We start from the raw sequence: 57,671 nt of genomic DNA, 5'->3' as shown, positions 1-57,671 counted from the left end.
CTCGGGCGAGGTGACCGGCCGTCTGACCCTGGCCACCAGTCACCACATTGGCCTGCACCGTTTGCCGCCCTTATTAAGGGAGTTCACCCGACGCTATCCGGAAGTGGCGCTGGATATTCAGTTTCTCGATTCGGAAGTGGCCTACGAAGAAATCCTCCATGGCCGCGCCGAACTGGCAGTCATTACCCTCGCGCCGGAACCCCACGCGTTGGTCAAGGCGACGCCGGTGTGGGATGACCCGCTGGATTTCGTGGTCGCCCCGGAGCATTCGCTACTGCTCAATGGCAAGGTCAGCCTGGCGGATATCGCCCGTCACCCGGCGGTGTTTCCCGGCGGCAACACCTTCACCCACCACATCGTCCAGCGCCTGTTCGAAGCCCAGGGGCTGACGCCGAACATCGCCATGAGCACCAACTACCTGGAGACCATCAAGATGATGGTCTCCATTGGCCTTGCCTGGAGTGTATTGCCGCGCACCATGCTCGATGATCAAGTTGCACGAATACCACTGCCGGGCATACAACTCTCTCGCCAGCTAGGCTATATCCTGCACACAGAACGGACGCTGTCGAATGCAGCACGGGCCTTCATGGCGCTGCTGGATGCTCAAATCGAACTGCCAGGGACTCAAGGCTGACTTGTGCTACTCCTATAGAGCCGCGAAATCCTGTGCCAAATGCCCACCTCAGCCTAAGGCTTGCCAATGCCGAAATCTGTAGACCGTATTCCGCCGATGCCGCGTATTCAGGCACTTGACCCAAAACGATCCGAGCAGAGTTGGGAAAGTGCCTCACAATTGCTGGCCGCCCTGAACGGCGCGCGTCTGGGTGCCTGGTATTGGGACATTGAACGCGGGCAGATCAGTTGGTCGCGGGGTACGCAGGCGTTGTTTGGCTTCGATCCACGGCAACCGTTGCCGGCCGATCTGGAATACCTCGACTTGCTGCCTCCGGAAGATCGGGCGAAAACCGTTCGCGCGTTCCACGCCGTCATCGCCGGCGCGCCGCTGGAGCAAGCGATGCACCATCGCATTCGCTGGCCCGATGGCAGCCTGCATTGGCTGGAAATCAACGGCAGCCTGTTGCCAGACAAACACGGCCGTCCCCGCATGATCGGCGTGATCCGCGAGATCACCCACCAGCGCCAACGTGAACAGGCGTTGAGCAGCTCGGAAAAACGCTTCGCCACGCTGTTTCACCTGTGCCCGAACATGGTCCTGCTGACTCGCCAGGACGACGGCCTGATCACCGAAGCCAATCAGTATTTCGAGAGCCTGTTCGGCTGGCCGGTACAACACGCCATCGGCCGCACCACCCTGGAACTCGGCCTGTGGGTGCACCCCGAACAACGGGAGGAACTGGTCAAGGCCACCAAGGCCAAAGGCGAATTGGTCAGCATGGAGGTGCAGTTTCGCGCCAGCAATGGCCAGATCCACGATGGCATCCTCAGCGCGCAAAAGGTCGAACTCGAAGGCCATCCCTATTTGCTGAGCACGTTTCTCGACACCACGGAACGCAAAGCGGCCGAACACGCCTTGAAGGACAGCCAGGAGCGACTCGACCTGGCCCTGGACTCGGCGCAACTGGGCACCTGGGATTGGCACATTCCCAGCGGCATGCTCTACGGTTCGGCCCGCGCCGCGCAGTTGCACGGGATGGAAGCCAAGCCTTTCCATGAATCCTTCGACGAGTTTTTCGAGGGTGTGCCCGATGAAGAACGCGACACCATGCGCGATGCCTATCGCAGCCTGCGCGAAGGCCCGGCCGGCAACTATCAATTGACCTATCGCGTGCAGTTGCCGGACGGCAGCTCGCGTTATCTGGAAAGCCGTGCCCGGCTCTATCGCGACGAAAACGGCGTGCCGCTGCGCATGGCCGGCACCCTGCTCGACATCACCGATCAGGTCGAACGCGAACAACAACTGGTGGCCTCCGAAGAGAAGTTCGCCACCCTGTTCCAGGTCAGCCCGGACCCGATCTGCGTGACCCGCCAGGACACCGGGCAATTCATCGAAATCAACTCCAGTTTCACCCAGACATTCGGCTGGAGCGCCGCCGATGTGATCGGCCGTAGCGCCGACGAAATCGGCCTGTGGGATGCTTCAGCAAAGAGCCTGCAACGGATCGAACAGGTCATTCGCGAGCAAGCGCTGAATAACGTGGCAATCCTGGTGCAACACAAGGATGGGCAGCCCGTGACGTGCGTGATTTCCAGCCGCCAGATTAACGTTGGCGACCAGCCATGCGTCGTCACTACCCTGCGCGATATCTCTCAACAACAACGCTCGGAGGCCGCGCTCAAGGCCAGCGAAGAAAAGTTCGCCAAGGCATTCCACTCAAGCCCTGACGCCATCACCATCACCGAACGCGACACAGGGCGTTATCTTGAAGTCAACGATGGTTTCAGCCGCCTGACCGGCTACCGTGCCGACGAAGTGGTCGGTCGCACCGTGTATCAGATCGGGATCTGGGCCGAAGAAAAACAGCGCTCGGCGTTGTTGGCCGAACTGCAGCTCAAGGGCCGGGTCCATCACCTGGAAATGCTCGGGCGTAACAAGCGTGGCGAGTTGCTGACCGTCGAGGTCTCGGTGGAGCCGATCACCCTCAACGAAACCGCGTGCCTGCTGCTGACCGCGCGGGACGTCAGCCTGTTGAAAAACGCCGAAGCGCAGATCCGTCATCTGGCCTACCACGACCCGCTGACCAACCTGCCCAATCGCGCACTGTTGATGGATCGCCTGAGCCAGCAGATCGCCCTGCTCAAACGCCACAACCTGCGCGGCGCCTTGATGTTTCTCGATCTCGACCACTTCAAGCACATCAACGATTCCCTCGGCCATCCGGTCGGCGACACGGTGCTGAAAATCATCACCGCGCGCCTTGAAGCCAGCGTGCGCATGGAGGACACCGTCGCGCGATTGGGCGGTGATGAATTTGTGGTGCTGCTGAGCGGCCTCGAAGGCTCGCGCAACGAGGTCAGCAATCAGGTCATACAGCTGGCGGATACTATCCGCGAGTTGCTCTCGGAGCCGATGTTCCTCGACGGCCAGCGCCTGCAAGTGACGCCGAGCATCGGCATTGCGCTGATTCCCGATCACGGCTCGACGCCGACCGACTTGCTCAAGCGCGCGGACATCGCGCTGTATCGCGCCAAGGATTCAGGGCGCAACACCGCGCAGATGTATCACAACACCATGCAGAAGGCCGCGAGCGAACGCCTGCGTATGGAAACCGACTTGCGCCTGGCCCTTTCCCGGGGTGAGTTCCGTGTGCATTACCAACCCCAGGTGGACGCCCGGGATAACCGCATCGTCGGTGCCGAAGCGCTGGTGCGCTGGAATCACCCTGAACTTGGCGCGCAATCACCGACCGAATTCATCAAGGTATTGGAGGACAGCGGACTGATTCTGGAGGTCGGCAGCTGGATCGTCGATGAAGCCTGCAAGTCCTTCAGGCAACTGATCCTGAAAGGCCTGGTGGACCCACTGAATTTCAGCCTGTGCGTGAACATCAGCCCACGGCAATTCCGCCAGAACGACTTTGTCGAACGCATCGAAAACAGCCTCGCCAGTTACGGCCTGCCCTGCTCGCTGCTGAAACTGGAAATTACCGAAGGCATCGTGATCCAGAACCTGGAAGACACCATCAATAAAATGCGTCGCCTGAAAAAACTCGGCGTAAGCTTTGCCATGGACGACTTTGGCACCGGTTACTCGTCGCTGACCTACCTCAAGCGCCTGCCGGTCGACACCCTGAAAATCGACCAGTCATTCATCCGCGACGCCACCACCGACCCCAACGACGCCGAAATCATTCGCGCCATCGTCGCCATGGCACGCAGCCTGGAACTCAAAGTGATCGCCGAAGGTGTGGAAACTCCGGAGCAACTGGAGTTCTTGCAGGGGCTGGACTGTCATTTCTATCAGGGGTATTTGCACAGCCCGCCGTTGCCGGTGGAAGAGTTTCAAAAACTGCTCAGGTGACACTTCCCCTCGGTAGGAGCTGCCGCAGGCTGCGATCTTTTGATTTTGGATTTCAAGATCAAAAGATCGCAGCCTGCGGCAGCTCCTACAGGTTATTCCTCGTTTTCCATACCTTCGTATGAATCGCTAAAACCCATACGTGACGTCACTGACCCTGTGTACAAGTGACGCTGTTCGGGGCGCGCCGTACATTGATCCCACGCATTCGGATCGCGGATGAACATCCCGCCCCACTGATCATGATCGCGGCAACCGATCATTTTCCCGCGTAACACCCCGGCCACTCTTCCCGATCACAGGGCCGGGTTTTCTGCGCCCGCATACCCGTTATGCGGGCGCTTTTTTTTAACAGTGAGGTGATCCATGGGTGAATACCGCAAATTATGGTGGTCGCTGATTGGCGTCCTCGGCGTGACCTTCTGCCTGCTCGGGTGGTTCGGCCACGAGATTTACCGCCAGGCGCCACCGATTCCCCAACAGGTGCAAAACGTCGAGGGCAAAACCTTGTTTGGCGCCAGCGACATTCTCGACGGTCAAACCGCCTGGCAGAGCATCGGCGGCATGCAGTTGGGCTCGATCTGGGGTCACGGTGCCTATCAGGCGCCGGACTGGACCGCCGACTGGTTGCACCGCGAACTGCTCGCCTGGCTGGATCTGGCGGCACAGCAAAGTTACGCCAAGCCCTATCAGGATATCGGTGACGATCAGCAGGCCCTGTTGCGCCATCAACTCAAGCGCGAATACCGCGGCAACCGACTGCTGAACGGCACGCTGGTACTCAGCGAGCGCCGCGTCCAGGCCATCGCCCAAACCGCCGCGTATTACCATGCGCTATTCGGTAATGACGCTGCGCTGCACGGCAGCCGCGAAAGCTTTGCCATGAAAGAAAACACCTTGCCCGACGCGGCCCGGCGCGAGCAGTTGACGCACTTTTTCTTCTGGACTGCCTGGGCAGCCGCCACCGAACGCGACGGACAGACGGCGACCTTTACCAACAACTGGCCCCACGAACCGTTGATCGACAATCACCCGACCGCAGAAAACATGGTCTGGTCGATTGTCAGCATTGTCGTGCTGCTGGCGGGTGTCGGTTTTCTGGTCTGGGGCTGGGCGTTCCTGCGTAACCACGAAGACGGCGAACCCAAAGTGCCGCTTCAAGACCCGCTGAGCCTGATCAAGCTCACACCTTCGCAAAAAGCCCTGGGCAAATACCTGTTGCTGGTCGGCGCGCTGTTCGGCTTCCAGGTACTGATGGGTGGCGTGACGGCTCACTACACAGTCGAAGGCCAGGATTTCTATGGGGTGCCGCTCTCGAAGTGGTTCCCTTATTCGCTGACCCGGACCTGGCACCTGCAGAGCGCGATGTTCTGGATCGCTACCGGTTTCCTGGCGGCCGGGTTGTTTCTGGCGCCGTTCATCAACGGTGGCAAAGACCCGAAATGGCAGAAGCTCGGGGTCGATGTGCTGTTCTGGGCGTTGGTGCTGGTGGTGGTGGTGGTGGGTTCGTATGCCGGCAACTTCCTCGCCATCGCACAATTGATGCCGCAGCAATGGAGTTTCTGGCTCGGCCACCAGGGTTACGAATACGTTGATTTGGGTCGCCTGTGGCAAATCGCCAAATTCGCCGGGATCGTGTTCTGGCTGGTGCTGATGTTGCGCGCGATGGTCCCTGCCTTGCGCCAGCCCGGCGACAAGAACCTGCTGGCGCTGTTGGCCGCGTCCGTGGTGGCTATCGGTTTGTTCTACGGTGCCGGCCTGTTTTATGGCGAGCGCACCAATCTGTCGGTCATGGAGTACTGGCGCTGGTGGGTCGTGCATTTGTGGGTCGAAGGGTTCTTTGAAGTCTTCGCCACGACCGCACTGGCGTTCATCTTCACCAGCATGGGCCTGGTCTCCAAGCGCCTGGCCACAACCGCTACTTTGGGCTCGGCTTCGCTGTTCATGCTCGGCGGCGTGCCCGGCACGTTCCACCACATCTACTTCGCCGGCACCACCACGCCGGTGATGGCCGTTGGCGCAACGTTCAGCGCCCTGGAAGTGGTGCCGTTGATTTTGCTGGGCCACGAAGCCTGGGAGAACTGGCGCCTGAAAGAACGCGCGCCGTGGATGGCCCAGCTTCGCTGGCCGTTGCAGTTCTTTATCGCTACGGCGTTCTGGAACATGCTCGGCGCCGGGGTGTTCGGCTTCCTGATCAACCCACCGATTGCGCTGTATTACATCCAGGGCCTGAACACCACGCCATTGCACGCTCACGCGGCGCTGTTCGGGGTTTACGGTTCCCTTGCACTGGGCTTTTGCTTGCTGATCCTGCGCTACCTGCGACCGAATTTGCGGTTCAACGACCGCCTGATGAAAACCGGTTTCTGGTGGCTTAACGGTGGTCTGATGCTGATGATCGTCACCAGTTTGCTGCCCATCGGTCTCCTGCAGTTCTACGCCAGCGCCAGCCAGGGCTTGTGGTACGCCCGCAGCGAAGCGTTCATGCAGCAGAACCTGCTGCAAACCCTGCGTTGGGTTCGCACCTTCGGTGACATTGTGTTTCTGGTCGGCGCCTTTGCGGTGATCTGGCAAATCGCCGGGGGCTTGCTGTTTTCGTCCCGGCACCCGCGAGCGGTGGAGTCCGCAACCGTGACCGGCCAACGTTAAATCGCAGACACAAAAAAGGGCGCCATTGGCGCCCTTCTTGTTTGCTCCGCTTAGTGTTGCAGAGCTGGTTTTTGCGTCCCGTTGATCGGGATGCGCTTGGCTTTCGCCTCTTCCGGAATCACCCGCAGCAGGTCAATGCTCAACAGACCGTTGCTCAGGTCGGCAGCCTTGATTTCGATGTGGTCTGCCAGTCGGAACGACAGCTTGAACGCGCGCTGGGCGATGCCTTGATGCAGGAAGGTCACGCCTTCATTCGCATCGCGCTTGCCGCCACTGATGGTCAGCACACCCTTCTCCACTTGCAGCTCCAGGTCTTCTTCCTGGAAACCGGCCGCGGCCACGACGATGCGGTATTGATCGTCACCGTGCTTTTCGACGTTGTAGGGTGGGTAAGTGCTGCCTGGCTCGTTGCGCAGGGCGGTTTCGAACAAGTCGTTGAAACGGTCGAAGCCTACCGAGGAACGGAACAGTGGGGCCAGGGAAAATGCAGTAGTCATGGTTCAAATCTCCTGAAAACAATCAGCAAGGTTTTTTGTCTCCGCGACCCGAATTCGGCATCACGTAACCCTTAGATAGGGACCGCTGATTTCTTTTCAAGAGGTTTTTTTCAGTTTTTTTTAAACGGTTTTCAGGCGGCTTCTGCCACTTGCAGACCCAGCAAGCGTGAAACCTGATCCAGTTCAGTCTCTCGACGCAGCACGGTAAACAGCTCTACGGCCTCAGGATAATTGCGGGTCAACATCGCCAGCCACTGCTTCAAGCGACCCGGCGATTGGCGCGCGGTCATTTGCGCCTTGGCTTGCAGCCAGAAGTCCTGGATCAGCGGCAGCAGCTCGGCCCAGGTCATCTCGACGACCTCTTCGCCGGCCCGCGCCGCGGCGATTTGCCGGGCCAGATCCGGGCGCGAAACCAGGCCGCGGCCGAGCATGATGTCCTCCACGCCGCTGATTTCGCGGCAACGGCGCCAGTCTTCGACGCTCCAGATATCGCCGTTGGCGAACACCGGCACCTTGACCACGTCCTGCACCCGGGGAATCCACTCCCAATGCGCCGGCGGCTTGTAGCCGTCCATTTTGGTCCGCGCGTGAACCACGATGTGTTCCGCGCCGCCTTCGGCCAGTGCCGTGGCGCAGACCAGCGAACCGTCCGGACTGTCGAAACCCAGGCGCATTTTCGCGGTGACCGGAATGTGCGCCGGAACGGCGCGACGGACATGCTCGACGATCTGGTTCAGCAGCTCAGGCTCTTTGAGCAACACTGCGCCGCCACGGGACTTGTTCACGGTCTTGGCCGGGCAGCCGAAATTCAGGTCAATGACTTCAGAGCCCAGTTCGCAAGCCAGCGCGGCGTTTTCCGCCAGGCAGACCGGATCGGAACCCAACAGCTGCACACGCAGCGGTACACCAGAAGCGGTGCGGGCACCATTCAGCAATTCCGGGCCGAACTTATGGAAATAGGCAGGCGTGAGCAACTGATCGTTGACACGAATGAACTCGGTTACGCACCAGTCAATGCCGCCCACTCGGGTCAGCACGTCGCGCAGGATGTCGTCGACCAACCCCTCCATGGGCGCCAAAGCAATTTGCATGAAAAACACACTCAACGAAAAACGTGCGGCAGTTTACTGGATTACGGTTCTGAAAAGGTTGTGTCAGGCAGGTATTTGAATGGCCGGGCCGTAACCCTCGATGAACTCGACCGGCATGCGCTTGGGCTTGCCGCTGGACAGCTCAATGCAAACGAACGTGGTTTGCGCACGCAGTAACGTCGAGTTGTCGCTCGGGCGCTTCAACTGGAAGTGCCGGGTCATCTTCAGGCGCTGGTCCCAATCGACGATCCACGTCGCCAATTGCAACTCATCGCCTTCATAAGCGGCGGCGAGGTAATCGATCTCATGACGCACCACCGCCATCGCGCGGTCCAGCCGACGATACTCGACCAGATCCAGCCCCAGGCGTTGAGAGTGGCGCCAGGCACAGCGCTCGAGCCAGGTCACGTACACCGCGTTATTGGCGTGGCCCAGCCCGTCGATGTCTTCGGCGCCCACTTGCAGATCAATGATAAATGGCGTTGCCCGATCCCAGCCCATGCCCCACTCCCGGTCAGATAATTTCGACCGGGGCAGTGTAACGGATGCTCAGGCCGATTGGCGCGATTGCAGACTGCGACCCGCCAGCAGTGATAACACGCCATCAATGACCCGAGGGTCCGCCAGCACTCGCTGATGACCGCCCTCTTCGAGGCGCAACAGGCGACTGTCGAACCAGGCTTCATGGATCAATTGCGATTCTTTGACCGGAACAAAGTTGTCGTCTTCGGCATGGACGATCAGGCCGGGCATGTCGAGTTGATAGTGTGCGACATCCAGCATCGCAGCGCGCATGCCGACGTCTTTCTCGACCTGGCGGATGAACGCCGAGCGGGCCTTCGGCGGCAGTCGTACGTAGCGGGCAAAGCCGCGCAGCACACCGAGAATCCGCGCCGGGGCGCCAATGGTGACCAAGGTTTCGGTGCGCAAGCCCAATTGCACGGCAAGCATGGCGCTGGCGCCGCCCATGGAGTGACCGATGACCGCTTGCAGCGGGGGCAATTCGGCGGCGGCTTCGAGCATGGCACGGGCGAACAACACAACATTCGCCTCACTGCCAGGCGATCGGCCATGCGCCGGACCGTCCAGAGCCACGACCGAGTATCCGGCATCGACCAATGCGGTGATGAGGCTGGCGAACTGCGTCGGCCGACCTTCCCAGCCGTGCATCAGCAACACAGCCGGGCCTTGCCCCCAACGCAGTGCCGAGAGACCGAAACGCAAGGTGATCCGTTCGGATTTGGCCAGGAGTGGCAGCTCCCAATCACGCGGTGGAAAATCCCGCGGCGTCATGAACGCCAGTCGCATTTTGCTCGCCACCAGTTTCGGGGCAAACCAGCCCAAGGTGCCGTTAACGCCACGAACCCACTTCAACGTGCTCATCGCATTCTCCCCAGGCCGCAGCCTTCAGGTCAGCGCACCGCCGATTTGGCAGCGCGTAGCAATCGATCAGATAAATCACCAGGTCCCAGCGCCCGTGCGAGGGCCAGGCCGCCCACCATCAAGGCCAGGTCGGCCAGGGCTTTGTCGGTGTCTTCAGGACTGGCCGCCAACTGCGCGACCATCAGCTCCATGTGTTCATTCAGCGCGATTCGAAACGCATCAGGCAGGCGTCCAAGCTCACCAATCGAGGCCGGAATCGGACACGCAGACTCGCTGGAATCACGGTGTTTGCGTGACAGATAAAACGCCGCAACCAGTGTGCGTCGCTCTTCGCCGGACAATTCGGCATCCATGTCGGCAATCAGGTCACGGCGGTGACCCAGCAATTGCTTGAACGCTTCAAGCATCATTGCGTCCTTGCTTTCGAAGTGCGCATAAAAGCCGCCGACCGTCAGACCGGCTGCGCCCATCACTTCACCAACGCTCGGCTCGGCCGGCCCGCGCTGAATCAGCGCAGCGCTGGCAGCCTTGAGGATGCGTTCGCGGGTTTGAGCTTTTTTATCGTTCATCGTTGCCTCCGAATATTACGACTAGAATATTATTCGCATAATAATTTTCTGCAAGTCGTGGATGTGACCGCTGGTCTGAAGAACAGTTTGAAAGAATTGGGGGGATTTGGCCAAACGCCAGACAAACAAAAGGGCCATTCAATAATTGAATGACCCTTATAAAATCCCGCAGAGCGGGTAATCGTGGCGTCCCCTAGGGGACTCGAACCCCTGTTACCGCCGTGAAAGGGCGGTGTCCTAGGCCACTAGACGAAGGGGACACAAACCCTTCTATACAATGATCAGTGCTGAGAGCTGATCGATTCAAGGCCGGTGTGGCCAGACCTTGAACTGTAAAATTGGTGGAGCTAAGCGGGATCGAACCGCTGACCTCCTGCATGCCATGCAGGCGCTCTCCCAGCTGAGCTATAGCCCCGGATTTTTCGCCTCGCGGCGGAGCGACATTTTGCAACATCGCTTCTGTAAAACTGGCGTCCCCTAGGGGACTCGAACCCCTGTTACCGCCGTGAAAGGGCGGTGTCCTAGGCCACTAGACGAAGGGGACGCAAACCCTTCTATACAACTGATCAACACTGAGTGCTGATCGCTTCAATGCCGGTGTGGCCAGGCCTTGAAGTGTAAATTGGTGGAGCTAGACGGGATCGAACCGTCGACCTCTTGCATGCCATGCAAGCGCTCTCCCAGCTGAGCTATAGCCCCTCATCGTTGATGTCATCGCTGAGGACGGGGCGAATCTTAAGGGCGTATCGAAAGCCTGTCAAACTTATTTTGCAAAAAATTTAAAATTTTTTGCCGACATAACAACCACTTACCGCCCTCTCCCCGAAAATCGAGAGGTTTGCAACATATGCGCCCTATAGGAGCTGCCGCAGGCTGCGATCTTTTGACGTTGGTTTTTAGAAGCAAGATCAAAAGATCGCAGGCTGCGCCAGCTCCTACAGTAAATCAAAAGCGTTTAGGCGATAGCGCCGAGGAGCTTTTCCCACTCTTTGTTTTCTTTCTTCGACACACCACCGAGCAAGTCGATGGCCTGGCGCAAGCGGAAACGCGTCAGATCCGGACCGAGGATTTCCATCGCATCAAGCACCGACACCGAGCTGGCCTGGCCTGTGATCGCAGCGAACATCAGCGGCATGGCGTCACGCAGCTTCAGTTCCAGAGACTCGACCACGGCCTGAATCGTTGCCGTGATGCTGTCCTTTTCCCACTGACGCAGGCTTTCCAGCTTCCACAGGATCAACTGCATCAACTGACGAACCTGATCGCCCGACAGTTTCTTCGATTCGAACAGCTTCGCATCCGGATTCACGCCACCGGCAAAGAAGAACCCGGCCAGCGGTGCGACCTGGCTGAAGGTTTCGACCCGGCCCTGAACGTGCGGCGCGATCTTCATCATGTATTCGGAATTGAACGCCCACTTCTGCACGCGAGCGGCAAATTCTTCCACCGGCAAGTCGCGCAGCCATTGGCCGTTGAGCCACGACAGTTTCTCGATGTCGAAAATCGGCCCGCCGAGGGAAACACGCTTGAGATCGAAGTTGTCGACCATTTCCTGCAGCGAGAACTTCTCGCGCTCGTCCGGCATCGACCAGCCCATGCGGCCCAGGTAGTTGAGCATTGCTTCCGGCATGAAGCCCATGCGCTCGTAGAAGGTCACCGAGGTCGGGTTCTTGCGCTTGGACAGCTTGCTCTTGTCCGGGTTACGCAGCAGCGGCATGTAGCACAGCTCTGGTTGTTCCCAGCCGAAGTACTCGTACAGCAGGATCAGTTTCGGCGCCGATGGCAGCCATTCTTCGCCACGCAATACGTGGGTGATGCCCATCAAGTGATCGTCGACCACGTTGGCCAGGAAGTAGGTCGGCAGACCGTCAGTCTTCATCAGGACTTGCATGTCCATGCGGTCCCACGGGATTTCCACGTCGCCACGCAGCATGTCCGGAACCACGCAGACGCCTTCGCTCGGCACCTTCATGCGGATCACGTGCGGCTCGCCAGCGGCCAGGCGACGCGCCACTTCTTCCTTGGATAGCAGCAGCGCACGGCCGTCATAACGCGGGGTTTCGCCGCGAGCCATTTGCTCGGCGCGCATTTGGTCCAGCTCTTCAGCGGTGCAGAAGCACGGGAAGGCATGGCCCATTTCGATCAGTTGCTGGCAGTACTTCTGGTAAATCTCGCCGCGCTCGCTTTGACGGTACGGACCGTGCGGGCCGCCGACGTCCGGGCCTTCGCTCCAGTCGATGCCCAACCAGCGCAGGGCGTCGAAAATCTGCTGTTCGGACTCACGGGTCGAACGCAATTGGTCGGTGTCTTCGATCCGCAGGATGAACTCACCGCCGTGCTGCTTGGCAAAGCAGTAGTTGAACAATGCGATGTAAGCGGTACCTACGTGGGGGTCCCCGGTAGGCGATGGCGCGATGCGCGTGCGGACGGTGGTCATGGCAAGTCTCGAAAAGAAGATCAAACAAAGGGCGAATGGTAACAGGCGACACCCGCCCCGCTCCAGTGAACAGGGCATTTAAGCCAAGGTTGCGTCTACAACGCCCGTATAGCGTGGTGAATGGCCGAATATCAGCCGATGGCATTTACCGTTTATCGGCTGTATGCCAGATTCACCTGCTGATAACTTTCCTTACATATTCTCGACTACAGTTTGCCCCATGCCTGCCCAACTCAAGCGTCGCCTGTCCATTTTCCTGTTAATTGTCCTGCTGATCGCCGGGGGCTTTTTCGCCCAGTGGTTTTTCAAGGGACGGTTTTATGAAAGCACTGACAACGCCTATGTCCAGGGGGAGATCACCCGCGTGTCGAGCCAGTTGGGTGCGCGCATCGATAAAGTATTGGTGCAGGACAACCAGCACGTCGAGAAAGGCCAGCTGCTGATCCGGCTCGAAGGCGATGATTTCCGCCTCGCCGTCGACCGCGCCAACGCGGCACTCGCCACCCGCCAGGCCGAACGCCTGCAAGCCCAAAGCAAACTCACACAGCAGGCCAGCCTGATTGCCGCCAGCGATGCGCAAGTCGCGTCCACCCAGGCGAGCCTCAGTCGCTCGCAGATCGACTTGACCCGAGCAGAGACCTTGCGCAAACCCGGCTACGTCTCGGAAGAACGGGTCACCACCCTCTCCGCCGACAACCACATTGCCCGCTCACAACTGACCAAGGCCCAGGCAGATGCCCAGGGCCAGCGCCAGCAAGTCAACGCACTGACCGCCGAAATCAAACGCCTGGACGCACAGATCGCCAATGCCAAGGCCGATCTGGCACAGACCGAGCTGAACCTGACCCGCAGCGAAATTCACGCACCCATCAGCGGCCTGATTGGCCAGCGCGCCGCCCGCGAAGGCCAATACGTGCAGGCCGGCGCCTATTTGCTGTCGATCGTGCCCGATGAGGACATCTGGATTCAGGCCAACTTCAAGGAAACCCAGATCGGCCACATGCAGCCCGGCCAGAAGGCCGAACTGACCTTCGACGCTTACGGTGATACGCCGATCGAAGCTCGGGTCGACAGCCTGTTCGCCGCTTCGGGTGCGCAGTTCAGCCTGCTACCACCGGACAATGCCACGGGCAACTTCACCAAAGTCGTTCAACGGATTCCGGTAAAACTGACCTTCGCCGCAAACAATCCCCTACATGGCAAGATCCGCCCGGGCATGTCGGTCACCGCCAAGGTGAATATCAAGGATGCCCCGGAAAACGCCAGCGCCAAATTGAGCAGCCAAGACGCCCCTGAAGATGGCCGGTGATCAACTGATCCGCCCGGTCGGGGAACCGACGCGGCGGGACTGGATCGCGGTGATGAGCGTGATGCTCGGCGCGTTCATGGCGGTGTTGGATATCCAGATCACCAACTCGTCGCTCAAGGATATTCAGGGTGCGCTGTCGGCGACCCTGGAAGAAGGCTCGTGGATTTCCACCTCCTACCTGGTCGCGGAAATCATCATGATTCCGCTGACTGCGTGGCTGGTGCAGCTGCTGTCGGCGCGACGGTTGGCGGTATGGGTATCCCTCGGTTTTCTTGCTGCCTCCCTGCTCTGCTCCATGGCCTGGAGCCTGGAAAGCATGATCGTCTTTCGTGCCTTGCAGGGCTTCACCGGGGGCGCACTGATCCCGCTGGCATTCACCCTCACGCTGATCAAACTTCCCGAGCATCACCGTGCCAAAGGCATGGCGATGTTTGCCATGACCGCCACCTTCGCACCTTCGATCGGCCCGACACTGGGCGGCTGGCTCACCGAAAACTGGGGCTGGGAATACATCTTCTACATTAACGTACCGCCAGGGCTGATCATGATCGCCGGCCTGATGTACGGCCTGGAGAAGAAAGAAGCACATTGGGAACTGCTGAAAAGCACCGATTACGCCGGCATCGTCACACTCGGCGTCGGCCTCGGTTGTTTGCAAGTATTTCTGGAGGAAGGCCACCGCAAGGACTGGCTGGAATCGAACCTGATCGTGACCCTCGGCAGCATCGCGCTGATCAGCCTGATCACCTTTGTGATCGTGCAGTTCTCCAAACCCAATCCGCTGATCAACCTTGGCATTCTCGGTAATCGCAATTTCGGCTTATCGAGTATTTCCAGTATTGGGATGGGCGTCGGTTTGTATGGCTCGATTTACCTGTTGCCGCTGTACCTGGCGCAAATCCAGAACTACAACGCGCTGCAAATCGGCGAAGTGATCATGTGGATGGGCGTGCCGCAGCTGTTCTTGATTCCGCTGGTGCCCAAGCTGATGAAGTACATCTCGCCGAAATGGCTGTGTACGTTTGGTTTCGCGCTGTTCGGGATGGCGAGTTTCTTTTCAGGGGTGCTGAACCCGGACTTCGCCGGGCCGCAATTCAATCAGATCCAGTTGCTCCGCGCCCTGGGTCAACCGCTGATCATGGTGACCATCTCGTTGATCGCCACCACCTACATCCTGCCGCAAGATGCGGGTTCGGCATCGAGCCTGTTCAACATCCTGCGCAACCTCGGCGGTGCGATCGGCATCGCCCTGCTCGCGACACTGCTGGATGCGCGAACCAAGACCTATTTTGATTACTTGCGCGAATCCATCGTACCGAGCAACCCTCAGGTGGCCGAACGCCTGGCGTCATTGACCGACAGGCTGGGCAACGAAACGGCGGCGTTGGGCAAGCTCAGTGAGATAGCGCATCAGCAGGCGTCGATCATGGCCTACAACGATGCGTTTCATTTTGTCGGGATTGCGCTGGGGATCAGCATGTTGGCGGTGTTGTTGACCCGGAAATTGCCGGTGGGGGTGAAGGCTGGCGAAGCACATTGATTCTTCAGCGCTATCACTGACCTCATCGCGGGCAAGCCCGCTCCCACAGGGTATGTGTCGACCATAAACTATGTGAACAACTTCAATCCTTGTGGGAGCGGGCTTGCCCGCGATGAGGCCCTGACAGACGCTGAAGATCAAACCGTGATCAACCGCTCCCGCAACTTGCCGATCTCATCGCGCATCTGTGCTGCCGCTTCAAACTCGAGATCACGCGCCAACGCATACATCTTCTCTTCCAGCGCCTTGATGCGCTTGGCGATCTCGCCCGGTGAGCGCAATTCGGCTTCGTACTTGGCGTTTTCCTCGGCGGCCTTGGCCATGCCTTTGCGCTTCTTGCTGCGCGAGCCCGGCACGGTCGCGCCTTCCATGATGTCGGCGACGTCCTTGAACACGCCTTTTGGCGTAATGCCGTTGGCCAGGTTGAAGGCGATCTGCTTGTCGCGCCGACGCTCGGTCTCGCCGATTGCGCGCTCCATGGAACCGGTGATGCGGTCGGCATACAGAATCGCCCGGCCGTTGAGGTTTCGCGCGGCGCGGCCGATGGTCTGGATCAGCGAGCGCTCGGAACGCAGGAAGCCTTCCTTGTCGGCGTCGAGGATCGCCACCAATGACACTTCCGGCATGTCCAGGCCTTCGCGCAGCAGGTTGATCCCCACCAGCACATCGAAAGTGCCGAGGCGAAGATCGCGGATGATTTCGACCCGCTCCACGGTGTCGATGTCCGAGTGCAGGTAGCGCACGCGCACGCCATGGTCTGCCAGGTAATCGGTCAAGTCTTCGGCCATGCGCTTGGTCAGCGTGGTGACCAGCACCCGTTCTTCCAGCGCAACGCGCTTGCTGATTTCCGATAGTAAGTCGTCGACTTGGGTCAGTGCCGGGCGGATCTCGATTTGCGGGTCGACCAGACCGGTCGGACGCACCACCATGTCAATGACGCGCCCGGCGTGCTCGGCTTCGTAGTTGCCCGGTGTCGCCGAGACGAAAATCGTCTGCGGGCTGATGCTTTCCCACTCGTCAAAACGCATCGGCCGGTTATCCAGCGCCGAGGGCAGGCGGAAACCGTACTCCACCAGTGTCTCTTTACGGGAGCGGTCACCCTTATACATCGCGCCGACCTGCGGCACGCTGACGTGGGATTCGTCGATCACCAGCAAGGCGTCTGCCGGCAGGTAATCGTAAAGGGTCGGTGGTGGCGCGCCGGCTTCGCGACCGGACAAATAGCGTGAGTAGTTTTCGATGCCGTTGCAATAGCCCAGTTCGAGGATCATCTCCAGGTCGAATCGGGTGCGTTGCTCCAGACGCTGGGCTTCCACCAGTTTGTTGTTGGAACGCAGGTATTCCAGGCGCTCTTTCAGCTCGACCTTAATGCCCTCGACGGCGCCCATCAGCGTTTCCCGTGGCGTCACGTAGTGGCTTTTCGGGTAGAACGTGAAGCGCGGCAGTTTGCGGATGACTTCGCCGGTCAGCGGATCGAATGCCGACAGGCTTTCCACTTCGTCATCGAACAGCTCGATGCGGATCGCTTCGAAGTCGGATTCCGCCGGGTGGATATCAATTACGTCGCCGCGCACACGAAACGTCGCACGAGCGAATTCCATGTCGTTGCGGGTGTATTGCAAGTCAGCTAGACGTCGCAGCAACTCACGTTGATCGAGCTTGTCGCCGCGATCCACGTGCAGAACCATCTTCAGATAGGTTTCCGGGCTGCCCAGACCGTAGATGCACGACACCGTGGTGACGATGATCGCGTCCTTGCGCTCCAGCAACGCCTTGGTCGCGGAAAGACGCATTTGCTCGATGTGGTCGTTGATCGAGGCGTCTTTCTCGATAAAGGTGTCCGAGGACGGCACGTACGCTTCAGGCTGGTAGTAGTCGTAGTAGGAAACGAAATACTCCACGGCGTTGTTCGGGAAGAACGCCTTGAACTCCCCGTACAACTGCGCCGCCAGGGTCTTGTTCGGTGCCAGCACCAGGGTCGGACGCTGCACCTGGGCTATCACGTTGGCGATGCTGAAGGTCTTGCCCGAGCCGGTCACACCAAGCAACGTCTGGTGCGCCAACCCGGCTTCGATGCCCTCGACCATCAGGCGGATGGCTTCCGGCTGATCGCCGGCGGGCTCGAAGCGGGTGACTAACTGGAATTCAGACATTCAATACCCCTGGGGTCGCGCCTGACCGGTCAAACCGGACAGCAACGAGAAAGACCGCAAACGACCGACGTCGCCCGAGGAAAAAACTGGATTGTGCTCAATGTGGAGCCGATTGCCCTAGCTTTCAAGGCAAACGTCCTACATCCCTTGAAGTCTTTGACGACGTCAATCGACTAACGGTCGAAAAATAATCGGAAAAACTTACCTTAAAAGCCGAATCGTCTGTCGCCATCAATCGCGGATGGCCTCTATACTAGCTCCCCGTTTGTGCACCGCTCTAGTGCATTCGGCTGGAGCGCGACACGTCCCTCCATCCTCCATTCAGAGCCGCCGCAAAAATGAGCCTGTTCTCCGCTGTCGAAATGGCACCACGCGATCCAATCCTGGGCCTCAACGAAGCATTCAACGCCGATACCCGTACCAATAAGGTCAACCTGGGCGTCGGTGTTTATTGCAACGAGGAGGGGAAAATTCCACTCCTGCGCGCCGTTGTCGAAGCCGAAACCATTCGCGTCGCTCAACATGCTTCCCGTGGCTACCTGCCAATCGACGGCATCGCTGCCTACGACCAGGCCGTGCAAAAATTGCTGTTCGGCAATGATTCCCCGCTGATCGCTTCCGGCCGCGTCCTCACCACTCAGGCCGTTGGTGGCACTGGCGCCCTGAAAATCGGTGCCGACTTCCTCAAGCAATTGCTGCCGAACGCCGTCGTGGCGATCAGCGACCCGAGCTGGGAAAACCACCGTGCGCTGTTCGAAACCGCCGGTTTCCCGGTACAGAACTATCGCTACTACGACGCCGCGACCCACGACGTGAACCGCGTCGGTCTGCTGGAAGACCTGAACGCCCTGCCAAACGGCTCGATCGTTGTGCTGCACGCTTGCTGCCACAATCCGACCGGCGTGGACCTGAGCCCGGCGGACTGGAAAAACGTTCTGGACGTAGTGAAAGCGAAAAACCATGTGCCATTCCTCGACATGGCGTATCAAGGTTTCGGCGATGGCATCGACGAAGACGCCGCTGCCGTGCGTCTGTTCGCGGAATCGGGCCTGACCTTCTTCGTCTCCAGCTCGTTCTCCAAATCGTTCTCGTTATACGGCGAGCGCGTTGGCGCCCTGTCGATCGTCAGCGAATCGAAAGAGGAAAGCGCGCGCGTGCTGTCGCAAGTCAAACGCGTGATCCGCACCAACTACTCCAACCCGCCGACCCACGGTGCAAGCATCGTTGCTGCTGTACTGAACAGCCCGGAACTGCGCGCCCAGTGGGAAGCCGAACTGGCCGAAATGCGCCTGCGCATTCGTGGCATGCGCACCCAGATGGTCGAGACCCTGGCGAAAAACGCACCGCAACGTGATTTCAGCTTCGTCGGTCGTCAGCGTGGCATGTTCTCGTACTCCGGCCTGAGCGTTGAACAGGTTCACCGTTTGCGCAACGAGTTCGGCATTTACGCGCTGGACACCGGTCGTATCTGCGTGGCTGCGTTGAATCAGAGCAACATCAAAGCTGTGACGGATGCGATCGTTCAGGTGATCTGAACCGCGCCGTGATACGAAAAACGGGAAGCCTTCTGGCTTCCCGTTTTTTATTTGTCGCAGATAAATCTCAAAGCGGCGACCGAGCCCTTAAACTGCACGCTATCTACTGTAGGAGCCGGCTTGCTGGCGATAGCGATCAATCATCACACATCAATGTTGAATGTATGGCCTCTTCGCCAGCAAGCCGGCTCCTACAGGTTTCGTGTACATCCGAGATTTTCAAAGAGAACCCACATGAAAAACGATGACCTTCGCGCTGACCGCGATGACCTTGACGACCTGGACCGCTTTACTCCTCGCACCCCAGCCAAACAACGAGGCAACAACCTGGTGATGCAAGTCGCTGCCGGCGTGTTTCTCGGCGGTCTGGCCTTGTGGCTGGTGCAACTGGGCGCTACGGCGCTCTACGCCAAACTGATGATGGGCACGATCACTTTCGGCGGTTAAGCCAACTCGCTCGCGCGCTGGCTGGCGGCGTCGTCATAGGCGACGTAAAGCGATTCCGCGACCTGGCTTTTGATCGCCTTGGTGCTTTCCAGGCCCAGGACAAACCCCTCGGCCTTGCCGCCCGCGCGATTTAATTCGTCAGCGGTGCTGGCCTGAGTGATGGCGTCGAACAGCTTCTCGGCGTGCGGGCCTACCCCTTTGGGCAGGCTGATCTGGGCGATGCTCATGCAAGCACCTCGTTGTTTCGAGGCGTTGTGGTGGTCAAACGAGACATGGCGCTTACCTTTTCGGCGAATGGACGGTAGCGCGTGTAACCACTTCCGGGCGGCCATGGTAGACCCCTGAGACGATTCTGGTAACCGCCAATCACCGAGAAACCACCGTCCGTCCCGATGAAACCGTGAAGTTGCTATCAGACGCTTGACTTCTCTTTTTGAATCAGTAACATAGGCGCCATTTCGCGATAGCTCAGTTGGTAGAGCAAGTGACTGTTAATCACTGGGTCCCTGGTTCGAGTCCAGGTCGTGGAGCAATTTTCATGCTTTTACATGTTCACACATGACCAAAAAGCAGCCGCAAGCCCCGCCTAGTGCGGGGTTTGTCGTTTCTGGGTGTATATTTATGCACCCGGATACCTTCACTGTTTAAGGGTACGTGAAGGGGTACGCCGGTTCGATTTGGAGGCATACCCCTATGGCGCGCACCGTCACCCCCCTTTCCGATTCCAAGTGCGAGGCAGCCAAGCCCCGCGACAAGGATTACAAGCTATTCGACGGCCAAGGCCTGTTCCTGCTAGTAAAACCCTCTGGAGTGAAAACCTGGCGGTTCAAGTTCATCCGTCCTGATGGCCGCGAGGGGCTGGCTACGTTTGGAAACTATCCTGCGCTAGGCCTGAAGGCCGCTCGTGAACGTCGAGCGGATGCCCTTGAGCTGCTGGCCCACCGGCAAGACCCCATCGAGCACGCCAAGCAAGCCAAGGTCGAGGTGTCCAATGCCCGCAATCACACCTTCAAGGCGCTGGCGCTTCAGTGGCACGCTACGAACGCCCGCAAGTGGTCGGAGGGGTACGCGCATAGCGTCCTGCGCCGACTGGAAACCCACCTCTTCCCCAGCCTTGGAGCCCGCCCCGTCTCCGATCTGAAAGTCCGCGACCTGGTCGCACCGCTCAAGGCCGTGGAAAAGCTCGACGCCCTGGATCTGGCCAATCGCCTGCGCCAGTACCAAGACGGCATCATGCGCTATGCCGTTCAACACGGCCATATCGACAGCAACCCAGCCCGCGACCTAGTGGGCACGACCGCCACGGGAAAAACCAAGCGCCGCCCTGCACTGCCCTTCGATCAAATCCCCGACCTGCTGGGGCGCCTCGAAGTCTACAAAGGGCGTCCACTCACTCGTCTGGCGGTTCACCTGTCACTGCTGCTGTTTATCCGCTCCAGTGAACTGCGCTTTGCCCGCTGGCCTGAAATCGATCTGAAACGGGGTGTATGGACGATCCCCGGCAAGCGGGCACCCATCGAGGGCGTGAAATACTCCCATCGAGGCGCCAAGATGGCCACAGCCCACGTGGTGCCGCTGAGCCGACAGGCCGTCGCCATGCTTAAGCAAATACAGCAGATGACCGGACACCTTGACCTGGTGTTTGCCGGCGACCACTACTACTGGAAGCCGATGTCGGAGAACACTGTGAACAAGGCCCTCAGCCTGATGGGGTACGACACCAAGACGGAATTGTGCGGCCACGGCTTCCGTGCCATGGCCTGCTCCGCCCTGACGGTATCCAGGCTGTGGGGCGAAGACGCGGTAGAACATCAAATGAGCCACCTAGAGCGCAACAAAACGCGAGGCGCCTATACCCACCTGGCTGAACACATGGAGGAGCGCCGGCTTATGATGCAGTGGTGGGCCGACTACCTGGACGCCAATCGGAAACAGCACATTACCCCATACGACTTTGCCCACCCGGAGGCCGAAGGCGACAACGTGGTGTCGATCCTGCGCGGCTAACTCACTTTCGAAGGCGTACCCCCACCTGCTGACCTACTCTATAGGGCGTCATATGGAGGCACGCCGACCCATGAAAGAAGACAAAAAACAGCAGGCGCTCAACGAGCTTTCCCAGCGACTCGCTCAGTCGTTTCAACAAATCACTCAGCCGTTTCTACCCCTTGGCAAGTTAATTGGGCATATAGGGGCCAGTCTTTATGCCGATTATCAAGAGTGCTTGGACGCAGAAAGGAAGCTCGAAAACTTACCGATGGATGAATACAAGATGATCCCTCAGCTCCTGGAGCAGAAACGCGAACAAAGAAAATCAGGCGGACGTGTGACAGGGGAGCAGCGGAAACAAAAAAAAGAGGTGGATCACGCCGAAGTAATAAAAATGTTCCACACACTGAAAACAAAAATGTCAGAGCGTGGCATCGCTGCAAAGATTGCCGAGCTGACCAAACTTCACCCAACCACGGTTCGGCGAATCTTGCGTGAGGCAGGGCTCAAGTAAAAAAAGCGAACACAAGCTTGAGCAGGTGCTCGTTGTGACTCCTAACGTATGGGTGTTCATACACATTTGGAGACACCCAAAATGCTATCGCAATCGCTCATCGACAAAGGTCTGATTCCACAACCTGATACCTTTAAATTGATGGGAGTTTCTCGTTCCGGCGGGGAAAAACTCAAGCAAAACGACCCAGACTTCCCACAACCGATCAAATACGGCGAAAGCCGCCAAGCCGCCGTTTACTATGTCGTGGCCGAGGTCGAAGCGTACCTGGCGGCCAAGATCGCAGCACGCGACACTCGCTACAAAATGAGTAAGGAATCCCACCCCACTCAATACAAAGAAAATGCGGAATCCCACCCCTGCTCGCCTCCTGAACAACCCCTGTAATCGCCCATAACGACCCAACCTGCATATCAGCGGGGCGCTCCCGGCTTGCCCAGAAAACGCCCCATGAGGACTAGCTATGTCTCATAAACATATGTCCCAAAAACAAAGCCCGCTGAGGAACTGGCTGGACTCTCACAACAACTCACAGCAATACCTTACGACTCCATCCGACTGCCGCCCAGCGTTCTGCACTGCCATGCAGGCCGTCTACGGGCCGCTTAATTGGCTGCCTGTGGCCGATGGCACCATTCACCGTTTCCGTGTACCTGATGACAAGCCCGGAAGCCTCAACGGCTGGTACATCTTGTATCTGGATGGCATCGCCTCGGGTGCGTTCGGTAGCTGGAAGACTGGCGGCTCCAACACCTGGAGCAGTCGCGAACCTGCCGATCACCGCGAAGCCGAACAGGTGCGCCAGCGCATCGAGCAAGCCCGGCGCCTGCGCGAATCCGAACGTCTCCAGCGCCAGCAGAAGGCCGCGCAACGTGCCGCATATCTCTGGCGCAACGCTCGCCCCGCCGACCCTGCACACCCGTATCTGGTGGCCAAGCGTGTAGGCCCGCACGACCTGCGCCAGCGCGGTGACGAACTGCTGGTGCCCCTGCGCAACGTGGCGGGCGATCTGGTCAACCTGCAACGTATCGGCGCCGACGGGAGCAAACGCTTTCTGTTCGGTGGTCAGGTGCAAGGCGCCTTCCATTTGCTGGGACAGATTGACCCCAGCAATACGCTGTTCATTTGCGAGGGGTTCGCTACGGGCGCCACGCTGATCGAGCAATACCGGGGCGTCTATGGTGTGGCCTGTGCGATGAATGCCGGGAACCTTCAGCCACTGGCGCTGGCGTTGCGCGAGCGATTCGCCGAGGGCCTAGACCTGCTGATCGCCGGGGACGACGACCGCCTAACTTCCGGCAACCCCGGACGCAAAGCCGCCAACGCCACCGCCGTAGCGGCGGCCTGTTTTGCGGTATTTCCCGAGTGGCCCGCCAATGCGCCCGACCACCTTACCGACTTCAACGACTTGCAGTGCTGGATTGCCAGCCAGGAGAACCCCCATGTCTGATCGCCCAGCCTTGACGACCAATCACGTCGACATCGATGCCGCGCTGAATAGCTTCATCGACCTGCTCCCGCCTGGCTGCCGCGAGCTGTTTCCGGCAATCGAAGACGCGTTGCTGGCGCTGGAGAAGGCCATCGACAAAGACGCCGCCCGCCAGCACCTGGCGCAGACCATCAAGCCGTTGCAAGCGCTCATTGTCGCCGCCTCACCATTCACACAACGGGGCCCCGACCATGACTGACACCACACTCCCAAACGAGCCAGCCCGCGCCGTTGGTTCCGCCAGCGATAGCGAAAGAAAGCCCGCCAGCAAGCGTCCGGCGAAGGCTGCTAAAGCGCCTGACAAGCGTTTGGCATCCGTGGTCAATCCGCGCCGCACGGTCACACCGTCGCGTCCCTGCTATGCGACCTATTCCACTTGGGTGCAAACCGAGTGTGGCCACATCCTGCCACCGGGGCTGTACTTCCACGGCATCCGCGACGAAAAGGAGACGGACAACTTGATCTGCTCGCCTTTGGAAATCATGGCGATCACCAGCGACGAACGCGGGGAAAACTTCGGACGCCTGATTCGCCTGATGTCCAGTGGCGGCGGCTGGCGCGAATGGGCCGCCCCCATGGAAATGCTGGCCGGTGATGGTTCCGAACTGCGCGCGGTGCTGCTCAACCTCGGCGCCACCATTCCGTTTGGCCAGCGCCGGGCGCTGATGGATTACATCATGGCGAGCAACCCGAAACGCCATGCCATGGCCGCCACCCGCACCGGCTGGCACGGGCCGGCATTGTTCGTGATGCCGCGCAAGGTCATTGGCGCCGGCGACGTGGTGTTTCAGTCGTCTGAATCGGGCGGTCACGAATACTCACAGGGAGGTAATTTAACCGCCTGGCAAGCCGAGGTGGCAGATCGCTGTGTTGGCAACCCCGTGCTGATTCTTTCTGTCTGCGCCGCGCTGGCCGGCCCGCTGCTAGCTCAATTGGATATGGATGGTGGCGGCTTTCACTTATTGGGTGACAGCTCTGGTGGTAAGAGCATCGCGCTCTTGGCGTCTGCCAGTGTGTGGGGCAAGCCACTCGACTTCTGGCGCACCTGGAACGCCACCAGCACCGGACTGGAAGGCGTGGCCACCCTGCGCAATGACACCTTGCTGGTGCTGGACGAAATCGGCGAGGCCAAGCCACAGGACTTGGGCGGGATCATTTACGCCCTGGGCAACGGCACCGGACGCCAGCGCGGCAAGGTGTCGGGATTGCCACGTCCCACACAGAAGTGGCGCGTCATTGTGTTTTCCAGCGGTGAATACACCATTGGCAAACACATGGCCACTGCTGGCGCGCACATCAAGGCCGGTCAGGAACTGCGCCTGCTCGACGTTCCGGTCAATCGGCATTACGGCGTCTTCGACAATCTGCACGGCCTGGAACTGCCGCACGATCCGAACAACGTGGAGGACTGCAAGGGGGCCGGTCGCGTCTTCGCTGAAACCCTAAAACATGCCGCTGCCAAGCACTATGGGCATCTTGGCCCGGCCTTTGTCGAGCTGCTAATAAAGCGTGTCCAGCGTCCCGATGGCAGTCCGATGAATGCCGAGGAGATCGAGCGCGCCAATCTAGAATTAAGGGCGGTCTACGCCGAGATGCGCAAAGCGTTCCCCGTCGGCACAGGGCAGGAGGCACGCGCCGCCGCACGCTTTGCTATCGCGGCGCTGGCCGGTGAAATGGCGATACAGGCGGGGTTGCTGCCTTGGGCACCGGGGACGGCGCGCGAAGCCATGGTGGAGCTGTACAACGACTGGGCCGACTACCGTGGGCGCGGCCAGTCGGAGGACATCAAGATTCTGCGCGCCGTGCTGGGGTTCATTGATCGTCACGTCTCCCGCTTCGCCAACGCGGAAGGCACCGACACCGCGCCGACTCACAACCGTGCGGGCTGGTACCGCGCTCACGGCGATGGCCGCTTGTACCTGTTCAACTCTGACGCTTTGGCCGAGGCGGCCCAAGGGTTTGACCTCAAGCGCGTATTGGCCTGCCTGGACAACGCCGGGGCCATTGAGGAGCACCGCACCAATGGCAGTGCCTGCAAGCAGGTGCGCATCCCCGGAGAAGGTCGACCCTACGTTTACGTTATCAACCCCGCTGCCTTGCAAGCCGCTTTGGAGGAGTAGCCGTGTTGAATCAAGCAACCACAACCGGAAATGGGTTGAAGACATGGAAGACAGCCAGAAAAAGCCTGTATTTATGCGGCCTGCAAGCAATTCAGGATGGAAGACAGATAGGAGACAGATGGAAGACAACAGAAGACAGTCAAATAATCTTGATACCTGTTCTGTCTTCATTGTCTTCCATCGTTTTCATCATTGAAGACAGCTGTAGGCCCCGTATTTACTGGCTGTCTTCCATGTCTTCCATGTCTTCACGCAAAACAACATACCCAACACCGATTTTTGACCACCCGACAACAACGAAAGCCCCGTATCTATTGGGGATCACCCTGTTTTCACCTTCGAAAAACATGCAAAAAGAGGTGGTTTTTGACTGATCGCCTCGACTTGCCCGCCTTGGGCAACTTCCTGCGCCACAGCGCACCGTCACTGATCATTCATGACGACATCGCACCAGGGCAACGGAACGCTGCACACCAGCTCGACGCCACCCGTTGGCTGGAGAGGCTGGCCGATGTGCTGGGATGCTCACCTGCCTGGCTGATCGAGACGGGCCGAGTGACCGCCGAGGAATTGGCCACCATGGGCCCCATCGGTCGAGCGGCTCGGTTGATTCGCTCCTACGGTTGGGAGGCACCACCAGCGCCAGCGATTGACCGATTCAAGCAAACGGCGACACACGACCATGGAACGCACCGCTCCGCCGAAACTGCCACACCTGAGTGGCGCCACGCTCGTGACCAATACCTCAACCACATCATGGCCTGTCGGGCCTGCTACGCGCCGAGAGTTCGTCACTGCTTGGCTGGTGCCGACCTGCGCGCCAGCTACGAGAACACGCCCATGGCGTCGCACCACGCTTGATACCCAGGTCAGTACGTTTAACGAGCAGCTCGAAGCTATCGAACTGAGGGGTTAACCCATGAACATTCAAAACAGCGTTCAACCGCTGGCGGATTCGCTCAGCCCAAAGAAAGCCTCTGTCTGGTACGTCACCCATCCCAAGGTGCCCAAAGCGCTGCTGGGGCCGTTCCTGACTGAGGAAGACGCGGAGTGTGGCCGCGTAGTGATGCGCAGTGCCGATGCCGTGGTGACGGCCTGTCTGGTCGATTCAATCGACGACATCACTTACGGCCACGCCGTGAACAACGGGAAGGTTTTCCGGGCCTTTGCTGGCGCTGCTGGCGAGGGGCCTGAAACATTCGACGCCTCCCCCCACCACCCATGCCAGTAGTTGCACGCCACTGACGTGCTACTACCCCCCCCCGGTAGAGGTTCTTTTTTTAGGCATGATGACCGGGGGTAGTTCGAAGCCCGGAATTCGCCGACTTTGTCGTGAAAAAATAGTGACCATTAATAGACATACTTTCCATACTTCCGTTAGAAGCATCTATTCGGTTTTCGACCTAAGCGGAGTTGCGCTTCAACAGCAATCGGCCAGAAGCAGCTATCCGATGCTTTCAACTCTTGGACCGATTCAATTTGTATGTTTGCAAATACAAACACTCAACCATGCAGCACTCAGCTGTCGAAGCGGCTCAACGTTCTGTAATAGTCAAAGGGGATATAGCGCGATTGTCGGTCGCGCATTACCCTGACCATCGTCACATCGGGATCGCGAGCAAAAAACAGACGTCCACCGTTGGCCACAAGGTTGTCGAGCACGTGCTCCTTTTCATCGATCACGCATTCAGGGTTGCGGTCAAACGCGCTGGTCATTGCCAGGTTCAACCAATGGGTCCCTGGTATCAGATCGCCCGCAAACAACACCGGACCACCAGGCAGTTGAACTTCGGGCAACAGTTGTCCCGGGGTATAACCATCGCTGGTGTGAAACCGCCAGCCCTCACCGAACGCCTCGCAGCCGGAATCACCGATCAACGTCAATCGCCCACTGCCTTCAAGCCGGTGATTTAGAGGTGAAACGAACAAATCCCGGTCGCGTGGATGCGGATGGCGTGCCCGCAGCCAATGACGTTCGCCGCAGAAGTAACGCGCGCGGGGAAATAAAAGGCGTGGCATCTCCCCGTCCCTGATCAGTTCACTGAGTTCACTGGAAAGATGCGCCTGTAGATGGGTCAACACCACGGCGTCCACCGCGTTTTCATCCAGACCATGTTGCGCCAGACTTTCGAGCAATCCCGGTTTGCGCGGCTGACAGCGGCAATTGCGATTCGCAGCTACCAGCAGCCCGTCGGCGCCAGCCATGACCAGCGTGTTCTTGCCCTGCTCTTGCACCAGCATTGTTCGCGCCGCGATCTCCACCAGGTTGTCGTGGTCGGGCCTCATCAAATCTGCCCAACGCCGGCGCGGGGTCTGGCCGAACAAAATGCCGCCATCAAGCCTGCGAGATGTGCCCGCCAGGGTGGAAATAGTACGTTCCACGATGCCTACCTTTTTAATTTTGTCATCTCGACGACCGTTTGAAGTGTTGCCTCGGGCGTCAGGTTAAGCCCGCGCACTCACCCGCCACACCCCCCTTTTGGGGGGAAGGTTAACCACTGACAGGTGGCCCGAATACGCCATATAACATTGGCAAGCTAAGCTATAGGCGGTGTTTCGACCTGTGCAGCCATCCAGAGGTAATCATGATCAATCAACATCGTCGTGCATCTTCACCTCGACTGCGCCGGTTATTAAAACAGTGTTGCGTGGCTCTGAGCCTGTGCGCTCCGGCCGGTCTGACCAGCGCTGCGATCAACGCGCCGGTCTCTGCGCAGCAAGCGCAAACCCTGGCGAAGGAGGCTTATGTCTTTGGCTTGCCGCTGGTGTACATACAGACCCAGAGTGACATACAGACTCACGTCACCAAGGTCGGAAAGCTTCAAGCGCCCCTCAACCAGTTCGTCCACTATCGCGAGTTTCCCAACGCGGATAACAAGACCGTCGTCGGTCTGAATGTCGACACGCTGTATTCGCTGGCCAACCTGGATTTATCCAGAGAACCGATGGTTTTGTTCGTCCCGCCGATGGGCGACCGGTTCTGGATCATGCAATTGATCGACGCATGGAACAACGTGCCGCACGCGCCCGGCTCGCGCACACTGGGTGGCAAAGGTGGCACGTTCGCCATCGTTGGCCCCGACTGGCGCGGGACGTTGCCCAAGGGCATGACCGAACTGCGCATGCCTACCAGTCTTGCGCTACTGGGGGGCCGCACCTATACCGCAGGAACCGAGGATTACGCCGCCGTTCACGCGCTGCAAGACCAGTACAAACTGGTGCCGCTTTCGGCGTGGGGCAATGCCTACACACCACCGGACAACCTGCCGCTTAAACCCGGTGTGGATAGCAAGACCCCCGTGCCGGCCCAAGTGGACGTCATGCCGGCTCAAGTGTTTTTTCAACGTTTGAATGCATTGATGGTGCATAACCCACCCTACCCGGCGGACAGCCCTGTGATGACTCGAATTGCGCAGATAGGTATCAAGCCCGGCGTAGCATTCGACATGCAGCGATTCACACCGCAAGTACAACAGGCGATCGAGCGCGGGGTTGCAGAAGGTCGACAAGCTGTTCACGACGAAGAAGCAAAACTGGGCAAGCGAGTAAACGGCTGGAACCTGACCCGTGACATGGGTCGCTATGGCACCCAGTACACCTATCGGGCCGCATGGACCTATTTTGGTGTCGGTGGCAATTTGATCGAGGACGCCTTTTATCCACTATCGCTGATAGACGGCGACGGCAAACCTTATGACGCGGCTCACCGATACGTCCTGCACTTCACCAAGGAGCAGCTGCCTCCAGTCAATGCCTTCTGGTCTTTGACGATGTACGACAAGGAATCGTATCTGGTTCCCAACACGCTAAACCGTTACGCATTGGGTGATCGAAGTCACCTCACATTTGACGACGACGGCTCTCTCACGCTTTACATCCAGAAGGATTCGCCAGGAGGCGACAAGAAAGCGAACTGGCTGCCGACGCCAGCACAAGGTGGGTTCAAGTTGGCATTGCGCCTATACGCGCCGAAATCGGAAGTAACTAACGGCGAATGGGTACCACCGGCCGTCAAACGCATTGATTGAAAATGAGGACGCTTTGCTGCCTCTGGCTGCAAAGCGTCCTCTTTTCTCAGCGCCTGCCTTCGATCCACTGGCTTGCACGTTCGAAAAGCTTCAGCGCAGCCTGATGCAACTGCACCCCGATTTCTCTAGATGCCTTGCCGGCGCAGGCACGAGCGTGGGTACCCTCAAGCACGATACCCAGCTTGTAGCAGGCCAAAACCGCGTACCACTGCACGTGGCTCAGGTCGCGTTTACTGCCCATGGCGTAACGGGCTATCAGCGCCCCGGCGTCAGGAAATCCGCTCCATGGCTGCGGGGTAGCCGGGCCCGTGGCGATGCCATCAGCATCCGGCCAGGTCGCGAGCATCCAGCCGAGGTCCAGCAATGGATCCCCTGCCGTGGTCATTTCCCAGTCGACGATGGCACCTAATTGCGGCCCGTCATTGCGGAACATTACGTTGGCCAAGTGATAGTCACCATGCATCAGTCCCGGTTCGAACGTTGGGGGTCGTCGTTGCTCCAGCCAACGCCCGATGGCGCCCACATCGCCCAACGCCTGCGAACCACTCCAGCCGGTGAACTCCTCGTAACTATGGAGCAACGCTTGCCAGCGCGGGACCTGGCGTTCGAGGAAACCCTCGACCTTGCCCAGGTCGCTCAAGCCAACCCGTGCCAGATCGACCCGTCCCAAGGCCGCGGCACCATCAGCCAAGGCCAGGCCCATGGCATGCCGTACGGCCAGGTCGCCGGCATGCAGGGCCGGCATCCGCTCGCACGCGTTGAACCCCTCAATGGGCTCCATCAGATAAAACGCCGAACCCAACACCTCAGTGTCTTTACACCCGGCGATGAATCCCGCATGCGGCACGTCGGTGGCGGCCAGCGCCTGCAAGACCCGCATTTCACGGCGCATCGTGGCGTTGCCGTCCATGCGCGGATGCAGCGGCGGCCGGCGCAGGACATAGTCGCGGCCGCTACGGTGCAGAAGCAGTAGCAGGTTCTGGGTGCCACCGGCCAGTGGTTGCGCACCACTGATCGGCCCCTCGCCCAGCCCTTCGACGTCCATCCACCGTTGCAGCCGAGGGATATCCACCAGTGTCTGCCAATCCAGGCCGTTTTCCATTTTGCTCATCAGGCACTCCCGTCATTCATGCCAAGAGCGCCCGTCACAGGACACCTTGCAGGTCTTCGAGCACATCGCCGTACTGGTTCAATGCACGGGCACGTTGACGCGGCAGGTGGTACGCCGGGAACAACTCGTCGCACGCCTGATAGGTATCGAGAATCTCTCGGGCCACGGTGACTTTGTGCACTTCGGTAGGACCGTCGGCCAGTCCCAGGAAATACGAGTTGACCACGCTATGTACAAATGGCATTTCATCGGACACGCCGATCGAGCCATGCAGGTGCAGGGCGCGGGAGGCGATATCGTGCAGGACCTTGGGCATGACGGCCTTGACGGCAGCGATGTCCTTGCGCACGCGTTTGTAGTCCTGGTGTTTGTCAATCAGCCAGGCAGTTCGCAATACCAGCAGACGGAATTGCTCCAGCTCGATCCAGCTGTCAGCGATCTTCTCCTGCACCATCTGCTTGCGGGCCAGGCGTTCGCCCTTGGTCACCCGCGACAGTACCCGTTCGCAGGCCATGTCGAGGATCATTTTTGCCTCACCGATAGTGCGCATCGCATGGTGAATGCGACCTCCACCAAGGCGTGTTTGTGCGACCACGAAGGCCTGGCCGACGCCACCGAGAATATGATCGGCCGGCACGCGGACGTTGGTGTAGCGCACGTAGGCATGGGTGGCGACTTTCTCGGAGGCAAAGCCCACATCACGAACAATCTCCAGGCCCGGTGTACCTGCCGGAACGATAAACATCGACTGACTGGAAATCAGTGGGGCTTCAGGATCGGTCACGGCCATCACGATGAAGAAGTCGGCATAGCGAGCGTTGGATGAAAACCACTTTTCGCCATTGATGACCCACTCGTCACCCTCGAGGACAGCCCGAGTGGTGAACACCTGAGGATCTGAACCACCCTGGGGTTCAGTCATTGAAAAGCACGAAACAATATCGTTGGCCAACAACGGTTCCAGCCAGCGTCGCTTCTGTTCCGGGGTACCGAAGTGGGCGAGGATTTCCGCATTGCCGGTATCAGGCGCCTGGCAACCGAATACGATCGGGGCAAAGTCTGAGCGCCCGAGAATTTCGTTCATCAAGCCCAGCTTCACCTGCCCAAAACCTTGCCCGCCGAGTTCAGGTCCCAAATGGCTGGCCCACAGGCCACGGGCCTTGACCTCAGCCTGCAATGGCCGCACCAGGCGCACGTTGGCCGGGTTCTTCACGTCATAGGCGCAGTCCAGAATATGGTCGAGCGGCTCAACGCGGGTGCGCACGAATTCATCCATCCAGTCGAGTTCAGCCTGGAATTGGGCATCGGTTTCAAAGGACCAGCTCATGTCATTACTCCGTCGCAATTAACGCCACCGAGCGGTGGCCAATGTAGGGTTTCGAAGGGTTCAGGCCAGCGTAAGTCCGCCGTCCACCAGCAAGGTTTGCCCCACCATGTAGGAGGACAAAGGCGAGGCCAGGAACACCGCTGCACCCGCCATCTCCTCGGGCAGGCCCATGCGCCTGAGTGGGATACGTGCCAATAGTCCCTGCAGGCGCTCTGGTGATTGCGTGCTGACCCGTGTCAACTTGGTATCGACCAATCCCGGAGCAATGCCATTGACCCGAATACCCTGATTTGCCCAAGCGTCGCCCAGGGTGGCGGTGAGCCCGACGACGCCCGACTTTGAGGCGGCATAGGCCGGGTTGCCACGGGTCGTGCGAAAACCCGCCGTAGAACTCAGAGTGATCAATGCCCCTTGGCTGCGTTGCAGCATGTCCTGGAACTTGAGCGAGCACGCCATCATGCTGCCCAGATTGACCCGCATGACTTTGTCGAAGCCCTGCATATCGAATTCGGCGCGCTTGTACAAAATCGTGCCTTGGGCCAGTACCAACACATCAAGACGCTCGAATGCCGGCTGAACCTCTTCGATAGCCGACTGTTCGTTCAAATCGACCTGGGCATAGTGCAAGCCTTGCAAGTCCGAGCCTTCTTCCATGCTGTAGTCGCAGGCGTGCGAGCGAGTGCCCCACACATGCACCTGGGCGCCGAGTTCGCGGAAGCTTTGGGCGATGCCATTACCAATGCCACTGGAGCCACCGACCACCAAAACAGTCTTGCCGGTGAAGTCGAGCGCGTTGGCGAAGTTGCGCGCGGGGGCGCACGATAGCGGTTGCGTCATGAATGAAATCTCTCTCGTTGAATACGCAGTCTGGATGCAGTGCAGAATCAGCCGGCGCTCAATCCGCCATCGACGGCGAGCGCGTGCCCGGTGATGAAACTGGCACCGTCGCTGCACAGGAACAGCACGGCGTTGGCCACCTCGTCGGCACGCCCCAGCCGGCCGATGGGATGCATGGCCGCAGAGCGTTCCGCCACTAAGGGATCGATCTTGATCATCTGCTCGAGCATGGGCGTCTCGATGACCGCCGGGCACACGGCATTGATGCGGATACCCTTTTTCGCGTACTCGATGGCCGCGGATTTGGTCAGTGCGACTACGGCGTGTTTACTGGCACTGTAAATGCCCATTTTGCGAACGCCGCGCAGGCCAGCGACCGATGCGGTGTTGACAATCGCCCCACGCCCCTGGGCCAGCATTACTTCCAGCTGGTACTTCATGCACATCCAGACGCCTTTGACGTTCACGTCCATCAGCGCGTCGTAAACCTCCTCACCACTGTCACCCACTCGGCCTTTCTCGCGCTCGATTCCGGCGTTGTTGTGGGCATAGTCAATGGCCCCATAAGTAGCGAGCACCTGTTCAGTGAGTTGCTTGACCTGGGCATCAGAGGTCACGTCGCAGGGGAAAAAGCTGGCTTCCCCACCCGCCTCGCGAATCATCCGCACGGTGTTTTCGCCACCGTCGCGCTGACAATCGACCACCGCAACCTTCAAGCCTGCCGCTGCGAAAGCCATGGCCGCGGCCCTGCCAATTCCACCCGCAGCCCCCGTAACCAGAGCGACCTGACCGGAAAAACTACTGTTCATCATTTTTGCTCCAATGGCTTGCGACGCTGTGCCAGCGCCTGTCATAGCGAAATAGTCAGAGAGTGTTCATGACGCCGGATTCGCGCCCGGGAAACTGCGGCTCGCGTTTCGCCAGAAACGCCTGGGCACCCTGTTCGAAGGTGGGCCTGTCCAAAAGCTCGCGCTGGCGATCAGTCTCATAGGTCAACTGTTGCGCCAGCGAATTGCCTCTGGCCGCATCGAATACACTACGCGCCTCGATCACCCCGTGGGCGGGTAGAGCAGCCAGTTGACGGGCCACGTCCATGGCCTGGCCCGACAAGGCTTCAGCGTCCACGCAGGCGTGAATCATGCCCCAGCGTTCGGCCTGTTCAGCCGACCAGCGCCCGCCCGTCAACGTCAGGGCCAACGCCCGTGGACCACCGAGCAGACGTTCGAGGAACCACGACGAACCGAGGTCCGGCACCAGGCCGAGTTTCGGCACGAACGGCAAATAGAAGTACGCCGAACGCGCGGCGATGATGACGTCTGCCGCCAGAGCCAGCCCCACGGCGCCCCCGGCGACACCACCGTTCAAGGCAACGACTACGGGTACCGGCAACTCGCGCAGTTGGGCTACAACGGGGTTGAACACCCCGTCCATCATCCGCGCGACATTGGCCCCGCGGCTTAGCCCCGCCTCACCACCGTGTAAAAGTTCGTTCAATTGAGCGCCAGCGCTAAACAGCTTGCCGTTGGCGGTCAACACCAAGGCCCGCACGCGGTTGTCCTGGCGCACCTCGGCCAAGGCTTCGAGGACTTCCCCCAGCATCGCCGCGCTCAAGGCATTGAGCAGTTCCGGCTGGTTGAGCGTGAGGACGGCGACGGCGTCGCATTTTTCGTAGGTGATCATCTGATAGTTCACGGTGGCTGGTTTTCCTGAAAAAAGGGCCCGAGAACCCATAAAGAAGCAAAGCGATGCCCAACTGTGTCAGTCGACCCGCATCAGTCGGCTGTATGTCTTGAGGTGATGGTCATCGTTACCGAACTGATGGTTGAGCATCAGCAAGTGCTTGGCGTGGTGCGACAACACGTACTCCCAGGTCAGGCCGATGCCACCGTGCAACTGAATACCCTGGTCGGCGATGAACCGGCCGGCGCGCACGATCAGGACTTTGGCGGCTGCCAGGGTGCGGCTGCGGTCGTCGTTGTCCGGTGCGTCCGCTGCGCAAGAGGCGAGGATGGCCATCGATGTGGCCTGGTCCAGTTCGATGCGCATGTCCACCATGCGGTGCTGCAAAACCTGGAACTTGCCGATCGCCTGGCCGAACTGTTTGCGCGTCTTCAGATAGTCGAGGGTCAGGTCGCACACCGCTTCCATGCTGCCCACCGCTTCGGCGCACTGCGCCGCAATCGCTCGGCCCTGCTGATAACGCAAAGCCGTCAGGGCCTGGCCCGCTTCACCGAGCATCGCGGCAGCGCTGACAACAACGTTTTCAAGGTACAGGTCGCAAGCCTTGCGTCCGTCCATGGAGGGATAGGCACGACGGCTGACGCCCGGTGCATTGGGGTCGAGCAAGAACAGGCTGACACCTTTTTCATCGCGCTCGCTGCCGGCAGTGCGCGCCGACACTACGATCATCCCGGCGCTGTGGCCGGCGACTACCACCGATTTACGGCCATTGAGTTTCCAGCCGCCGCTTACCGCTTCGGCGCTAGTACGCACATCGTGCAATTGGTAATGACTGGTCGGCTCATCGACAGCGACCGCCAGTTGCAATTGACCGCTGGCGACCTGCGGCAGCAATTCGCTGCGCTGCTCGTCGTTGCCAAGCTGGCTCAGCAGGCCACCGGCAAAAATCACCGAATGAAGGTAGGGTTCCAGGCACAAGCCACGGCCCAGCTCGGTCATGGTCAGCAGGGTCTCTACTCCACCGCCGCCGAAGCCGCCGTACTCGGACGCAAATGGCACGGCGGTCAGCCCAAGTTCGCCGAGCTGCTGCCAGAACGCGACACTGAAACCCTCTTCACTTGCGGCAAAGCGCTCGCGCAACTCGAAATCGTAGCTGTCACGCACCAGACGGGAGACGGTGTCTTGCAGCATCTGCTGCTCTTCGGAAAGTTTGAAGTCCATGATCGATAAGCCCCTTACAACTCAAGAATCATCTTGGCGATGATGTTCTTCTGGATTTCGTTGGAACCGCCGTAGACCGAGGTCTTGCGCATGTCCAGGTACTGGCTGAATGGTGCGGTGCTGTAGTCGCGGTACAGGTCCGGTTGGTCGCCGTAACCGAGTTCTTCTTCGACAAAAGGCATGGCATACGGGCCCAGCGTCTTGCTCATCAGGTAGGTGATGGCCTGGCGAATCTCCGAGCCCTTGATCTTCAGGAACGAACTCTCGGCACCGGGAACCCCACCGTCACGGGCGGACGCAAGGGTGCGCAAGTTGCTCATCTCGATTGCTCTCAGCTGGATCTCCAGATCGGCGATTTGCAGGCGCAATTGATCGTCATCGATCAAGGGCAAACCGTCTCGCTGCTCCCGGCTTGCGATCTGCTTGAGCCGCGAAAGCATCTGTTTGGCTTGGCCGATGCCGACAATGCTGGTGCGCTCGTGGGTCAACAGATACTTGGCGCAGGTCCAGCCCTTGTTTTCTTCACCGACCAGGTTCTGCACCGGCACCCGCACGTCGTCGAGGAACACTTCATTGACTTCGTGTTCACCGTCGAGGGTGATGATCGGCCGAACGGTGATGCCCGGGGTTTTCATATCGATCAGCAAGAAGCTGATACCGCGTTGCTGTTGTGCGTCGGGGTCGGTACGGACCAGGCAAAACATCCAGTCAGCGTAATGGGCGGTGGTGGTCCAGGTTTTCTGGCCATTGACCACGTAGTGATCGCCATCGCGAACAGCACGTGCCTTCAAGGCGGCAAGGTCAGAACCGGCCCCCGGCTCGGAATAGCCCTGGCACCACCAGTCTTCGCAACTGAGAATGCGCGGCAGGAAACGCGCCTGCTGCTCGGGTGTACCAAACTTGATGATCACCGGAGCGACCATGTTGACACCGAATGGCACGATGCCCGGTGCACCGAACGCGGCGCACTCTTCCTCGAAAATATGCTTCTCGACCACCCCCCACCCGGTGCCACCAAACTCTACGGGCCATCCGGCGGCCAGCCATCCCCGCTCATTGAGCAGGCGCATCCAGGCCACTTGGTCCTCTTTATTGAAATGCTTGCCATGGCGTCCGCGTGCAGCAATATCGGCCGGCACTGTGTGACGCAAAAACGCGCGCACTTCCTCGCGGAAGGCCTGTTCGGCAGGGGTGAACTGGATATCCACTGATGTACTCCTCGCATTCGGCTGAAGGGGGTCAGGAACGGCCCGACTCGCCCACCGACAGCCACGGTAGAGGAATGAACCGAGCGCGCACCCACCCGGTCAGGGGGAAAAAACCCACCCCCCTCTCCTGCTGGCGGTAGCACCACAGGAACACCGCCATGGCGTCAAATGACGACGCTTTGGCGTCCAATGACGAGACTCATGGCTATCGCCGCGCCGGCTCTCTAAACAACCATTGGGAGGTGAAATAACTGGCTGCCACAGACAGTCACTCAACAAGAAAAACAGACGCGCCGTCTTCACTGGCGCCAACTGGAGCACTGCCCATGAAGTTCAATCGACGCCAAACCCTTACCCTGCTGGCCGCCGCCAGCGCCACGCCCCTGCTTGGCATCAGTGCCTACAAGGCCAGTGCCGATGCCAAGCCAGCCGATCTGCCGCTAACACCCGAACAGGCCCGCGAGATTGCCCGGGAAGCGTTTCTCTGGGGCATGCACCCGGTGGCGATTTATCACTTTCGCTACAACCTCGTGCAGAACGAACAGAACCCCCGCTATGTTGGCCTCAACCGCCTACGGCTGGCACGTGCGCCCTACTCTGCCAAGCAACGCGGGGCCACGACGCCGAACGCCACCACGCTTTATGGCAACGCCATGCTCGACCTGAGTGCGGAACCGGTGGTGGTCACGATCCCGCCAGTCGACCAGCGTTACTGGAGCCTGCAGATGGCCGACAACTATTCGCGCTGGTGGCACATGATCGGCAGCCAGTTCAATGCGCCCGGCCCGGTGCGCCGTTTGTTCGTCGGTCCGAACTGGAGCGGAAAGTTGCCCGCCGACTTTGTCGGCGAAGAAATCGTGCAATCGGATTCGGACTTTGCCGTCGCGTTGTTGCGCATAGCCCTGACCGACGACACCGCGCAAGAGCTTAAGACCATCAACGCAATCATGGACCGCGTCACACTCATGCCCCTGAGCCAATGGATCGCAGCGGGTAAAAAAGAGATCAGGGCCGAAGACGTGCCGCTGATGCGCGCCAGCTATCCGACGTTCCCGGGCATGGAGAACATGCGCGAGCCAGGTCGCCTCAAGGGTACGGACTTTCTGCGTTGGGTCAGCCTGATCCTCAATGATCCGAGCTTCACCAAGCAAGCGGACGGACACAAGGAAATTGCTGCCTTCGCCCGCTTCGAGCGACTGGGCCTCAAAGCTGGGCAAACCTTCGAACCGGGCAGTCTATCGGCTCCAGTTTTGGCGGCTATCGAAGCGGGGATCGAGGATGGCAGAAAGGCGGTCCAGGCACAGATTGCCAAGGGCCTGGGGGCTGACATGAACGGCTGGTCGCTCTCCACCAATCTGGGTTACCAGGACAGCGACTGGTTGATGCGTGCCGTGTACGGCTACGTCGCAATACTCGGGCCGATTCCTTCGCGCTCGCACACCGCCGGCTTTGCCCTCAGCGATTCCCGGGGCCAGCCGCTGCACGGCGAGCACCGCTACACCCTCACGTTCGATCTGGCCGACATGCCGCCCGTCACCGAATTCTGGGAACTGCCGCTGTACGACCGCGAAGGTTACTTCGTCGACAACCCAATCAACCGCTACTCGCTCAACAGCTACATGCTCCAGCGCGGCAAGTTGCACACCGCCGGGGGCAAACTGGTGATTTATGTGCAGCACGAGGCGCCGACCGACCCTGACCAACGCCGCAACTGGCTGCCGGCACCCAAGGAAGGCTTCCAGTTCGCCGCGCGTTTCTATGGACCCCGCGGACCGCTGATCGACGCCAGCTACGCCATGCCCGGTGCCGTTCGGGTGAGTTGATCCCTGAGGTATTCATGACGACCTTTAGCGCCAGTTTTAACTCTTCAGAGAACCCGTGATGAAATTCACCCGTAGAGACTTCTTGCCCCTGCTGACCGGTGCGGTGATCGCCCCGACCTTGACCTTCGGCGGGTTCATACCCAAGCCCGCTCAAGCCAACCCGGCCACCGCCCCCCTGACACCCAAAGAGGCCCGTGCCATTGCCCAGGAGGTGTTCCTCTGGGGCATGCACCCGGTGGCGCTTTATCATCTGCGCTACATCCACGCGCAAAATCCGAAAAGCCCGCGTTTCGTGGGCCTGAACCGCTTCAAATGGTCACGTCAGCCCGCCAAGGCCCTGCCGCGTTTTGCGACCACACCCAATGCCACGACGCTGTACGGTCTGGCGATGCTAGACCTCAGCCAGGAACCCGTCGTGTTGACAATGTCCAAGGCCGACGAGCGCTATTGGAGCGTGCAAATGGCTGACAACTATTCGCGCTGGTGGCACATGATTGGCAGTCAGTTCAATGCGCCTGGCCCGGTGCGCCGCCTGTTCGTCGGGCCGAACTGGAGCGGCACTCTCCCCGCCGAATTCGTTGGTGAAGAGGTCGTGCAGTCGCCCTCCGATTTCGCCGTGGCCCTCGGCCGCCTCGCCCTGACGGACGACACCCCGGAAGAACTCAAGGCGATCAATGCCTTCATGGACCGCATCACGTTGATGCCGCTGAGCCAGTGGCTGGCCACAGGCAAAAAAGATGTGCGTGCCGAAGACGTGGTGCCGGGCAAGGCCGAATATCCGACGTATAGCGGCATGGAAAATGTGCGCGAGCCGAGTCGCCTGCGGGGCACGGAGTTTCTGCAATGGGTCAGCCTGATCCTCAACGATCCGAGCTTCACCAAGCAGGCCGACGGGCATAAGGAACTGCAAGCGTTCGCTCGCTTTGAACGGCTTGGTCTCAAGGCCGGGCAATCTTTCGATCCGACCAGTCTCTCCCCTGCGTTGCAAACCGCCGTGGCCGAGGGTATCGAGGACGGCGTCACGGCGCTCAAGGCGCAATTGGCCAAGGGTACGGGCAAACCAATGAATGGCTGGTCGCTGGCCACAGACATCGGTTACCACGATACCGACTGGATGCGCCGCGCACTGGCCGGGTACATCGCCGTGCTCGGCCCGGTGCCCGTTCGCTCACACACCGCCGCGCGCATGTACAACGATGCAGCGGGGCAAACGCTCAACGGGCAGAACCGCTACACCATCACCTTCGACCTCAACGACTTGCCACCGGTGACGGAGTTCTGGGAGTTGCCGCTGTACGACCAGGAAGGGTTTTTCGTCGACAATCCAATCGATCGTTACTCGCTCAACAGCTACATGCTGCAACGCGGCAAGTTGCACACGGTCGACGGCAAATTGGTGATCTACGTCCAGACCGACGAACCCGGTGACCCCGATCAACGTCGCAACTGGCTGCCCGCCCCACGGGATGCCTTCCAGTTCACCGCACGTTTTTATGGGCCTCGTGGGCCACTGATCGATGGCAGCTATGCGATGCCTGGAATCGTCAAGGTCGGCTGACAGAAAAACGCCCGGGCCAGCATTCCTGGCCCGGGCGTAACATCAACTGTAGGAGCGAGCTTGCTCGCGATGGCGGTGTATCAGTCAACCTAGATGTTGGATCAGATTGCCTCATCGTCAGATCGCCTCGCCGACCAAGCTCACTCGCACAGTGTCCGCGTGTGCCGAATCAATATTCCAAAATCAAGGTTGAGTACCCCAGAAAGGTTTGCGCAATTCAGTCTTCAACACTTTACCGACACCGGATAGCGGTAGCTCGGAGCGAAACTCGACGCTGCGCGGGCATTTATAGCCGGCGATGCGTTCACGGCAGTGGACGAGAATGTCATCGAAACCTGTATCGGCATCAGGTTTGAGGACGATGACGGCATGCACGGCCTCTCCCCATTTTTCGCTGGGAATGCCGATCACCGCGCACTGCGCCACTGCCTGATGGCTGGCGATGGCTGTCTCGACTTCGGCGCTGTAGATGTTTTCGCCACCGCTGATGATCATGTCCTTGAGCCGGTCGCAAATATGGATAAAGCCATCGGCGTCCATGTAGCCGCCATCACCGGTGTGCATCCAGCCGTTTTTCAGGGCGGCCTCGGTGGCTTGCGGCTTTTTCCAATAACCGAGCATTACATTGGGCCCGCGCACGATCACCTCGCCGACGCAGCCACGGGGCACTTCGCAATCGTTTTCATCGACGATGCGCACCTCGGTGCAGACCGATGCCTGTCCGGCGGAATACATCTTGCCGCTGGCCTGGTGTTCGACGCTGTGAAATTCGCCACTCAAGGTGCTGGCCATCGGTGACAGCTCGGTCATGCCATACCCTTGGAAAAACTGCGCCCGAGGGAAAGCCTTGCACGCCCGGTCCAGCAATGCGGGGGTGATGGTCGACGCGCCGTAATACAAGGTGGTCAACGAGCCCAGGTCCAGCGCGGCAGATTGAGGATGATTGTCGCGCCAGTCCAGCAGCATCTGGATCATGGTCGGCGCCAGCAGTACCTGGTTGACCCGCTCTTCGGAGATGGTCCGCAACACCGTGGCCGGATCGAACGCCGGCAATACCACATGACTGCCACCGCTGATGAACAGCCCGGTCATGGCCCAGATATCGGCCAGGTGAAACATCGGCATCACATGCAAAAACACCGCGTCGGCGCCATAGGAACCCATCGCCACGGTAGCCATCGAGGAGCTGGCCACGTTGTTGTGGCTGAGCATGACGCCTTTGGGGAATCCGGTGGTTCCGCCGGTATAAAAAATCCCCAGCAACGCATTACCACGCCGACGCGCATCCCCCACCGGTGGATTTTCAGCGATCAGCGTTTCGTAATCGAGCATGAGGGGCGGTGTTTCGTCGATACCGACATGAATGACGCGTTCCACCGTAATCGCTTGAACCGCGATCTGTTTGCCCTGCTCCATGAACGCGTCATCAACGATCAACACCGAGGTTTCAGAGTCGTCCAGTGAGTACAGAATTTCACTGAGGCTCCAACGGCTATTGACCGGATTGAGCACCGCGTTCGCCCAAGGTACGGCCAGGAAATATTCGATGTAGCGCACCGAGTTTTGCGCCAGCATTGCCACCCGGTCCCCGGGTTTGACCCCGAGTCGTTGCAGCGCCGCGGCCAGTCTTGCGACCCGCTCGCCGAGTTGCACGAAGGTCAGTGCCTGACCTCGGTCACGCACGGCTATCGCGTTGGGTCTCTGCTGGATATGCCGATGCAGCCCTTGAGTGATGTACATGCGATTCCCCTGTTTTTTGTTCTGGACGGGCCGCCGAAGCGACCCTTGCACTTCACTTCACCGACGTTTCGCTTTCGGCTGCCACGGGCTTCTTGACTGCGCCAGCCGTCATGCGAGGCATGCCGGTCGGGTCCAGCAACATGCCGAAGCGCTGGGTGTTGTGGGCGTGGGTGACCTGATGCAGGGCGAAGGCGGTCTGCATGGCGCTGACCCGGCCTTGTGCGTCCTGGGCGGCGTTGAGCGCTTCCTTGGCCAGCTTGAGTGCAAACGATGGTTTCTGGGCGATGTTGGCGGCCAGGGCGAGGGTGAAATCAGCCAGTTTCTCCGAGGCCACGACATGGTTGACCATGCCCATGCGCCAGGCGTCCTGGGCATTCACCCAACCGGAGGTGAAGAGAAATTCCTTGGCCTGGCGCAGGCCCATTTCCCACGGGTGGGCGAAGAATTCGATGCCGCACACGCCCATCGCCACGGTATTGTCCATGAACAAGGCGTCTTCACTGGCCACGATCAGGTCGCATGGCCAGACCAGCATCAGGCCGCCGGCAATGCACTTGCCCTGGACCTGGGCGATGGTCGGCTTGGCAATGTTGCGCCAGCGCTCGGAAAAGCCAATGTAGATTTCCTTTTCCCGGGTCATCTGCGACTCGACGGTTGATGTGGCGCAACCGTATCCGCAGAAGGTGCCGATCGTGTCCCACTGGGCCATGGCGTCGGTGGGGTCCACCTCGCTCACGTCGTGGCCGGCAGAGAAATGCTCGCCCTTGGCCGCGAGGATGATGACCTTGACTTCGTCATCGCGGTTGGCGCAATCCATCGCGGCATTGAGCTCGTACAACAGATGGGTGTCCTGGGCGTTGCGCTTGTCGGCGCGGTCGAGGCTGATGCGGGCTATGTGCGGCGCCGGTTTTTCGTAGGCGATGGTCTTGTATTCAAGAACAAGTGGCTGGCTCATGGTGAATGCTCTTATGAATGATTGTCAGGGTTAAGCAGTTGGGTCGCAGGCACACCGAACCAGTCGCGACAGGTGCGGGCGAAGTTGCTCAGGTCCTGGAATCCGAGCAGGTAGGCCACTTCCTTGATGCTATGACGCCCTTCGCTGAAGTAGCGTGTGGCCTTTTGTCGACGCGCCTCGCGCAATAGCGTCTTGAAGCTGGTGCCATCGGCGGCCAGCCGACGCTGCAACGTGCGCACGCTGACGCCCAGGCGCTGCGTCACCGCGTGCTGATCGAAAAGACCGGCATCGAGCTGATGCATCACGGCGTCAGTCATTGACTGCGCGATTGGCATTGACGGTGTCATCACTGATGTCCTTGCGATGCCCGAGGGCAACACGAAGCCCGCCCTCCGAGGAAGGCGAGACAACGGTCGCAATGGGCTGCCTGTCGAGGTTCAGGCGATATGACGCGAGCGGTTTTCCCAGAAAGGTTTGCGCAGTTCGGTCTTCAGCACTTTACCGACGCTGGACAATGGCAAGGTGTCCCGCAGCTCCACACTGCGAGGGACTTTGTAGCTCGCGATGTGCTCGCGACAATGCGAGATGATTTCTTGCTCGCTGATGCACGACTCTGCCCGGCAGACGATGACGGCATGCACCGACTCACCCCACTTGTCACAGGGAATCCCGATCACGGCGCACTGTGCGACCGCCGGATGACTGGCGATGGCATTCTCGACTTCGGCAGTAAAGATGTTCTCACCGCCACTGACGATCATGTCCTTGAGGCGGTCGCAGATGTAGATGAACCCGTCCTCATCCATGTAGCCACCGTCGCCGGTGTGCATCCAGCCACCACGTAGCGTTTCGGCGGTCGCTTCGGGTTTGTTCCAGTACCCGAGCATGACGTTCGGACCTCGCGCCACCACCTCACCCACCGTGCCTCGCGGCACCTCGCGGTCTTCACTGTCGACGATGCGCACCTCGACGCAATTGATTGGCAGCCCTGCCGAATACATCTTGCCGCTGCGCTGGTGGGCTTCGCTGTGATGCTCGGGCGCAAGCAGACTGATGCTCGGGGACATTTCGGTCATGCCGTAGCCTTGCTGGAAATCTGCTGCCGAGAAGGCCCGGCGGGCACGATCGAGCAACGCCGGTGAAATCACCGAAGCGCCATAGGTGATTTCCCGCAGTGGACTCAAGTCAAGCGCGGCGACGGCCGGGTCCGCCTCCCGTGCATCCAGCAACATCTGGATCATGGTCGGTGCCAGCAAGGTGTCGCTGGCTTGCTCCCCGCTGATCAATTCCAATGCCTCCCGGGGCTTGAACGCCGGTAACACCACATGGGTGCCGCCACTGATGAACAGCGCAACCATTGCCGCCAGGTCAGCCAGGTGGAACATCGGCATGGCATGCAGATACACGGTGTGCGGGCCAAAAAGCGCCTGACCGAGGACGGCCAAGGCAGAAAAACCGATGTTGTTGTGGCTGAGCATCACCCCCTTGGGAAAGCCCGTGGTGCCTCCGGTGTAGAACAGCCCCAACAGTGAATCGCCGCCACGCCGGGCATCTTCCACCGGCGCATGATTGGCGATCAAGGACTCGTAATTGAGCATGCCGGCGGGCGTTTCACCGTCACCGGCATAAATCATCAGGCGCAGGGTTTTCGCCGTGCTGACGATTTTTTCAGCCAGCGCCAGGAAGGTGTCGTCGACGATCAGTACCGACGTTTGCGAATCGTCCAGCGAGTAAACTATCTCCGCCGCGCTCCAGCGAATGTTCACCGGATTGAGCACGGCGTCGGCCCAAGGCACCGCCAGGTAATACTCGATAAAGCGTTGCGAGTTCAGCGAAAGCATCGCCACGCGCTCGTCGCTGGCCACACCCAATGACTTGAGTGCGCCCGCGAGTCGGGCTACCCGATTGCCCAGTTGGGCAAACGTCACACCGCCGCCTTGGTAGCGAATGGCCGTGGCATCGGGGCGCTGCTGCATATGGCGATGCAGCCCTTGAGTCATGTACATCGAAACCTCCCACTCTTATTTTTATACGGAGTTCAACTGATGTGTTTTGCAGCCAAGACTTGTCAGAGCGAGCGGCCCACCAGCTCGCGCTGAATTTCGTTGGCACCACCGTAGATGCGTGTGACGCGTATTTCTGTCCACATGCGGCCGATCGGGTACTCGTTCATGTAGCCGTAGCCGCCGAAGAACTGCAGGCATTTATCGACCACTTCACCTGCCCTTTCGGTCAGCCAGAATTTGCCCATCGAGGCCTGGCTGGAGTCGAGCTTGCCGTCCACCCATTGCTGGATCAGGCAGTCACAGAAGGCCCGCGACGCGAGGGTGGTGGCCTTGATGTCTGCCAGGGTGAAGCGAGTGTTCTGGAAATCCAGGACGCGCTGGCCAAACACCTTGCGTTCCTTGGTGTAATCGAGCGTCAGCGCCAGGGCACGCTCCATGGTGGCGGTGGCGTTGATGGCGATCTGCATGCGCTCATAAGGCAGTTGGTTCATCAGGGTGAAGAACCCTTTGCCTTCGACACCGCCGAGCAGGCAGTCGGCCGATACCGTACAGTCGTCGAAGAACAGTTCCGCGGTGTCCTGGGCCTCCCACCCGAGCTTGTCCAGGGTCTTGCCCCGACGGAAACCCGGCAAACGCGTATCCACCAGGAAGATCGACAGGCCCTTGGCACCGCCGTCCTGGTCGGTCTTGGCCACGACCGCCACCATGTCGCAGATCTGGCCGTTGGTGATGAAGGTCTTGGCACCGTTGATGACGTATTGGTCGCCCTGCTTTACCGCCCGCGTGCGGATGGCTTGCAGGTCGGAACCGGTGCCCGGCTCGGTCATGGCCACCGCGCAGATCACTTCGCCCGAGGCGATTTTCGGCAACCACTCCTGTTTCTGCGCTTCGGTGCCGTCGGCCAGAATATAGTGACCGACGATGTGGCTGATACCCAGCCCCAGCCCGGTTACACCGGCATAGGTCATTTCATTGATCACGGCTGCCAGATGCGCAGGCGTTCCGCCAGAGCCACCGTATTGCACCGGCACATCGGGCAGGATCATGCCCATCTCACCAGCGCTCAGCCAGGAAGCACGGTCAACCTGATGTTGCTCGCGCCATTGCTCTTCCAGTGGTACCAGCGATTGGGTGACAAAGCGGCGAACGCTGTCGGCAAAAGGTACAACGTCATCGTCCAGCCAGGGCGAACGGTAGTTATCCAGCATGGTGAAGGCCTCGAGTGCTTTGGAAGGGACTCCCGGATACCACTAGGGCATCCGGGATACGACGTCGCTTTAGAGAGTGCCGTGGCCGCCGCCGCAGACCAGGGTCTGGCCGGAAACGTAGTTGGCTTCCGGCAGGCACAGCATCACCACCGAACCTGCGGCTTCGTCCGGGGTGCCCGGACGGCCCAGCGGGATTACCTGGCTGGCGCCGTCGATCATGGCCTTCTGCACGCCGACCTTGATCTCGCGGCCTTCAATGGTGACGGTCTTGCTTTCATCGCCGGCCAGCGCCTGCGTCAGGCGGGTTTCGATAAAGCCGAAGGCCACGGCGTTGACGCACACCTTCATGCGCCCCCATTCCTTGGCCAGGGTCTTGGTCATGCCGAGGATGCCGGCCTTGGCGGCGGAGTAGTTGGACTGCCCGGCATTGCCGCCGGCGGCGATGGAGGAAATGTTAATGACCTTGCGGAACACTTCGCGGCCTTCGGCAGCCTCTTTCTTGGCCTGGGCGCTGATCACCGGTTGAGCGGCGCGCAAGATGCGAAACGGCGCGGTCAGGTGGCAGTCGATGATCGCGTACCACTGCTCATCGGTCATTTTCTGGATGACGTTGTCCCAGGTGTAGCCGGCGTTGTTGATGATGATGTCGATGCCACCGAAGCTTTCAACGGCAGTCTTGACGAAGCGCTCGGCGAAGTCGGGGGTGGTCACGCTGCCCACGCAGGCCACGGCATCGCCACCGGCGTTGCGAATCTCGGCGACCACTTCTTCGGCCGGAGCGGCATCTAGGTCGTTGACCACGATCTTGGCGCCATAACTTGCCAGTTGCAGGGCAACGCTGCGACCAATGCCACGACCGGAACCGGTCACCAGGGCTACTTTGCCTTCAAGCTTTTTCATTGTTCTGTTCTCATTTCTTGTTCGAATGTGGGTGTTCACGGCAGCTTCAGGCCAAAGCCACCACCGCGCTGCCTGCGAGTTTTTCTTCGCCGTACTGGTTGCTGCAGGTGATGTCGATGCGCACACATTGCTCGCCATCGACTTCGAACTTCTCGGCGATGGTGCCGCTGCAGGTCGGGACGTGAGCCAGTTGGGTGATGCCGGTGAAACGCATGGACAACGAACGGATCTGCCGCTGTGGCACCCAGTTGGTCAGCAAGCGGCCCAGATAGGCCGCCGACAACATGCCGTGGGCAAACACATCGGGCATGCGCGCCTTACGGGCAAAGTCGATGTCGACATGGATCGGGTTGTGGTCACCCGAAGCACCACAGTAAAGGGCCAGGGTTGTGCGGTTGATCGCAGGCAGTTGCAGCAACGGAATCTGGTCACCGACCCGGATATCGCTGTATTGAGTGCCGCACTTCAGAAAATTGCTCATCGACTGCTCCTCAACGCTGAACCAGCGTGCCGCGGATATCGGCAACATGTTCGCCGTGCTGATTGGTCACACGGGTTTCGTTGACCACGAACTGCAACGCGCCGCCCTTCTTCTCGTAAACGTCGGCAACGCGGCTGTCGAAAGTCAGGACATCGCCGGCCACCGCAGGCTTGTGGTAAATGAACGATTGCTCGGCGTGCAGGATGCGACCCAGATCGAAGCCGTAGACGTTCAACTGCTCAACCAGGTCCCGGCCCTCGCCCTGCAGGCAAAAAAGGAACGTCGCAGGCACCGGTAGCGACGGATAGCCGGCGGCCTTGGCGGCAACTTCGTCGGTGTAGATCGGATCGGTTTCACCGATGGCCTTGGCGAAAAACCGCAAGCGACCCTTTTCCACTTCTACCTGGGTGACGCCCATGGAGCGCCCGATCAGACTTTTGTCTGCCATTTCACTTGTCTCCTCTGCGGTTGTTTAAATCCCGCAATGCTGCTCAAACCCCTGTAGGAGCGAGTCTGCTCGCGATGGTTGTCAACGATGACACTGGCGTTCTGAATGAACGCGGCGCTTTCAAGTCCATCGCGAGCAGGCTCGCTCCTACAGGGATCAGCATTACGGCCTGGGGTCAGGCGCGACCGTAAAGGGTCACGACACAAGCACCGCCCAGGCCGAGGTTGTGTTGCAAGGCCAAGTTCACGCCTTCAACCTGACGCGCCTCGGCGCTGCCGCGCAGCTGATGGGTCAGCTCGTAGCACTGGGCCAGGCCGGTGGCGCCCAGTGGGTGGCCCTTGGAGAGCAAACCACCCGACGGGTTCGTGACCACCTGGCCGCCGTAGGTGTTGTCGCCATCGAGCACGAAGCGCTCGGCGCCGCCCACCGGACACAGGCCGAGGGATTCGTAGGTCAGCAATTCGTTGTGCGCGAAGCAGTCGTGCATTTCGGCGACACGGATGTCCTGCGGGCCGACGCCGGCCTTCTCATACACTTCACCGGCCGCGCGCTGGGCCATGTCGAAACCGACCATCTGGATCATCGATGGCGGCTCGTAGGCAATCGGCGCGTCGGTGGTCATCGACTGGGCGAGGATCACCACGTCGGTGCGCAGGCCGTGCTTTTTGGCAAAGGCTTCGCTGCAAATGATCGCCGCCGCAGCGCCGCAAGTCGGTGGGCAGGCCATCAGGCGGGTCATCACGCCCGGCCAAACCACTTGGTCGTTCATCACGTCTTCAGTGGTGACGATCTTGCGGAACAGCGCCAATGGGTTGTTGGCAGCGTGGCGGCTGGCCTTGGCGCGGATCGCGGCAAAGGTGCTCATCTGCGTTCCGTACTTGTGCATGTGCTCACGGCCGGCGCCGCCAAACATACGCAGCGCCATGGGCACACCTTCGGCATCCGCGGTCAGCAGGTTCGCCACTTCGGAGCATTTGCCCATCGCCATCGGGCGGTCTTCCCACTGGTTTTTCAGGGCACCGGGCTGCATCTGTTCAAAGCCCAGGGCCAACGCGCATTCGACCGCCCCGCTTTCCACGGCCTGACGCGCCAGGAACAAGGCGCTGGAGCCGGTGGAGCAGTTGTTGTTGACGTTGACCACCGGAACACCGCTCAGGCCGACCTCATACAGTGCCGACTGGCCCGCAGTGGAGTCTCCGTAGACGTAGCCGACATAGGCCTGCTGCACCAGGCGATAGTCCAGGCCCGCATCCTTGAGCGCCCGGCGCGTGGCTTCGGCGCCCATTTCAATGTAGGAACCGCTGGCACCCGGCTTGAGGAATGGGATCATGCCGACACCGGCGACGTAAGGTTTGTGCGACATACATACTCCTTGGAATTTCTTTGTTGTTTTTGTTGATCGGCGGTCCCGAGCAAACCACCCTCTTATCCTTGCGCAGCCGCTCCGGGCTGTACCCGCTCGGACGGGGGGAGCTCGGGTGGGGTGGGATGCGGCAGCGCTGGTAGTTCAGTGCGCACTCAAACAATCGCGCCAACGCTGCGCAGCTCATCGATCTGCGCAGCGCTGAGCCCCAATTGTTCGAGGATCTCCAGGGTGTTTTCTCCGTTTCTCACCAGGCCGCCCGCCTGCGCCGGTGTACGGCTCAGGCGTGGCGCCGGGGCCGGATGCAGCACGCCGGCGGTTTCCATGAACAGGCCGCGCCCCTGGTTGTGCGGGTGGGTGGGTGCTTCACTGAAGTCCAGCACCGGGGCGAAGCAGGCATCGGTGCCTTCGAGCAGCTGGGTCCAGGTATCGCGGGTACGGGTCAGGAACAGGGCCTCAAGCTTCTCTCGCAGAAGCGGCCACGCTTGCTGCTGCCACTGTTGCTTGAAGTCCGGATCGTCGATTTCGCACAGCTCGAGCAGGAGCTGATAGAACTGCGGCTCGATGGCGCCAATCGACACGAATTTGCCGTCGGCGCAGCTGTAGCAACCGTAGAAAGGCGCGCCGCCGTCGAGCATGTTGCTCTGGCGCTGGTCGCCCCATTGGCCCTGATGACGCAGGTCGTAGTACATGCTGCCCAGCAGCGTGGTGCCGTCGCAGATGGCGGCGTCAACCACTTGTCCGAGGCCGGACTTTTGCGCCTCGAACAGCGCAGCGAGTATGCCGGTCAGCAGAAACATCGCGCCGCCGCCCATGTCACCCACCAGATGCAGTGGCGGGGTCGGCGGACGGTCGGCATGACCCATGGCGTTGAGTACGCCGGACAGTGCGATGTAATTCAGGTCATGCCCCGCCGCAGGAGCCAGCGGCCCGCTCTGGCCCCAACCGGTCATGCGTCCATAGATCAATTTGGGATTGCGCTCAAGGCAGACTTCCGGTCCCAGGCCCAGGCGTTCCATGACGCCGGGACGGAAGCCCTCGATCAGCACATCGGCGCCGTCGATCAGTTTGAGCAGCACTTCATCGGCGCCGGGTTTACGCGGGTCGATAGCAATACTGCGCCGTCCGCGTCCAAGCAGGCTGCCATCGGCATTGAGAAAACCGGCCACCTGACGGTCGACACGAATAACCTGCGCGCCCATGTCCGCCAGCATCATGGCGGCGAACGGCGCAGGGCCGATCGCATTCATTTCAACTACTTTCACACCTGCCAAAGGTCCGGGCATTGTCGGTACTCTGCTCTTGTCATGAGGGGACAGGCGAATCTGGCCAGTCCATTTAGGTCGCTGAGGGCGACTGGAAATACAGGCAGCACGCGGGTAGCATCACGGCGTCGATCTGCTGCGCGTCTGCTCGTCAGCCGGCACTGATTCAGCACACTAGACGCACGGTGTGATGGCGTACCCACTCCACTTGGGGGAACCGCCCCACCCCACCCGTCCATAACAAGAACTGCTGTCGTCCGGATTCCCATGCCTGCCACCCGCCCCTTGATCACCACCCGTTTTTCACCGCCGCGCATCAGCAGCCATGCGGTATTGCGTGCGCCGCTGTTGTCGCGCTTGCTGGCCGCGCGCAACTGCCGTCTCACGCTGATCAACGGCAGCGCCGGTTTCGGCAAGACCACGCTGCTTGCGCAGTGGCGTCAGAGCCTGCTCAAGGAAGGCAGTGTCGTGGTGTGGTTGTCCCTGTCCCAGGAGGACGCAACGCTGGAGTCGTTCTGCGCCAACCTGATCGGTGCGCTGCAACAGGCCGGCCTGCCGCTGGATGACGACCTGCTGTTGCTGGTCAAGGGGGATGCACAGAACGGCTCGCTGGCCCTGGCGTCGGTGATGATCAACACGCTGGCGCGGGTCGATACGGCGCTGTACCTGATGATCGATGATTTTCAGTTCGCCACGGACCCCGCCATTTCAATGCTCATGCAGACCATGGTCGACAGTGCGCCGACGCAACTGCATGTGGTGCTTGCGTCGCGGGTGTTTCCCGAGTTGAAACTGGGCAGGCTGCGGGCCATGGCCGAGCTGTGCGAAATCAGCAGCACCGACCTGGGCTTCAGCTTCGACGAATCGCTGGCATTCCTGAAGGCCTATCTGGACGACGACGTCGACATCGATCTGGCCCACAGCATTCATGCCTCGACCGACGGCTGGCCCATCGGCCTGCAAATGATGTCGATCTCGCTCAAGGCCAACCCGCGTAAAGGCCTCAATAGCGAACGACTGCTGTCGAGCAAGGCCGGCCTGGTGGATTACCTGGTCGAAGACGTGATCAGCGATCTGCCGGCAGCGACGCTCACCTTCCTGGAACAGGTTTCAATCCTGCGCCGCTTCAACGAGAAGGTGGCCGCCGAAGTCAGCCAGAGTTGCGACGCACCAGCGCTGATTGCCAATATCGAGGCGCGCAACCTGTTCATCGTGCCCATGGACATGGAGTGCCGGAACCCGTGGTATCGCCTGCATCCGTTGTTCGCCGAGTTTCTGCAGCAGCGCCTGAGCGCCTCGGGCGCTGATCTGCAAGCGCTGCATCTGCGCGCTTCGGCGTGGTTCGAGCAGGCCGGCGTTGTCAACGAAGCCGTGCATCACGCGGTGCAGAGCGAGAATTTCGAAGCCTTGGTGGCGCTGCTTGAACGCAGCCAGCCCGACCAGCACAACATCAGTTATCTCGGTCAGTTTGTGCGCTGGCTCGACTGCGTGCCGCTCGAGCGCTTGGTGCAACATCCCGGTGTGTTGCTGCAAGGCGCCTGGGGTTGTGTACTGACGATGATGACCGGCAAGGCGAAGGCCTGGATCGATGCGCTGGAACAGAGTCCCCACGACGAAGCCCAGTTGAGCCCGCACATCGCGTTGGTCAGGGCGTCGATCGCCACGCAACAGGACAACCTGCCCCTGTGCCAACAACTGCTGGAAGGCATCCGCGGGCATCGCTTCAATCATCCATTCAATGAGCAGATGCGTGCGTGCCTGCACGTCCACTGCCTCAATCAAACCGGTCAGCAGCAAGCGGCCTGGGATTACATCAATGCACCCCAGGCCCGGGCCATACGCATCAGTCATGACGAAGTGGCGCTGCTGGCCGTCGTCACCGCCGCCCATGGCGCCATGCTCAGCGGGAATGTGCGTGAAGCATCGCGCAATATCGTCGACGTACTGCTCGTGGCCGAGCGCGCCCATGGCCATCGCTCCATCAGCGCCACTTGCTGTGGCGTAGGAGCCGCCGAGACGCATTACGAAATGGACCGTATCGACGATGCGCGACAGGTGTTGGGCAATCGCCTCAATCTGCTGCACCTGTCGCCACCGGATATCACTATCAGCGCGATGATCAGCAATGCGCGTCTCAATTGCCTGCAGGAGTCTTCGGCGGCCGCATTGGCCTACCTGGCCAGCAAGGCGATCGGGCTACGCGCACAAGGTTTCGACCGCGCCGTGGCGTACAACCTGGCCGAGCAGATCCGTATCCTGTTGGGCAGTGGCGACTGGCGCCAATGCGAAAGCCAGCGCGCGGCACTGGAAGCGCTGGCCCATCGTCATGATGGCGACAGTCCGGCCGCCCACCAGATCGCCGCCCTCGCCGCCTTGTCGCGAGCCCGCACCTCGCTGGCCCGGCAAGAGCCGGAACGGGCACTGGTGGCCCTCGACAGCCTGGAGCAACTGGCGACGCGTTACGCTCGCGGAATATGGAAAGTGCAGTCGCAATTGCTGCGCGCCGTAGCGCTCAATGATCTGGGGCAAACGGGAGAGGCCCGGATATTGTTGCGTCAGGTCGTGGCCGAAAGCCTGCGTCTTGGCCTGGTGCGTACCTTGCTGGACGAAGGCGCGCCACTGATCTCGCTGCTGGCTGAGCTGGAGTGCGAGGATGATCCGGTCTTGGAGAGCTATCGCAGTCGCCTGATCGCAGCGCCGCTGAACTTCAGCGTTGCGCCTTCGATGTCGGCGCGGGCCGCGACGGAAAGCGGCGTCAGCGAGTCTGCGCTATTCACCAAGCGCGAGATGGAAATCATCAGTCTGCTTGAGCAAGCCATGTCCAACAAACGCATGGCCCAGACCCTGAACCTGAGTCAGGAAACCATCAAGTGGAACCTCAAGAACATCTACGCCAAGCTTGGAGTGTCCGGGCGGTACGAAGCGCTGATCGCTGCCCGGCAACGCATCTCCCCAAACGAGTAGTGCCCCTGCAGGGAGCGAGCCTGTTCGCGATGGCGGCTTAACATTCAACAGATAAGTTGACGGTCAGGTTGCTATCGCGAGCAGGCTCGCTCCTACAGGGGTGCGGTGCTCAATCGGTGTTTCGATTGTTATCGAATACCGGCGCTACGCAGTGCTGCCGGGGTGTAATCGGCGAGATTCGCCGCGTTACCGTAAATGCTGCCGTGCCGGGATTCGTTCATCAAGGCATTGACCAGGTAGCGCCCGGCAATCAGGTCGTACAACGCCTGGGCCGCATAGGTACTGACGCCGTTGGCATAATCGTTATAGGCCATGCCTTCGGCCACCCGCCACAACTGCCCGCGGCCATCGTAATGGTCGATCAGTGCCGCCTGCCAGGTGTCTTCATCGATGTACATATGGCGTTTTGCATAAATGTTGCGCATGCCAGGTTTCAGGGTTGCCTCGACTTCCCAGACGCGGTGCAATTCATAGCGCGTCAGGTCCTGATTGATATGGCCAGGCTTGAGGATATCGGCGTATTTGAGCGATGGTGAAGCCAACCGGTAGTTGTTGTAGGGAATGTACATTTCCTTCTTGCCGATCAGTTTCCAGTCGTAGCGGTCGGGCGAACCATTGAACAGGTCGCCGTTATCCGTGGTGCGCATGCCGTCCGACGCGGTGCCTGGTCCGTCATAAGCGACCTGCGGGGCCCGACGAACCCGTCGTTGACCGGCGCTGTAGACCCACGCCAGGCGCGGTTCTTTCACCTGGTCGATGGTCTCGTGAATCAACGTCACGCTACCGGCCAGTCGCGGTGGTGCCGTCACTTCCTGCTTGTAGTAGAACAGGATGTTAGTTGCGTCAGCTTGGGCATCGGCAGGCATGAACTGCGGATACGCGATCTCATCGTTCAATTGGACAATGGTGAACGAACCATTGACCTGCGGCACCGCCTGCACTGTTTCGCGTTTCTGGTTCAAACCACGGTAGCGCGTCAAATGGTTCCATAACACTTCGACGCCACTCTTGGGGATCGGAAACGCGTAATAACGCGAGTCGGCGAAGTTCAGCAAGCCATTGCCGCCATCGGCCGGCTGGGTATTGAGCGCACTTTTCTTCGCCGCATCATAGACATTCTGCGGGTTAGCCGCGGTGCGGTGGCTTGCATATACCGGTATCTTGTAGGTATCGGGATAGCGTTTGAACATGGCCACCTGCCCCTCGCTCAGTCGGGCCTTGTATTGCCCGACGTTGGCAGCGGTAATGGTGAACAGTGGTTTCTCGCCGGCAAACGGGTCGCCGACGAACAGGTTCGTCACCGGCGCCGCATCCTGCTTGAGCCCACCAGTCCAGGCCGGAATGCTGCCTTCGGCATTACCTTCTTTCTGGGCGCCGAGCGGGGTCAGGCTGGAGCCTAGCTTGGCTGCTTCCTCCGGAGTAACGGCGGCCATTGCCTGGCTGACGATCAGGGCCAATGACAACGCCCATGTTTGCATCATTGTTTTTGTTTTCATGCTGAGGTTCTCTCGCCTGTCTTCGTTTAGAAGTTCGCGCCAAAGCTGAGCGCGACGAAGTCACGATCACCGTTGGTATTGAAATGACCACCGAAGAAATCGGTGTAACTGAGGCTTGCGGTGTAAGTGCTGGCATAGTCGGCATCCAGGCCGACGCTGACGGCCTTGAGGCCTTCCTCGAAGTTGGGTCCATTGCCATTCACGTCATGGGACCAGGCCAGGTTCGGCGCCAGGTTGATACCGGCGAACACGTTCGGATAATCCAAACGCGCACGGGCACGGTAGCCCCACGAATCGGTGTCGTAGAAGCCCTTGTCGTTACACTCCTGTTGCGGGTTAGTCGGCGTGGTTACGCCTGCCGGTTGCCCTGGAACCTGCGACACCGAACCCCGACAAGCCGCCAAACCGGCAGCACCAGGCAGGATGCCGCTGCCGAAGATGCCGCTGCGGCCGAAGCGCAGGTCGGTACCGTCGGTCTCGCCCAGACCGTTGATTCGGTTGTACCCGACCTCACCCACCAGGGTCAGACGGCTTGCACCAAAGACCTGATCGAAGAATTGGGTAGCGGTCATCTGCGTCTGCAACACCGGCATGCGTTTGTAACCATTGATCACGCCGCCCGGCGTGCTCGTGGCGAAACCTGTGGAAACCAGTGGTGACGTGGCGGTGCCGATGCTGCCGTTGATCAAGTCCTGGCTGTTGAGTTGCAGCGGCATGTTGGGACGATAACTGACCTCACCGCCCAGGGAAGTACCGCCCAGGTTGGTCTGGAAGCTCAAGCCGTACAGGCGGATGTCTTCCGGGTAATCCACGAAGTAGCGTGAATTGCGTATGACGTTCAGTGAGCTGGCCGGCGTACCCGGCCCCGTTGTGCGAACCGCGCTGAGCAATGGGTTGCGACTGTGGTAGTTCATGAAATAGGCAGCGACTTCGGTGTCATTCATTTCCGGAACGAACCAGCGCAATGCCACGCCGAACTGACCGCTATCACTCGGCTCATTGTCTTTGACTCGCGGAATGTAGACGTCGTCGACACCGCCACCCTGAGCCGCTGAGCCACCGACTGCCGCTGCGCCACCGGTATTTCTGGCCACGCCTGGCGCCAAGTCCAGACCGGAAACCACCAGTCGGTCATTGCACCCCTTGGCCACCGCATCAGAGCCGAAGAAGGTGCCGCAGTTATCGACGACGGTGCTTTCCCATTCCAATTGATAGAAGGCCTCCGCGCTCAAGTTCTCGGTGAAATTCTGCGACAGGTAGAACATGTTGACCGGGATCAGCCCTTCCTTGACCTCGGCGCCCGGGCGGCGCAATGCCGCGGCGTCCGTCGGGTTGATCGAGTTGATACCGTTACCGATGAAGGTACTTTCGCCCCAGCTCACCACCTGTTTGCCCAGGCGCACATTGCCCGGCAAATTGCCGATGGTGTAGTTGTGATAGACAAAAGCATCGAGGAATTCTGCGCCGGACGCCTTGGCCAGATCATTGCGGCCACTGTCGTCAATGTCATAGAACAGGCGATGTTCATCCTTGAGTTCGAAGTCGTACCAGTACTTGCCACGCACGAACACGCCGCTTTCGCCGTATTTGAGTTCCAGGTCATGCACGCCCTTGAAGATCTTCGAGAAGGTCTCGCCTTTCTTGAAGTTCAAGCGATTGTCATCTGACACCCGGGTCGACGCCTCGCCACGCTTGCCCTGGGAATTGAAGTTGGAAATGAAATCCGGATCCGGCCCACGCACGGCCCAACTGGCGCCCACCGACAACGACGAATCGAATTGCCCCTGTACCTCCCCGATATTGAAATTTACAGCGGTTGCTTGGGCACTGAAGCCGGAAGCGACAGCGATGGCCAACAGGTGTGGCCGAAAGCCTCTGTGCATTGTTGTTTTTATCATGCAGCACTCCGATTACGGATGAGGAAAAACGAGCGTCAATCGCTCAGACGAGTCAATAGCGCACCAATTGCTTCAAGCCCTGGGAGGCACTCGTAGGTTTCGGGAGCGGTGATTGCTCGGTGACTTTTTGTGTTTTTTTCAGTTACCGCGACGCGATGCTATGAGTCAGATCGCGTAATACGGCCCCTCAAAGGAGGGGAAAACGGGGGGGAGTGGGGGTGTGTTGGTGGGGTAATCGAATAGATCACTCTCAAGCATCTATAAACTCTGAAGATTTGGGACGAATTGGCGCCTCCAACTCCGCTGGAGACCGGAAAGGTGGACCTTAATCGGGGGGCTCTTTGATGTTTTTGCCTGTTACACCGGTATAGCGGTAACGATAAGCTTGTTGACCGCTTGGGTCGGTTTGAGCCGGTCGTGTCAGGCAGAAACCGGCCGATTCTGTTGAAAAAG

48 protein-coding genes and 5 tRNA genes (1 of these 53 running past the window's edge) are annotated in these 57,671 nt (G+C 59.7%); 21 read left to right on the top strand and 32 right to left on the bottom strand.

Features of this window, described 5'->3' with window-relative positions; translation table 11 throughout:
- From NL64_RS25925 to NL64_RS25915, 3 genes are all read left to right on the top strand, one after another.
- Nucleotides 1-637, top strand: the 3' portion of a protein-coding gene (locus NL64_RS25925) for a LysR family transcriptional regulator (RefSeq protein ID WP_034150912.1). The gene continues 254 nt to the left of window position 1, outside the view; the window shows 637 of its 891 coding nt (coding positions 255-891); the start codon falls outside the window, past its left edge; its stop codon occupies nt 635-637.
- Between the two features lie 66 nt (nt 638-703).
- Nucleotides 704-3,982, top strand: coding sequence for a PAS domain S-box protein (locus NL64_RS25920; protein ID WP_034150911.1), 3,279 nt, complete (start codon nt 704-706; stop codon nt 3,980-3,982).
- A 363-nt stretch (nt 3,983-4,345) separates the two neighbouring features.
- Nucleotides 4,346-6,628, top strand: coding sequence for a nitric-oxide reductase large subunit (locus tag NL64_RS25915; RefSeq protein ID WP_034150910.1), 2,283 nt, complete (start codon nt 4,346-4,348; stop codon nt 6,626-6,628).
- Between the two features lie 50 nt (nt 6,629-6,678).
- On the opposite strand, the gene NL64_RS25910 is transcribed toward NL64_RS25915, so the two are convergent.
- The 10 genes from NL64_RS25910 to gltX form a co-directional block, all read right to left on the bottom strand.
- Nucleotides 6,679-7,125: an Hsp20 family protein gene (locus tag NL64_RS25910; protein ID WP_034150909.1), complete on the bottom strand. Its 447-nt coding sequence runs from the start codon at nt 7,123-7,125 to the stop codon at nt 6,679-6,681.
- Between the two features lie 131 nt (nt 7,126-7,256).
- Nucleotides 7,257-8,216, bottom strand: a complete 960-nt coding sequence (locus NL64_RS25905; RefSeq protein ID WP_034150908.1) for a tRNA dihydrouridine synthase — start codon at nt 8,214-8,216, stop codon at nt 7,257-7,259.
- Between the two features lie 63 nt (nt 8,217-8,279).
- Entirely contained in the window at nt 8,280-8,717 is a 438-nt protein-coding gene (locus NL64_RS25900; RefSeq protein ID WP_034150907.1) for an acyl-CoA thioesterase, read from the bottom strand.
- Nucleotides 8,718-8,765: 48 nt separating this feature from the next.
- On the bottom strand, nt 8,766-9,599 hold the full coding sequence (locus tag NL64_RS25895) for an alpha/beta fold hydrolase (RefSeq protein WP_034150906.1): 834 nt from the start codon (nt 9,597-9,599) through the stop codon (nt 8,766-8,768).
- 29 nt (nt 9,600-9,628) lie between these two features.
- Nucleotides 9,629-10,168 carry a TetR/AcrR family transcriptional regulator gene (locus tag NL64_RS25890; RefSeq protein ID WP_034150905.1) on the bottom strand — a complete coding sequence of 180 codons (540 nt, stop codon included), beginning with the start codon at nt 10,166-10,168 and terminating at the stop codon, nt 9,629-9,631.
- A 184-nt stretch (nt 10,169-10,352) separates the two neighbouring features.
- Nucleotides 10,353-10,428, bottom strand: a tRNA-Glu gene (locus NL64_RS25885).
- 79 nt (nt 10,429-10,507) lie between these two features.
- Nucleotides 10,508-10,583: transfer RNA gene (locus NL64_RS25880), tRNA-Ala, on the bottom strand.
- Between the two features lie 53 nt (nt 10,584-10,636).
- A tRNA-Glu gene (locus NL64_RS25875) sits at nt 10,637-10,712 on the bottom strand.
- Between the two features lie 79 nt (nt 10,713-10,791).
- Nucleotides 10,792-10,867: transfer RNA gene (locus NL64_RS25870), tRNA-Ala, on the bottom strand.
- A 256-nt stretch (nt 10,868-11,123) separates the two neighbouring features.
- Nucleotides 11,124-12,605: a glutamate--tRNA ligase gene (gene gltX, locus NL64_RS25865; protein WP_034150904.1), complete on the bottom strand. Its 1,482-nt coding sequence runs from the start codon at nt 12,603-12,605 to the stop codon at nt 11,124-11,126.
- A 220-nt stretch (nt 12,606-12,825) separates the two neighbouring features.
- Between gltX and NL64_RS25860 the strand changes: the two genes are divergently transcribed.
- Nucleotides 12,826-13,914: an HlyD family secretion protein gene (locus tag NL64_RS25860; RefSeq protein WP_034150903.1), complete on the top strand. Its 1,089-nt coding sequence runs from the start codon at nt 12,826-12,828 to the stop codon at nt 13,912-13,914.
- A gap of 49 nt (nt 13,915-13,963) precedes the next feature.
- Nucleotides 13,964-15,454 (top strand): MDR family MFS transporter, encoded by a 1,491-nt coding sequence (locus NL64_RS25855; RefSeq protein ID WP_172668709.1) that lies wholly within the window; start codon nt 13,964-13,966, stop codon nt 15,452-15,454.
- A gap of 137 nt (nt 15,455-15,591) precedes the next feature.
- Here the strand turns inward: NL64_RS25855 and uvrB are convergent, their stop codons facing one another.
- On the bottom strand, nt 15,592-17,607 hold the full coding sequence (gene uvrB / locus NL64_RS25850) for an excinuclease ABC subunit UvrB (protein ID WP_034150901.1): 2,016 nt from the start codon (nt 17,605-17,607) through the stop codon (nt 15,592-15,594).
- 338 nt (nt 17,608-17,945) lie between these two features.
- Between uvrB and NL64_RS25845 the strand changes: the two genes are divergently transcribed.
- Nucleotides 17,946-19,142: an amino acid aminotransferase gene (locus NL64_RS25845; protein ID WP_034150900.1), complete on the top strand. Its 1,197-nt coding sequence runs from the start codon at nt 17,946-17,948 to the stop codon at nt 19,140-19,142.
- A 234-nt stretch (nt 19,143-19,376) separates the two neighbouring features.
- Nucleotides 19,377-19,589 (top strand): hypothetical protein, encoded by a 213-nt coding sequence (locus NL64_RS25840; RefSeq protein WP_034150899.1) that lies wholly within the window; start codon nt 19,377-19,379, stop codon nt 19,587-19,589.
- Here NL64_RS25840 and NL64_RS25835 read toward each other — a convergent pair.
- Complete coding sequence (locus NL64_RS25835) at nt 19,586-19,816, bottom strand: hypothetical protein (RefSeq protein WP_019649343.1); 231 nt, start codon at nt 19,814-19,816, stop codon at nt 19,586-19,588. The two genes, NL64_RS25840 and NL64_RS25835, sit on opposite strands and share 4 nt — an antisense overlap.
- A gap of 230 nt (nt 19,817-20,046) precedes the next feature.
- Here NL64_RS25835 and NL64_RS25830 point away from each other — a divergent pair.
- The 10 genes from NL64_RS25830 to NL64_RS25790 all read left to right on the top strand — a co-directional run bounded on the left by NL64_RS25830 (nt 20,047) and on the right by NL64_RS25790 (nt 26,932).
- Nucleotides 20,047-20,119, top strand: a tRNA-Asn gene (locus NL64_RS25830).
- Nucleotides 20,120-20,282: 163 nt separating this feature from the next.
- Nucleotides 20,283-21,596 carry a tyrosine-type recombinase/integrase gene (locus tag NL64_RS25825; protein WP_034150898.1) on the top strand — a complete coding sequence of 438 codons (1,314 nt, stop codon included), beginning with the start codon at nt 20,283-20,285 and terminating at the stop codon, nt 21,594-21,596.
- A gap of 70 nt (nt 21,597-21,666) precedes the next feature.
- On the top strand, nt 21,667-22,092 hold the full coding sequence (locus NL64_RS25820) for a hypothetical protein (RefSeq protein WP_034150897.1): 426 nt from the start codon (nt 21,667-21,669) through the stop codon (nt 22,090-22,092).
- Between the two features lie 81 nt (nt 22,093-22,173).
- Nucleotides 22,174-22,479, top strand: coding sequence for a helix-turn-helix transcriptional regulator (locus NL64_RS30720; protein WP_367379625.1), 306 nt, complete (start codon nt 22,174-22,176; stop codon nt 22,477-22,479).
- A 196-nt stretch (nt 22,480-22,675) separates the two neighbouring features.
- Nucleotides 22,676-23,542: a toprim domain-containing protein gene (locus NL64_RS25810; protein ID WP_034150896.1), complete on the top strand. Its 867-nt coding sequence runs from the start codon at nt 22,676-22,678 to the stop codon at nt 23,540-23,542.
- On the top strand, nt 23,535-23,780 hold the full coding sequence (locus tag NL64_RS25805; protein ID WP_034150895.1) for a hypothetical protein: 246 nt from the start codon (nt 23,535-23,537) through the stop codon (nt 23,778-23,780). Before NL64_RS25810 ends, NL64_RS25805 begins: the two co-directional genes overlap by 8 nt.
- The gene (locus NL64_RS25800) at nt 23,773-25,701 is read left to right on the top strand and encodes a DUF927 domain-containing protein (protein WP_080758134.1); all 1,929 of its coding nucleotides are present in this window, start codon (nt 23,773-23,775) and stop codon (nt 25,699-25,701) included. Before NL64_RS25805 ends, NL64_RS25800 begins: the two co-directional genes overlap by 8 nt.
- 5 nt (nt 25,702-25,706) lie before the next feature.
- A complete protein-coding gene (locus tag NL64_RS30250) occupies nt 25,707-26,075 on the top strand; it encodes a hypothetical protein (protein WP_155292791.1) in 369 nt (122 codons plus the stop codon).
- Entirely contained in the window at nt 26,068-26,562 is a 495-nt protein-coding gene (locus NL64_RS30245; protein WP_034150894.1) for a hypothetical protein, read from the top strand. The genes NL64_RS30250 and NL64_RS30245 overlap by 8 nt, the downstream gene beginning before the upstream one ends.
- 58 nt (nt 26,563-26,620) lie before the next feature.
- Complete coding sequence (locus tag NL64_RS25790) at nt 26,621-26,932, top strand: hypothetical protein (protein WP_052321309.1); 312 nt, start codon at nt 26,621-26,623, stop codon at nt 26,930-26,932.
- A 287-nt stretch (nt 26,933-27,219) separates the two neighbouring features.
- On the opposite strand, the gene NL64_RS25785 is transcribed toward NL64_RS25790, so the two are convergent.
- Nucleotides 27,220-28,083: an MBL fold metallo-hydrolase gene (locus NL64_RS25785; RefSeq protein WP_007942986.1), complete on the bottom strand. Its 864-nt coding sequence runs from the start codon at nt 28,081-28,083 to the stop codon at nt 27,220-27,222.
- A 203-nt stretch (nt 28,084-28,286) separates the two neighbouring features.
- Between NL64_RS25785 and NL64_RS25780 the strand changes: the two genes are divergently transcribed.
- Entirely contained in the window at nt 28,287-29,729 is a 1,443-nt protein-coding gene (locus NL64_RS25780; protein ID WP_080758132.1) for a DUF1254 domain-containing protein, read from the top strand.
- 46 nt (nt 29,730-29,775) lie between these two features.
- On the opposite strand, the gene NL64_RS25775 is transcribed toward NL64_RS25780, so the two are convergent.
- From NL64_RS25775 to NL64_RS25745, 7 genes are all read right to left on the bottom strand, one after another.
- Nucleotides 29,776-30,840, bottom strand: a complete 1,065-nt coding sequence (locus tag NL64_RS25775; protein WP_007942989.1) for a phosphotransferase family protein — start codon at nt 30,838-30,840, stop codon at nt 29,776-29,778.
- A gap of 34 nt (nt 30,841-30,874) precedes the next feature.
- Nucleotides 30,875-32,167 carry an acyl-CoA dehydrogenase family protein gene (locus tag NL64_RS25770; protein ID WP_034150893.1) on the bottom strand — a complete coding sequence of 431 codons (1,293 nt, stop codon included), beginning with the start codon at nt 32,165-32,167 and terminating at the stop codon, nt 30,875-30,877.
- A gap of 60 nt (nt 32,168-32,227) precedes the next feature.
- Complete coding sequence (locus tag NL64_RS25765; RefSeq protein ID WP_007942991.1) at nt 32,228-33,004, bottom strand: SDR family NAD(P)-dependent oxidoreductase; 777 nt, start codon at nt 33,002-33,004, stop codon at nt 32,228-32,230.
- 47 nt (nt 33,005-33,051) lie between these two features.
- A complete protein-coding gene (locus tag NL64_RS25760; protein ID WP_034150950.1) occupies nt 33,052-33,813 on the bottom strand; it encodes an SDR family oxidoreductase in 762 nt (253 codons plus the stop codon).
- A 55-nt stretch (nt 33,814-33,868) separates the two neighbouring features.
- The gene (locus NL64_RS25755; RefSeq protein WP_253277112.1) at nt 33,869-34,696 is read right to left on the bottom strand and encodes an enoyl-CoA hydratase-related protein; all 828 of its coding nucleotides are present in this window, start codon (nt 34,694-34,696) and stop codon (nt 33,869-33,871) included.
- 66 nt (nt 34,697-34,762) lie between these two features.
- On the bottom strand, nt 34,763-35,905 hold the full coding sequence (locus NL64_RS25750) for an acyl-CoA dehydrogenase family protein (protein ID WP_034150892.1): 1,143 nt from the start codon (nt 35,903-35,905) through the stop codon (nt 34,763-34,765).
- 14 nt (nt 35,906-35,919) lie between these two features.
- Nucleotides 35,920-37,113: an acyl-CoA dehydrogenase family protein gene (locus tag NL64_RS25745; protein WP_034150891.1), complete on the bottom strand. Its 1,194-nt coding sequence runs from the start codon at nt 37,111-37,113 to the stop codon at nt 35,920-35,922.
- Between the two features lie 326 nt (nt 37,114-37,439).
- Between NL64_RS25745 and NL64_RS25740 the strand changes: the two genes are divergently transcribed.
- Together NL64_RS25740 and NL64_RS25735 are read left to right on the top strand one after the other, a co-directional pair.
- Nucleotides 37,440-38,936, top strand: a complete 1,497-nt coding sequence (locus tag NL64_RS25740) for a DUF1254 domain-containing protein (RefSeq protein WP_034150890.1) — start codon at nt 37,440-37,442, stop codon at nt 38,934-38,936.
- A gap of 58 nt (nt 38,937-38,994) precedes the next feature.
- Nucleotides 38,995-40,494: a DUF1254 domain-containing protein gene (locus NL64_RS25735; protein ID WP_052321307.1), complete on the top strand. Its 1,500-nt coding sequence runs from the start codon at nt 38,995-38,997 to the stop codon at nt 40,492-40,494.
- A 183-nt stretch (nt 40,495-40,677) separates the two neighbouring features.
- On the opposite strand, the gene NL64_RS25730 is transcribed toward NL64_RS25735, so the two are convergent.
- The 10 genes from NL64_RS25730 to NL64_RS25685 form a co-directional block, all read right to left on the bottom strand.
- Nucleotides 40,678-42,234: an acyl-CoA synthetase gene (locus NL64_RS25730; RefSeq protein WP_034150889.1), complete on the bottom strand. Its 1,557-nt coding sequence runs from the start codon at nt 42,232-42,234 to the stop codon at nt 40,678-40,680.
- Nucleotides 42,235-42,286: 52 nt separating this feature from the next.
- The gene (locus tag NL64_RS25725) at nt 42,287-43,189 is read right to left on the bottom strand and encodes an enoyl-CoA hydratase (RefSeq protein ID WP_034150888.1); all 903 of its coding nucleotides are present in this window, start codon (nt 43,187-43,189) and stop codon (nt 42,287-42,289) included.
- An 11-nt stretch (nt 43,190-43,200) separates the two neighbouring features.
- Complete coding sequence (locus tag NL64_RS25720; RefSeq protein WP_007943001.1) at nt 43,201-43,536, bottom strand: helix-turn-helix transcriptional regulator; 336 nt, start codon at nt 43,534-43,536, stop codon at nt 43,201-43,203.
- Nucleotides 43,537-43,626: 90 nt separating this feature from the next.
- Entirely contained in the window at nt 43,627-45,195 is a 1,569-nt protein-coding gene (locus NL64_RS25715) for a long-chain-fatty-acid--CoA ligase (protein WP_034150887.1), read from the bottom strand.
- A 62-nt stretch (nt 45,196-45,257) separates the two neighbouring features.
- Entirely contained in the window at nt 45,258-46,403 is a 1,146-nt protein-coding gene (locus NL64_RS25710; protein ID WP_034150886.1) for an acyl-CoA dehydrogenase family protein, read from the bottom strand.
- Between the two features lie 69 nt (nt 46,404-46,472).
- Nucleotides 46,473-47,303: an SDR family NAD(P)-dependent oxidoreductase gene (locus tag NL64_RS25705; protein WP_007943005.1), complete on the bottom strand. Its 831-nt coding sequence runs from the start codon at nt 47,301-47,303 to the stop codon at nt 46,473-46,475.
- 46 nt (nt 47,304-47,349) lie between these two features.
- Complete coding sequence (locus NL64_RS25700) at nt 47,350-47,784, bottom strand: MaoC family dehydratase (protein WP_034150885.1); 435 nt, start codon at nt 47,782-47,784, stop codon at nt 47,350-47,352.
- Between the two features lie 10 nt (nt 47,785-47,794).
- On the bottom strand, nt 47,795-48,232 hold the full coding sequence (locus NL64_RS25695; RefSeq protein ID WP_034150884.1) for a MaoC family dehydratase N-terminal domain-containing protein: 438 nt from the start codon (nt 48,230-48,232) through the stop codon (nt 47,795-47,797).
- Between the two features lie 175 nt (nt 48,233-48,407).
- Complete coding sequence (locus NL64_RS25690; RefSeq protein ID WP_034150883.1) at nt 48,408-49,595, bottom strand: lipid-transfer protein; 1,188 nt, start codon at nt 49,593-49,595, stop codon at nt 48,408-48,410.
- A 155-nt stretch (nt 49,596-49,750) separates the two neighbouring features.
- On the bottom strand, nt 49,751-50,881 hold the full coding sequence (locus NL64_RS25685) for a CaiB/BaiF CoA transferase family protein (protein WP_034150882.1): 1,131 nt from the start codon (nt 50,879-50,881) through the stop codon (nt 49,751-49,753).
- A 246-nt stretch (nt 50,882-51,127) separates the two neighbouring features.
- Here NL64_RS25685 and NL64_RS25680 point away from each other — a divergent pair, with 246 nt between their 5' ends.
- Complete coding sequence (locus tag NL64_RS25680; RefSeq protein ID WP_034150881.1) at nt 51,128-53,824, top strand: LuxR C-terminal-related transcriptional regulator; 2,697 nt, start codon at nt 51,128-51,130, stop codon at nt 53,822-53,824.
- A 128-nt stretch (nt 53,825-53,952) separates the two neighbouring features.
- Here NL64_RS25680 and NL64_RS25675 read toward each other — a convergent pair whose 3' ends face one another.
- Complete coding sequence (locus tag NL64_RS25675; RefSeq protein WP_080758130.1) at nt 53,953-55,320, bottom strand: DUF1329 domain-containing protein; 1,368 nt, start codon at nt 55,318-55,320, stop codon at nt 53,953-53,955.
- 26 nt (nt 55,321-55,346) lie between these two features.
- Nucleotides 55,347-57,218 (bottom strand): DUF1302 domain-containing protein, encoded by a 1,872-nt coding sequence (locus tag NL64_RS25670; protein ID WP_034150879.1) that lies wholly within the window; start codon nt 57,216-57,218, stop codon nt 55,347-55,349.
- Nucleotides 57,219-57,671 lie beyond the last annotated feature (453 nt).

Origin of the sequence: Pseudomonas fluorescens, from assembly GCF_000802965.1 — a bacterium.
Lineage (GTDB): Bacteria > Pseudomonadota > Gammaproteobacteria > Pseudomonadales > Pseudomonadaceae > Aquipseudomonas > Aquipseudomonas fluorescens_A.
Note: the sequence above shows the minus strand (reverse complement) of the source record. Positions and strands in the feature narration are given on the sequence as shown.

What these genes read in the sequence shown, in the direction of transcription:
- NL64_RS25920 (WP_034150911.1), top strand. Translation starts at nt 704, where the DNA reads ATGCCGAAATCTGTAGACCGTATTCCGCCGATGCCGCGTATTCAGGCA.
- NL64_RS25915 (WP_034150910.1), top strand. Translation starts at nt 4,346, where the DNA reads ATGGGTGAATACCGCAAATTATGGTGGTCGCTGATTGGCGTCCTCGGC.
- NL64_RS25910 (WP_034150909.1), bottom strand. Translation starts at nt 7,125, where the DNA reads ATGACTACTGCATTTTCCCTGGCCCCACTGTTCCGTTCCTCGGTAGGC.
- NL64_RS25905 (WP_034150908.1), bottom strand. Translation starts at nt 8,216, where the DNA reads ATGCAAATTGCTTTGGCGCCCATGGAGGGGTTGGTCGACGACATCCTG.
- NL64_RS25900 (WP_034150907.1), bottom strand. Translation starts at nt 8,717, where the DNA reads ATGGGCTGGGATCGGGCAACGCCATTTATCATTGATCTGCAAGTGGGC.
- NL64_RS25895 (WP_034150906.1), bottom strand. Translation starts at nt 9,599, where the DNA reads ATGAGCACGTTGAAGTGGGTTCGTGGCGTTAACGGCACCTTGGGCTGG.
- NL64_RS25890 (WP_034150905.1), bottom strand. Translation starts at nt 10,168, where the DNA reads ATGAACGATAAAAAAGCTCAAACCCGCGAACGCATCCTCAAGGCTGCC.
- gltX (WP_034150904.1), bottom strand. Translation starts at nt 12,605, where the DNA reads ATGACCACCGTCCGCACGCGCATCGCGCCATCGCCTACCGGGGACCCC.
- NL64_RS25860 (WP_034150903.1), top strand. Translation starts at nt 12,826, where the DNA reads ATGCCTGCCCAACTCAAGCGTCGCCTGTCCATTTTCCTGTTAATTGTC.
- uvrB (WP_034150901.1), bottom strand. Translation starts at nt 17,607, where the DNA reads ATGTCTGAATTCCAGTTAGTCACCCGCTTCGAGCCCGCCGGCGATCAG.
- NL64_RS25845 (WP_034150900.1), top strand. Translation starts at nt 17,946, where the DNA reads ATGAGCCTGTTCTCCGCTGTCGAAATGGCACCACGCGATCCAATCCTG.
- NL64_RS25840 (WP_034150899.1), top strand. Translation starts at nt 19,377, where the DNA reads ATGAAAAACGATGACCTTCGCGCTGACCGCGATGACCTTGACGACCTG.
- NL64_RS25835 (WP_019649343.1), bottom strand. Translation starts at nt 19,816, where the DNA reads ATGAGCATCGCCCAGATCAGCCTGCCCAAAGGGGTAGGCCCGCACGCC.
- NL64_RS25825 (WP_034150898.1), top strand. Translation starts at nt 20,283, where the DNA reads ATGGCGCGCACCGTCACCCCCCTTTCCGATTCCAAGTGCGAGGCAGCC.
- NL64_RS25820 (WP_034150897.1), top strand. Translation starts at nt 21,667, where the DNA reads ATGAAAGAAGACAAAAAACAGCAGGCGCTCAACGAGCTTTCCCAGCGA.
- NL64_RS30720 (WP_367379625.1), top strand. Translation starts at nt 22,174, where the DNA reads ATGCTATCGCAATCGCTCATCGACAAAGGTCTGATTCCACAACCTGAT.
- NL64_RS25810 (WP_034150896.1), top strand. Translation starts at nt 22,676, where the DNA reads ATGCAGGCCGTCTACGGGCCGCTTAATTGGCTGCCTGTGGCCGATGGC.
- NL64_RS25805 (WP_034150895.1), top strand. Translation starts at nt 23,535, where the DNA reads ATGTCTGATCGCCCAGCCTTGACGACCAATCACGTCGACATCGATGCC.
- NL64_RS25800 (WP_080758134.1), top strand. Translation starts at nt 23,773, where the DNA reads ATGACTGACACCACACTCCCAAACGAGCCAGCCCGCGCCGTTGGTTCC.
- NL64_RS25790 (WP_052321309.1), top strand. Translation starts at nt 26,621, where the DNA reads ATGAACATTCAAAACAGCGTTCAACCGCTGGCGGATTCGCTCAGCCCA.
- NL64_RS25780 (WP_080758132.1), top strand. Translation starts at nt 28,287, where the DNA reads ATGATCAATCAACATCGTCGTGCATCTTCACCTCGACTGCGCCGGTTA.
- NL64_RS25775 (WP_007942989.1), bottom strand. Translation starts at nt 30,840, where the DNA reads ATGAGCAAAATGGAAAACGGCCTGGATTGGCAGACACTGGTGGATATC.
- NL64_RS25770 (WP_034150893.1), bottom strand. Translation starts at nt 32,167, where the DNA reads ATGAGCTGGTCCTTTGAAACCGATGCCCAATTCCAGGCTGAACTCGAC.
- NL64_RS25765 (WP_007942991.1), bottom strand. Translation starts at nt 33,004, where the DNA reads ATGACGCAACCGCTATCGTGCGCCCCCGCGCGCAACTTCGCCAACGCG.
- NL64_RS25760 (WP_034150950.1), bottom strand. Translation starts at nt 33,813, where the DNA reads ATGAACAGTAGTTTTTCCGGTCAGGTCGCTCTGGTTACGGGGGCTGCG.
- NL64_RS25750 (WP_034150892.1), bottom strand. Translation starts at nt 35,905, where the DNA reads ATGGACTTCAAACTTTCCGAAGAGCAGCAGATGCTGCAAGACACCGTC.
- NL64_RS25740 (WP_034150890.1), top strand. Translation starts at nt 37,440, where the DNA reads ATGAAGTTCAATCGACGCCAAACCCTTACCCTGCTGGCCGCCGCCAGC.
- NL64_RS25735 (WP_052321307.1), top strand. Translation starts at nt 38,995, where the DNA reads ATGAAATTCACCCGTAGAGACTTCTTGCCCCTGCTGACCGGTGCGGTG.
- NL64_RS25730 (WP_034150889.1), bottom strand. Translation starts at nt 42,234, where the DNA reads ATGTACATCACTCAAGGGCTGCATCGGCATATCCAGCAGAGACCCAAC.
- NL64_RS25725 (WP_034150888.1), bottom strand. Translation starts at nt 43,189, where the DNA reads ATGAGCCAGCCACTTGTTCTTGAATACAAGACCATCGCCTACGAAAAA.
- NL64_RS25720 (WP_007943001.1), bottom strand. Translation starts at nt 43,536, where the DNA reads ATGACACCGTCAATGCCAATCGCGCAGTCAATGACTGACGCCGTGATG.
- NL64_RS25715 (WP_034150887.1), bottom strand. Translation starts at nt 45,195, where the DNA reads ATGTACATGACTCAAGGGCTGCATCGCCATATGCAGCAGCGCCCCGAT.
- NL64_RS25710 (WP_034150886.1), bottom strand. Translation starts at nt 46,403, where the DNA reads ATGCTGGATAACTACCGTTCGCCCTGGCTGGACGATGACGTTGTACCT.
- NL64_RS25705 (WP_007943005.1), bottom strand. Translation starts at nt 47,303, where the DNA reads ATGAAAAAGCTTGAAGGCAAAGTAGCCCTGGTGACCGGTTCCGGTCGT.
- NL64_RS25700 (WP_034150885.1), bottom strand. Translation starts at nt 47,784, where the DNA reads ATGAGCAATTTTCTGAAGTGCGGCACTCAATACAGCGATATCCGGGTC.
- NL64_RS25695 (WP_034150884.1), bottom strand. Translation starts at nt 48,232, where the DNA reads ATGGCAGACAAAAGTCTGATCGGGCGCTCCATGGGCGTCACCCAGGTA.
- NL64_RS25690 (WP_034150883.1), bottom strand. Translation starts at nt 49,595, where the DNA reads ATGTCGCACAAACCTTACGTCGCCGGTGTCGGCATGATCCCATTCCTC.
- NL64_RS25685 (WP_034150882.1), bottom strand. Translation starts at nt 50,881, where the DNA reads ATGCCCGGACCTTTGGCAGGTGTGAAAGTAGTTGAAATGAATGCGATC.
- NL64_RS25680 (WP_034150881.1), top strand. Translation starts at nt 51,128, where the DNA reads ATGCCTGCCACCCGCCCCTTGATCACCACCCGTTTTTCACCGCCGCGC.
- NL64_RS25675 (WP_080758130.1), bottom strand. Translation starts at nt 55,320, where the DNA reads ATGAAAACAAAAACAATGATGCAAACATGGGCGTTGTCATTGGCCCTG.
- NL64_RS25670 (WP_034150879.1), bottom strand. Translation starts at nt 57,218, where the DNA reads ATGATAAAAACAACAATGCACAGAGGCTTTCGGCCACACCTGTTGGCC.